General features: G+C 73.6%; 51 protein-coding genes and 1 riboswitch (1 of these 52 cut by a window edge). Of the genes, 24 read left to right on the top strand and 27 right to left on the bottom strand.

The features are described 5' to 3' along the window. The coding region (locus ABH937_RS29280) for a hypothetical protein (protein ID WP_370220013.1) at window positions 1-403 on the top strand (403 nt) is incomplete at its 5' end. Between the two features lie 28 nt (window positions 404-431). On the opposite strand, the gene ABH937_RS29275 is transcribed toward ABH937_RS29280, so the two are convergent. Continuing rightward, the gene (locus ABH937_RS29275) at window positions 432-875 is read right to left on the bottom strand and encodes a hypothetical protein (RefSeq protein ID WP_370220012.1); all 444 of its coding nucleotides are present in this window, start codon (window positions 873-875) and stop codon (window positions 432-434) included. A 137-nt stretch (window positions 876-1,012) separates the two neighbouring features. On the opposite strand from ABH937_RS29275, the gene ABH937_RS29270 reads away from it, so the two are divergent. From ABH937_RS29270 to ABH937_RS29255, 4 genes are all read left to right on the top strand, one after another. Beyond that, complete coding sequence (locus ABH937_RS29270) at window positions 1,013-1,360, top strand: hypothetical protein (protein WP_280689744.1); 348 nt, start codon at window positions 1,013-1,015, stop codon at window positions 1,358-1,360. 94 nt (window positions 1,361-1,454) lie between these two features. After that, window positions 1,455-1,919, top strand: a complete 465-nt coding sequence (locus tag ABH937_RS29265) for a helix-turn-helix domain-containing protein (RefSeq protein ID WP_370220011.1) — start codon at window positions 1,455-1,457, stop codon at window positions 1,917-1,919. 1 nt (window position 1,920) lies between these two features. After that, complete coding sequence (locus tag ABH937_RS29260) at window positions 1,921-2,070, top strand: hypothetical protein (RefSeq protein WP_370220010.1); 150 nt, start codon at window positions 1,921-1,923, stop codon at window positions 2,068-2,070. After that, window positions 2,067-2,486: a PIN domain-containing protein gene (locus ABH937_RS29255; protein WP_370220009.1), complete on the top strand. Its 420-nt coding sequence runs from the start codon at window positions 2,067-2,069 to the stop codon at window positions 2,484-2,486. The genes ABH937_RS29260 and ABH937_RS29255 overlap by 4 nt, the downstream gene beginning before the upstream one ends. Before the next feature lie 87 nt (window positions 2,487-2,573). On the opposite strand, the gene ABH937_RS29250 is transcribed toward ABH937_RS29255, so the two are convergent. The 4 genes from ABH937_RS29250 to ABH937_RS29235 form a co-directional block, all read right to left on the bottom strand. Further along, on the bottom strand, window positions 2,574-4,070 hold the full coding sequence (locus ABH937_RS29250; RefSeq protein ID WP_370220008.1) for an MFS transporter: 1,497 nt from the start codon (window positions 4,068-4,070) through the stop codon (window positions 2,574-2,576). Between the two features lie 121 nt (window positions 4,071-4,191). Then, window positions 4,192-4,626, bottom strand: a complete 435-nt coding sequence (locus ABH937_RS29245) for a MarR family winged helix-turn-helix transcriptional regulator (RefSeq protein ID WP_280689748.1) — start codon at window positions 4,624-4,626, stop codon at window positions 4,192-4,194. 276 nt (window positions 4,627-4,902) lie between these two features. After that, window positions 4,903-5,826 carry a DUF4231 domain-containing protein gene (locus ABH937_RS29240; protein WP_280689749.1) on the bottom strand — a complete coding sequence of 308 codons (924 nt, stop codon included), beginning with the start codon at window positions 5,824-5,826 and terminating at the stop codon, window positions 4,903-4,905. A 52-nt stretch (window positions 5,827-5,878) separates the two neighbouring features. Next, window positions 5,879-6,121, bottom strand: a complete 243-nt coding sequence (locus ABH937_RS29235; RefSeq protein WP_370220007.1) for a hypothetical protein — start codon at window positions 6,119-6,121, stop codon at window positions 5,879-5,881. A gap of 84 nt (window positions 6,122-6,205) precedes the next feature. Here ABH937_RS29235 and ABH937_RS29230 point away from each other — a divergent pair, with 84 nt between their 5' ends. Further along, window positions 6,206-6,823, top strand: a complete 618-nt coding sequence (locus ABH937_RS29230) for a histone deacetylase (RefSeq protein WP_370220006.1) — start codon at window positions 6,206-6,208, stop codon at window positions 6,821-6,823. A gap of 7 nt (window positions 6,824-6,830) precedes the next feature. Here ABH937_RS29230 and ABH937_RS29225 read toward each other — a convergent pair whose 3' ends face one another. The 3 genes from ABH937_RS29225 to ABH937_RS29215 all read right to left on the bottom strand — a co-directional run bounded on the left by ABH937_RS29225 (window position 6,831) and on the right by ABH937_RS29215 (window position 8,932). Next, the gene (locus ABH937_RS29225) at window positions 6,831-7,250 is read right to left on the bottom strand and encodes a PIN domain nuclease (protein WP_280689754.1); all 420 of its coding nucleotides are present in this window, start codon (window positions 7,248-7,250) and stop codon (window positions 6,831-6,833) included. Then, window positions 7,247-7,447: a type II toxin-antitoxin system VapB family antitoxin gene (locus ABH937_RS29220; protein WP_280689755.1), complete on the bottom strand. Its 201-nt coding sequence runs from the start codon at window positions 7,445-7,447 to the stop codon at window positions 7,247-7,249. The genes ABH937_RS29225 and ABH937_RS29220 overlap by 4 nt, the downstream gene beginning before the upstream one ends. A gap of 78 nt (window positions 7,448-7,525) precedes the next feature. Further along, entirely contained in the window at window positions 7,526-8,932 is a 1,407-nt protein-coding gene (locus ABH937_RS29215) for an NCS2 family permease (RefSeq protein ID WP_280689757.1), read from the bottom strand. 122 nt (window positions 8,933-9,054) lie between these two features. On the opposite strand from ABH937_RS29215, the gene ABH937_RS29210 reads away from it, so the two are divergent. Together ABH937_RS29210 and ABH937_RS29205 are read left to right on the top strand one after the other, a co-directional pair. After that, the gene (locus tag ABH937_RS29210; RefSeq protein WP_280689758.1) at window positions 9,055-9,324 is read left to right on the top strand and encodes a DUF2530 domain-containing protein; all 270 of its coding nucleotides are present in this window, start codon (window positions 9,055-9,057) and stop codon (window positions 9,322-9,324) included. A 120-nt stretch (window positions 9,325-9,444) separates the two neighbouring features. Beyond that, window positions 9,445-11,889 (top strand): HAD-IC family P-type ATPase, encoded by a 2,445-nt coding sequence (locus tag ABH937_RS29205; protein WP_280689759.1) that lies wholly within the window; start codon window positions 9,445-9,447, stop codon window positions 11,887-11,889. A gap of 27 nt (window positions 11,890-11,916) precedes the next feature. On the opposite strand, the gene ABH937_RS29200 is transcribed toward ABH937_RS29205, so the two are convergent. Together ABH937_RS29200 and ABH937_RS29195 are read right to left on the bottom strand one after the other, a co-directional pair. Continuing rightward, window positions 11,917-15,231 carry a sacsin N-terminal ATP-binding-like domain-containing protein gene (locus tag ABH937_RS29200; protein WP_370220005.1) on the bottom strand — a complete coding sequence of 1,105 codons (3,315 nt, stop codon included), beginning with the start codon at window positions 15,229-15,231 and terminating at the stop codon, window positions 11,917-11,919. A 326-nt stretch (window positions 15,232-15,557) separates the two neighbouring features. Beyond that, complete coding sequence (locus ABH937_RS29195) at window positions 15,558-16,436, bottom strand: DUF3027 domain-containing protein (RefSeq protein WP_370220004.1); 879 nt, start codon at window positions 16,434-16,436, stop codon at window positions 15,558-15,560. Window positions 16,437-17,035: 599 nt separating this feature from the next. On the opposite strand from ABH937_RS29195, the gene ABH937_RS29190 reads away from it, so the two are divergent. The 4 genes from ABH937_RS29190 to ABH937_RS29175 are packed head-to-tail and all read left to right on the top strand — an operon-like array spanning window position 17,036 to window position 20,560. After that, window positions 17,036-18,391 carry an MFS transporter gene (locus tag ABH937_RS29190; RefSeq protein ID WP_370145748.1) on the top strand — a complete coding sequence of 452 codons (1,356 nt, stop codon included), beginning with the start codon at window positions 17,036-17,038 and terminating at the stop codon, window positions 18,389-18,391. A 27-nt stretch (window positions 18,392-18,418) separates the two neighbouring features. After that, the gene (locus tag ABH937_RS29185) at window positions 18,419-19,024 is read left to right on the top strand and encodes a hypothetical protein (RefSeq protein ID WP_280689765.1); all 606 of its coding nucleotides are present in this window, start codon (window positions 18,419-18,421) and stop codon (window positions 19,022-19,024) included. Continuing rightward, window positions 19,021-19,719 (top strand): futalosine hydrolase, encoded by a 699-nt coding sequence (locus tag ABH937_RS29180; RefSeq protein WP_370220003.1) that lies wholly within the window; start codon window positions 19,021-19,023, stop codon window positions 19,717-19,719. The genes ABH937_RS29185 and ABH937_RS29180 overlap by 4 nt, the downstream gene beginning before the upstream one ends. After that, the gene (locus ABH937_RS29175) at window positions 19,712-20,560 is read left to right on the top strand and encodes a 1,4-dihydroxy-6-naphthoate synthase (protein WP_280689767.1); all 849 of its coding nucleotides are present in this window, start codon (window positions 19,712-19,714) and stop codon (window positions 20,558-20,560) included. The genes ABH937_RS29180 and ABH937_RS29175 overlap by 8 nt, the downstream gene beginning before the upstream one ends. Window positions 20,561-20,603: 43 nt before the next feature. Here the strand turns inward: ABH937_RS29175 and ABH937_RS29170 are convergent, their stop codons facing one another. Further along, window positions 20,604-20,987 (bottom strand): cold-shock protein, encoded by a 384-nt coding sequence (locus ABH937_RS29170; RefSeq protein ID WP_280689888.1) that lies wholly within the window; start codon window positions 20,985-20,987, stop codon window positions 20,604-20,606. A 515-nt stretch (window positions 20,988-21,502) separates the two neighbouring features. Here ABH937_RS29170 and ABH937_RS29165 point away from each other — a divergent pair. The 3 genes from ABH937_RS29165 (at window position 21,503) to ABH937_RS29155 (ending at window position 23,856) form a co-directional block, all read left to right on the top strand. Next, entirely contained in the window at window positions 21,503-21,739 is a 237-nt protein-coding gene (locus ABH937_RS29165) for a hypothetical protein (RefSeq protein ID WP_280689768.1), read from the top strand. A 97-nt stretch (window positions 21,740-21,836) separates the two neighbouring features. After that, the gene (locus tag ABH937_RS29160; RefSeq protein WP_280689770.1) at window positions 21,837-22,805 is read left to right on the top strand and encodes an iron-siderophore ABC transporter substrate-binding protein; all 969 of its coding nucleotides are present in this window, start codon (window positions 21,837-21,839) and stop codon (window positions 22,803-22,805) included. Between the two features lie 166 nt (window positions 22,806-22,971). Then, entirely contained in the window at window positions 22,972-23,856 is an 885-nt protein-coding gene (locus ABH937_RS29155; protein ID WP_280689771.1) for a class I SAM-dependent methyltransferase, read from the top strand. Between the two features lie 20 nt (window positions 23,857-23,876). On the opposite strand, the gene ABH937_RS29150 is transcribed toward ABH937_RS29155, so the two are convergent. Further along, a complete protein-coding gene (locus ABH937_RS29150; RefSeq protein ID WP_370220002.1) occupies window positions 23,877-24,860 on the bottom strand; it encodes a hypothetical protein in 984 nt (327 codons plus the stop codon). Between the two features lie 200 nt (window positions 24,861-25,060). On the opposite strand from ABH937_RS29150, the gene ABH937_RS29145 reads away from it, so the two are divergent. The 3 genes from ABH937_RS29145 to ABH937_RS29135 all read left to right on the top strand — a co-directional run bounded on the left by ABH937_RS29145 (window position 25,061) and on the right by ABH937_RS29135 (window position 30,100). Further along, complete coding sequence (locus ABH937_RS29145) at window positions 25,061-27,577, top strand: helicase C-terminal domain-containing protein (RefSeq protein ID WP_370220001.1); 2,517 nt, start codon at window positions 25,061-25,063, stop codon at window positions 27,575-27,577. 10 nt (window positions 27,578-27,587) lie between these two features. Further along, window positions 27,588-28,319, top strand: a complete 732-nt coding sequence (pgeF, locus tag ABH937_RS29140; protein WP_370220000.1) for a peptidoglycan editing factor PgeF — start codon at window positions 27,588-27,590, stop codon at window positions 28,317-28,319. A gap of 146 nt (window positions 28,320-28,465) precedes the next feature. Then, window positions 28,466-30,100, top strand: coding sequence for a DNA repair helicase XPB (locus ABH937_RS29135; RefSeq protein ID WP_280689777.1), 1,635 nt, complete (start codon window positions 28,466-28,468; stop codon window positions 30,098-30,100). A gap of 30 nt (window positions 30,101-30,130) precedes the next feature. On the opposite strand, the gene ABH937_RS29130 is transcribed toward ABH937_RS29135, so the two are convergent. Next, entirely contained in the window at window positions 30,131-30,358 is a 228-nt protein-coding gene (locus ABH937_RS29130; RefSeq protein ID WP_280689778.1) for a hypothetical protein, read from the bottom strand. Window positions 30,359-30,652: 294 nt separating this feature from the next. On the opposite strand from ABH937_RS29130, the gene ABH937_RS29125 reads away from it, so the two are divergent. Further along, a complete protein-coding gene (locus tag ABH937_RS29125) occupies window positions 30,653-32,719 on the top strand; it encodes an AAA family ATPase (protein WP_370219999.1) in 2,067 nt (688 codons plus the stop codon). 44 nt (window positions 32,720-32,763) lie between these two features. Here the strand turns inward: ABH937_RS29125 and ABH937_RS29120 are convergent, their stop codons facing one another. The 3 genes from ABH937_RS29120 to ABH937_RS29110 all read right to left on the bottom strand — a co-directional run bounded on the left by ABH937_RS29120 (window position 32,764) and on the right by ABH937_RS29110 (window position 34,789). After that, window positions 32,764-33,450 (bottom strand): copper homeostasis protein CutC, encoded by a 687-nt coding sequence (locus ABH937_RS29120; protein WP_370219998.1) that lies wholly within the window; start codon window positions 33,448-33,450, stop codon window positions 32,764-32,766. A 74-nt stretch (window positions 33,451-33,524) separates the two neighbouring features. Then, a complete protein-coding gene (locus tag ABH937_RS29115; protein ID WP_280689781.1) occupies window positions 33,525-34,457 on the bottom strand; it encodes a hypothetical protein in 933 nt (310 codons plus the stop codon). Further along, complete coding sequence (locus ABH937_RS29110; RefSeq protein ID WP_280689783.1) at window positions 34,454-34,789, bottom strand: PadR family transcriptional regulator; 336 nt, start codon at window positions 34,787-34,789, stop codon at window positions 34,454-34,456. Before ABH937_RS29110 ends, ABH937_RS29115 begins: the two co-directional genes overlap by 4 nt. Before the next feature lie 70 nt (window positions 34,790-34,859). Between ABH937_RS29110 and ABH937_RS29105 the strand changes: the two genes are divergently transcribed. Continuing rightward, a complete protein-coding gene (locus tag ABH937_RS29105; protein ID WP_370219997.1) occupies window positions 34,860-35,528 on the top strand; it encodes a hypothetical protein in 669 nt (222 codons plus the stop codon). Here ABH937_RS29105 and ABH937_RS29100 read toward each other — a convergent pair. The 6 genes from ABH937_RS29100 to thrC form a co-directional block, all read right to left on the bottom strand. Then, window positions 35,509-35,808, bottom strand: coding sequence for a DUF4031 domain-containing protein (locus tag ABH937_RS29100; RefSeq protein ID WP_370219996.1), 300 nt, complete (start codon window positions 35,806-35,808; stop codon window positions 35,509-35,511). The genes ABH937_RS29105 and ABH937_RS29100 overlap by 20 nt on opposite strands. Further along, window positions 35,805-36,158, bottom strand: a complete 354-nt coding sequence (locus ABH937_RS29095; protein WP_280689787.1) for a hypothetical protein — start codon at window positions 36,156-36,158, stop codon at window positions 35,805-35,807. Before ABH937_RS29095 ends, ABH937_RS29100 begins: the two co-directional genes overlap by 4 nt. A 100-nt stretch (window positions 36,159-36,258) precedes the next feature. Next, window positions 36,259-37,881 (bottom strand): chaperonin GroEL, encoded by a 1,623-nt coding sequence (groL, locus tag ABH937_RS29090; protein WP_370219995.1) that lies wholly within the window; start codon window positions 37,879-37,881, stop codon window positions 36,259-36,261. Window positions 37,882-38,199: 318 nt separating this feature from the next. Continuing rightward, window positions 38,200-38,403: a cold-shock protein gene (locus ABH937_RS29085; protein WP_030289665.1), complete on the bottom strand. Its 204-nt coding sequence runs from the start codon at window positions 38,401-38,403 to the stop codon at window positions 38,200-38,202. Between the two features lie 548 nt (window positions 38,404-38,951). Then, complete coding sequence (locus ABH937_RS29080; protein WP_280689790.1) at window positions 38,952-39,230, bottom strand: MoaD/ThiS family protein; 279 nt, start codon at window positions 39,228-39,230, stop codon at window positions 38,952-38,954. Window positions 39,231-39,266: 36 nt separating this feature from the next. Then, window positions 39,267-40,544 carry a threonine synthase gene (thrC, locus tag ABH937_RS29075; protein ID WP_280689791.1) on the bottom strand — a complete coding sequence of 426 codons (1,278 nt, stop codon included), beginning with the start codon at window positions 40,542-40,544 and terminating at the stop codon, window positions 39,267-39,269. A gap of 17 nt (window positions 40,545-40,561) precedes the next feature. After that, window positions 40,562-40,693, bottom strand: a riboswitch (SAM riboswitch). A gap of 152 nt (window positions 40,694-40,845) precedes the next feature. On the opposite strand from thrC, the gene ABH937_RS29070 reads away from it, so the two are divergent. After that, window positions 40,846-41,856, top strand: a complete 1,011-nt coding sequence (locus ABH937_RS29070; RefSeq protein WP_280689792.1) for a glucosyl-3-phosphoglycerate synthase — start codon at window positions 40,846-40,848, stop codon at window positions 41,854-41,856. A gap of 128 nt (window positions 41,857-41,984) precedes the next feature. Next, a complete protein-coding gene (locus tag ABH937_RS29065) occupies window positions 41,985-43,451 on the top strand; it encodes a trehalose-6-phosphate synthase (protein WP_370219994.1) in 1,467 nt (488 codons plus the stop codon). Here the strand turns inward: ABH937_RS29065 and otsB are convergent. The 3 genes from otsB to ABH937_RS29050 form a co-directional block, all read right to left on the bottom strand. Continuing rightward, complete coding sequence (otsB, locus tag ABH937_RS29060; protein WP_370219993.1) at window positions 43,427-44,275, bottom strand: trehalose-phosphatase; 849 nt, start codon at window positions 44,273-44,275, stop codon at window positions 43,427-43,429. The two genes, ABH937_RS29065 and otsB, sit on opposite strands and share 25 nt — an antisense overlap. Window positions 44,276-44,304: 29 nt before the next feature. Beyond that, a complete protein-coding gene (locus tag ABH937_RS29055; protein WP_280689796.1) occupies window positions 44,305-44,532 on the bottom strand; it encodes a DUF3263 domain-containing protein in 228 nt (75 codons plus the stop codon). 72 nt (window positions 44,533-44,604) lie between these two features. Then, window positions 44,605-45,393, bottom strand: coding sequence for a DeoR/GlpR family DNA-binding transcription regulator (locus tag ABH937_RS29050; RefSeq protein WP_280689797.1), 789 nt, complete (start codon window positions 45,391-45,393; stop codon window positions 44,605-44,607). A 193-nt stretch (window positions 45,394-45,586) separates the two neighbouring features. On the opposite strand from ABH937_RS29050, the gene ABH937_RS29045 reads away from it, so the two are divergent. Both ABH937_RS29045 and nagA read left to right on the top strand, forming a co-directional pair. Continuing rightward, entirely contained in the window at window positions 45,587-46,519 is a 933-nt protein-coding gene (locus ABH937_RS29045) for an ROK family protein (RefSeq protein ID WP_280689798.1), read from the top strand. Further along, complete coding sequence (gene nagA / locus ABH937_RS29040; protein WP_280689799.1) at window positions 46,516-47,685, top strand: N-acetylglucosamine-6-phosphate deacetylase; 1,170 nt, start codon at window positions 46,516-46,518, stop codon at window positions 47,683-47,685. Before ABH937_RS29045 ends, nagA begins: the two co-directional genes overlap by 4 nt. Window positions 47,686-47,710: 25 nt before the next feature. Here nagA and ABH937_RS29035 read toward each other — a convergent pair whose 3' ends face one another. Then, a complete protein-coding gene (locus ABH937_RS29035; protein ID WP_370219992.1) occupies window positions 47,711-48,736 on the bottom strand; it encodes a hypothetical protein in 1,026 nt (341 codons plus the stop codon). 110 nt (window positions 48,737-48,846) lie between these two features. Then, window positions 48,847-50,027 carry the 3' portion of a diguanylate cyclase domain-containing protein gene (locus ABH937_RS29030; RefSeq protein WP_370219991.1) on the bottom strand. 664 nt of this gene lie beyond the right edge of the window, so only the last 1,181 of its 1,845 coding nucleotides appear in the window; its start codon lies beyond the right edge, outside the window; it ends in the stop codon at window positions 48,847-48,849.

The raw sequence follows: 50,027 nt of genomic DNA, 5'->3' as shown, positions 1-50,027 counted from the left end.
GTCCCCCACCCCCCCCCCCCCCCCCCCCCCCCCCCCCCCCCCCCCCCCCCCCCCCCCCCCCCCGCACCTCGCCGCCCGCCGCCACGTCCTGGCCCAGCTCGGCCTGGACCTGCGCTTCACCGCCACCGACCTCGCAGCGGTCGACTACACCGCCTCCGATCTCCAGACCCCGGAGACCGTCACCTTCCTCTTCGCCAAGCCCCTCACCCCGGCCCAGACCGCCCTCGCCCGCATCCCCGACACCGCCCCACCCACCCTGCACGGCTACACCTGGGCCAACCCCCCCCCCGCCAACCCCACCCCCTGCGACCGCGCCCCCCTCCACCACGCCACCCTCACCCTGGCCCGCCACCACTCCCCCACGGCCCCGGCCTACTTCGTCGCGGGCCACCCGCCGGACTAGCGCTTCCCGAAGGGCTGCTGATGCGCGGTCAGCTCCTGCGGGTCCACGCGGCGAACACTGCGACCACGCTCAGGCAGTCGACGATCACGACGAAGGCGACGACGTACGCCTCACCGGAGAAGAGACCTACGGTGAACCTCAGGACCGGTATCGAACACAGCACGGTGAGGGCGGTGACCAGGGCTGCCACGACCGGGGCCAACCGGGAGCCGCGCCGGAACGCGATCGTGGTGATCAACCACAGCACGGTCGGTACCGCCGCCAGGACGGCGATGGCAGCCGTCGCGGTCTCGGCCATGCCAGCTGCGAGGTTGGGGTCGCCGTACTGGTCCACAGTGTTGCCAGCCCGGTCGAGCCGCACGGTGACATAGACGCAGGCGAGCAGCACCACGCTCCAAAGCGCCGCTACCGTGAGTATCAGGCGGAAGGCGAGCCTCGCCCTGCGGGGCACAGCTACGTCGGTGATCGGCACGAAGCCCGACCCTAGTAGTACATGATCCCCCTGAACCACCCTCGTCCAGTCCGTCCGTTCAGCTGTCCCGTCCCGCGCCCTCGCCACCCGCCGCGTGCACTAGGACGTCGGCCAGCTCGACCGGGGCGAACAGCGGCGTGAAGTTGTCGACTTCGCCTGGTCATGGCGCGCGGGACCCGACCCGTGGCGCGAGTTCAACGGCGGTATCAGGCACCTGGTCGCCCCGGAACTCGCCGCCCGGCTACACCGCCGCCGGCCTCACCCCGAAGGACACCAGCCCGGCCGACCTGCGGAAGGCGATCGCCGCCGGCATCCCGCTGACCACCGCGCGGCCGTGGCCGCACCTGACGACGATCCTCGCCGACGTCCTCACCGCACCCGCCCCCGAGCGCCCGACAGCCGGGGAACTCGCCGACGGCCTCGCCGCGGTGACCAGCCGAACGTGCGCGCTACGCGGTCGGGATGCAATGCACCCGTTCGGGTGAACACAACTCCGAGAACATGGATCAGCACAAGCTAGGGATTGCACCTGCTGCGAATATTTCGAATACTTCGATTAGGCTCGTAGCGGAGGTAGCCATGAGTACTGTCAGCGGCAAGAAGATCGAACCGGGCACCGTCGATGCCGGCCACGCCGAACGGGCACTGCGAAGAGTCAACGACTACCTGGCACACACCGCACAGAAGGACGAGGACATCCACGTCCATCTGGAGACCGGTGCCCAGGACGAGGCTCTCGTCCTGCCCCGGCCGGTGGTGGAGCTGTTCGCCTCCATGCTGGCTGCTCTCGCCAACGGGCAGGGCGTCCAGATCATGCCGGTGGACGCCGAGCTCACCACCCAGCAGGCGGCCGACCTGTTGAACGTGTCGCGTCCCTACCTGATCGGGTTGCTCGAGTCCGGCGAGATCCCCTTCAGGCTTGTCGGGCGCCACCGGCGGATCCGCTTCGCGGATGTCCATCAGTACCTGCGCGAGGACGACGCCAAGCGCAAGGATGCCGCCGACGAGTTGCTGCGGCTGGACCAGGAGCTGGGACTACTCTGACATGGCCTTTGTCGTGATCTACGACGCGTGCGTGCTCTACCCGAACACGCTTCGAGACCTGCTGATTCGCGTCGGCCAGAAGGGATTCGTCCGCGCCAGATGGTCCGATCTCATCCTTGATGAGGTCGACCGCACCTGGCCGAGAACATGAACATCCCGCAGGAGAAGCTGCACCGCCGTCGGCAACTGATGAACGGCGCCATCCGCGACTGCCTGGTCACGGGGTACGAGACCCTCATCGACGGGCTCGAACTACCTGATCCCGACGACCGCCACGTGCTCGCGGCCGCCATCAAGGCCGGCGCCCAGGTCATCGTCACCGAGAACCGGAAGGACTTCCCCGTCGATCGTCTCGCCGGATGGAACATCGAGCGCAAGAGTGCCGACGAGTTCGTCCTGGACCTCATCGATCTGGACGATCGCGTCGTCTACGCCTGCATCCAGGAGATCGCAACATCCCGGCGTCACCCTCCGCAGACCCTCGATGACGTCCTGGCCCAACTGGAGAAGTCCGGCCTCAGCCAGTCCGTTGCCGCGCTGCGCCTAGGGCGAGGAGCAGGAAGCTGACGCTTCCACAGAGGACACCGGACGGGCGAAGCCAGCTCGGCCAGATCTCGGAGAACCGGATCTGACCGAGCGTCACACGACGTCCCGTCAGCAGGCCGCCGCCAACTCCCGCTCGCGCGCCCGCGACTCCGCCGGCTGCGCCTGCCGTGGCACGAACGCCACCACCCGGCCGCCGCTCCCCCGGTGCAGGTCGACCCGCAGGCGCAGGTCGGCGCAGCGGGCCAGGACCAGGCCGATCACCGCCGCGGCCAGTGCCGAGACCAGGCCGCAGGCCAGCAGGCCGACCCGGGGGCCGTAGGCGGCGGTGGCCCAGCCGACCAGCGGGGCGCCGACGGGGGTGCCGCCGGTGAAGACCAGTACCAGCAGGCCCATCACCCGGCCGCGCATCTCGGGTTCGGTGGCCAGTTGCACGTAGGAGTTGACCGCCGTGTTGAAGGTCAGGCCGCAGATCCCGACCAGGGTGAGCAGCACCGCGAAGCTCCAGTACCCGGGCGCCCCGGCGGCCAGCACCTCCAGCACGCCGAAGCTCAGCGCCGCGCCGGTCAGCCAGCGCAGGCGCGGGTTGCCCCGGCGGGCGGCGTAGAGCGCGCCGGCCAGCGAGCCGAGTGCCATCGCGGTGTTCAGCAGGCCGTAGCGGCCGGGGCCGACGTGGAAGGTTTCGTGGGCGAAGCCGGCGAGCAGGGTGGGGAAGTTGAAGCCGAAGGTCCCGATGAACCCGGCCAGCACCAGCGGCCACATCAGGTCCGGCCGCTCCCGCACGTAGTGCAGTCCCTCGCGCAGCTGGCCCTTCTGGCGTGGGATCCGCTCCACCGGGCGCAGTTCGCTGGTCCGCATCGCCAGCAGTCCGCCGATCACCGCCGCGAAGGAGACCGCGTTGAGCGCGAACGCCCAGCCACTGCCGACCGCCGCGATCAGCAGGCCGGCCACCGCCGGGCCGACCAGCCGGGCGGTCTGGAAGTTGGCGGCGTTCAGGCTGACCGCGTTGCTCAGGTGCTCGGGGCCGACCATCTCGGAGACGAAGGCCTGCCGGGTCGGCGTGTCCACCACGGTGACCAGGCCGAGCAGCAGCGCGAAGGCGTAGACGTGGTACTCGGTCACCACGCCGGTGATCGTCATCACGGCCAGCGCGGCGGCCAGCAGGCCCATCGCGCCCTGGGTGACGATCAGCAGCCGCCGCTTGGGCATCCGGTCGGCGAGCACGCCGCCGAAGAGGCCGAGCAGCAGGGTGGGCAGGAACTGCATGGCGGTGGTGATGCCGACCGCGAGCGGGCTGCCGGTGAGGCTCAGCACCAGCCAGTCCTGGGCGATGCGCTGCATCCAGCTGCCGGTGTTGCTGACGATCTGCCCGGCGAAGAAGTACCGGTAGTTGCGAACCCGCAGCGAGGAGAAGGTCCCCGTCGGGCGGGTGAACCGGGTCGAGGCCGCGGTTCCCGGTGCGGCGGGCTCAGCCGCCGCGGTGCGTTCGCAGGGGTCGTCGTCGCCGGGCGAAGTCACCGGCGTGGCCACGGGAGTGGCGAGGTTGGTGGTCGGGATGGTGGTGTCGTCGGGACGGTTGGCGGCGCCGGCTGCGCCCTGCGGTATCACGTACTGCTCCCCTCGGGGCGCGGCCTCGGCATGGGCCGGGGCCGCGCTGCTGGTCTTCCTGGTCGATCCTGCGGTGATGCGGTCGTCCTCTCTCTCGTCCGGTGCATCCGGCTGCGGTGCGCTACAGGTGCGCGAGCTTGTACAGCGCGGGCGCCGCCGCGCGCACGCTCGCCCACTCCTCCTCGGTCAGCCCGGAGGCCAGCTCCGCGAGCCAGGCGTTGCGCCGCCTACGGCTCTCGTCGAGGATCGCCGCGGCCTGGTCGGTCATGCTGACCACCACCTGCCGCCGGTCCTCGGGATGCGGCTCCCGCCGCACCAGCCCCTTCTCCTCCAACATCGCGATGATTCGCGTCATCGACGGCGGCTGCACATGCTCCCGCCGCGCCAACTCCCCCGGTGTCGCACTCCCACACCGGGCCAGCGTCCCCAGCACCCCCATCTCGGTAGGGCTGAGCGACTGCTCCACATGCTGGTGCCGCAATCTGCGCGCCAGCCGCATCACGGACGACCGCAGCTGACTGACAGCGGCGAGGTCGCCCTCGGACATCTCGGACATGATACTTAGGATACGTCATTACCCAAACTAATTAAAAATCGGCATGCCACTCTCGCGGGACGGAGCCACGCAGAGGAGGACCAGGAGGATCTTCGACTGGCCCGCGAGGCGATGACCGAGAACGGGCCCACCGCGACCCTGGCAGAGATGACGGCAGAGACCATGGCCCGCCCTGAACGGCGCGACTCGATCTCCGGCGGCTGAGGCCTCCAGCTCCGCCCCGGCCGAGGCCGGCCAAACTGAAGCTCCGCTCAGCCGTCCTCTCCTGACGAAGCCTCAGTGCGGAAAAGCCCGCCGCGCCCGCCAGCTGGTGTGCTCGCGGGCCACCGCGTCCTCCACGTCGCCGGCCAGCAGCGACCAGGTGGCCTCGGCGTCCGGGTCGTTCACGTCCATGGCGGTCAACTTGCCCCAGACCACGTCGAGTTCCTTGGCGGCGAGCTGGTAGGCCGAGACCAGCGGGCGCAGTTGCTTCAGCTGGGTCCAGGCGATGATCGCGGCGGCGGCGGCCGAGCAGGCGCCGAAGATGCTCACCGAGATCGCGCCCAGCGCCTGTGCCACGGCCGCCGCACCGCCGACGATCATCAGGGCCACGATGCCCAGGCCCCAGGAGACGGACTGCGACTCGCAGGCGTCCGCCTTGGCCAGGTACCAGGTGCGCTGGCCCTCCACCCGCACCCGCAGGTACATGGTGCGCCGGGCGGGCAGCTCGGCGGCCCGCAGCGCGCGCATGCCGTCGGTGATCTCGGGCACCGCGCCGGGGGCGAGCGCGCCGGTCTCCTCGAAGTTCCGCAGCAGGTCGGCGACTTGCGCCCGGTACTCCTCGTCCACCTCGGGCGAGTCGGCCGGGCCGCCGAACGGGCGGGCCCGCACGGTGTACTTCCAGGCCAGCGTCTTCACCGACTCGGCGGCGGCCCGCGCCCCGTACCACTGGGCCTGCGGATTGACCCGGCGCAGCCGGGACCAGAAGTACCCGGCCAGCAGGAAGGCGGCCACCGAGACGAACGGCGCGGCGCTGGTCTTCCCGTGGCCGCTGGGCGCGATCACGGCGCTGACCGCGGCCGCGACCACCAGCATCAGGATCATTCCGCGGTACCAGCGCAGTGTCTGCCGCTGTCCTTCGATCGACGCCCGGTCGGCCGTCTGGAACGGTTCCGGCAGGAAGTCCGCCTCGTCGATACCGGTTGGATCCCAACGCTCCATCGGCCAGTGCCCCCTCACGACTCACCCGGCAGTATGCCCAGCCCCAACTCGGCTACACAGCGCGCTTTCCGGACACTCGTGCGGACAATCCGGCTACTCGCGCGCCGCCGGCCGGGACGACGGCCGCCACCAGGGCCACCACCGCGCACAGCACCCCGAGTTCGGCGACCACCAGCCAGGGGCCGCCCAGCACCTCGGCGCCCAGCGGGATCGCCCCGACCAGCCGGCACAGTGCGGCCCACGCCCCACCCACGCAGCGCAGCGTCGACCTGGCGATCCGCATCACTGTCAGCATGCTGACGATGATTCAGCCCTGGCCGCCCCGGCCGGTATCCGGAACGTCCCCCAGCGGACCCTGATCCCGCCCTAGCCTTCCCCTATGACCGGGCCCCTGATCTGGTACGCCGCCTACGGCTCCAACCTGCACCTGGTCCGCCTCACCGCCTACCTCGCCGGCGGCCGCCCGCCCGGTGGCGCCCGGGTCTACCCGGGCTGCCGCGACCCGAGCCCGCCGCGCGCGATGCGCCCGATCACGCTGCCGGGGCGGGTGCACTTCGCCCTGGAGTCCGCCGTCTGGACCGGCGGCATGGCCTTCTACGACCCGCTCGACCCCGGCGACACCCCCGCCCGCGCCTACCTGCTCACCGCCGAGCAGTTCGCCGACCTCGCCGCCCAGGAGATGCGCCGCCCACCCGGCACCGACCTCGACCTCACCCCCGCCCTCACCCACGGCCGCGCCACCCTGGGCCCGGGCCGCTACGAGACCCTGGTGCACCCCGGCACCCTCGACGGCCTACCCCTGCTCACCTTCACCGCCCCCTGGCGCACCGCCGACGCCCCCCTCGCCCCGCCGTCGCTCGGCTACCTGCGCCACCTCGCCGCCGGCCTGCGCGAGTCCCACGCCTGGCCCACCGACCGGATCGCCGCCTACCTCAGCACCCGCCCGGGCGCGGCGGGCCACTGGAGCGCCGCGGCACTCACCGAGTTGCTCGCCTGACCAGACCTCAGTTTGCAGTGCCCGCAGGGACCACCCATCGCGTGCGCTGTCCGGTGATGGCCGCGATCATGTCGTAGTCGCCGTCGTAGTGCAGCACCGTCACCCCATGCCGCTCAGCGGTCGCTGCGATGAGCATGTCGGCCATCGACAGCGCTCGATGGTCGCCGCGGAACAGCGCCTGACTCTGGATCTCCTTGGCACGGTCCCAGACCTCGTCCGTGCAGGGCAGGTGGTCGAACCCGGTGAGCAGGTGGCGGAGCCGCTCCGCCTCGACCGCCGAGCGGGCGCTGTGCAGGACCTCCATCTCGACAGCCGCGCTCACCGCGAGCAGCGCCCGCTGGGAGAGGTCGTCGAGTACGGGTCGCACGGCGGGCTTGCCCCAGCGGGCAAGCGCCGACTTGTCGATCAGGTAGCGCTCTCGGCTCACGCCGCCGCCTGATCGCCCGGCTCATCGAGAAGGTTGAACTCGCCACTGGCAATGGCGTCCGCGAACTCTATCCGGCGGGCCAGCTTCACGGCCTCGAGCAGGGCGGCATTGACGGTCGCGACCTTGGTCTTCGTACCGAAGAGCTGCTGCGCCTCGGCCAGCAGATCATCGTCGAGGTCGATAACGGTGCGTGCCATGGTCGCTCCTCCAGAGGCCGACAACAAGACAACGACATCAATCCCCGCGCACGACAGATATAAATTGCCGAATTCGCCCTACTTCGCCAGCCCCAGCGCCGGCATCATGTAGTAGAAGGCGAACACTCCCGCCACCACGTACAGCGCCACCGGCACGCTTCGCCAGCGTCCGGTCGCCACCCGCAGGACGCAGAAGGTGATGAATCCCATCCCGATGCCGTTGGTGATGCTGTAGGTGAACGGCATCAGCACCATGGTCAGGAAGGCCGGCATCGCGATCGTGTAGTCGCTCCAGTCGATCTCGCGGATCGAGTTGGCCAGGATCAGGAAGCCCACCGTGACCAGCGCCGGGGTGGCGGCCTGGGCCGGGACCATGGTGGCCAGCGGGGTCAGGAGGAGCGCGATCATGAAGAGCGCACCGGTGACCAGGCTGGCGAAGCCGGTGCGGGCGCCCTCGCCGACGCCCGCCGTCGACTCGACGAAGCAGGTGTTGGCCGAGGAGGAGGTGGCGCCGCCGAGCGCGGTGGCGATGCCGTCGACCATCAGGACCCGGTTGATGCCGGGCAGGTCGCCCTTCTCGTCGAGCAGGTGGGCCTCGTCGGCGACGCCGAGGATGGTGCCCATGGCGTCGAAGAAGGCGCTCATCAGCACGGTGAAGACGAAGAGGATCCCGGTCAGCGCGCCGACGTAGTGGAAGCCGCCGAACAGGCTGACCTTGCCGACCAGCGAGAAGTCGGGGCTGGCCACCGGGTCGCCCGGCCACTTGGGGACGGTCAGGCCCCAGGCGTCGGCGGGCAGGTTCGCCAGCTTCTGGATCACCAGGGCCAGCCCGGTCATCGCCGCGATCGAGATCAGGATCGCGCCCGGCACCTTGCGCACCACCAGCACCATGGTGAGCAGCACGCCGAGCATGAAGACCAGCACCGGCCAGCCGTGCAGGTGACCACCGGTCCCGAGCTCCAGCGGGACGGTGGTGTGGGCGATGTCGGGGACCCGGCTGACGAAGCCGGAGTCGACCAGGCCGACCAGGGTGATGAAGAGGCCGATGCCGATCGCGATCGCCTTGCGCAGCCCGAGCGGCACGGCGGTCATCACCCGCTCGCGCAGGCCGGTGGCGACCAGCAGCATGATGCAGAAGCCGGCCAGCACGACCATGCCCATCGCGTCCGGCCAGGTCATCTTGGGCGCCAGCTGGAGCGCCACGACGGTGTTCACGCCCAGGCCCGCGGCCAGGCCGATCGGGACGTTGCCGATCACCGCCATCAGCAGCGTGGTCAGGCCCGCGGTCAGCGCGGTGGCCGTGACCAGCTGCGGGAAACTCAGCGACTGCTTGTTGATGTCCACGGCGTTGGACAGGATGATCGGATTCAGCACCAGGATGTAGGCCATGGTGAAGAAGGTGGCGACACCGCCACGGATCTCCCGCGCCACGCTGGAGCCGCGCTCGGAGATCCGGAAGTAGCGGTCGATGGCCGCGGAAGGCATGCGATTTGTCCTCTGGTGGGGGCAAAGGAGGGCCTTCAGTATGTGTTCACCGGTCGTGCACGCGCCATCTTCGCGCGTAGAGCAACCGAGTGGTCAACACCGGAAGCCGTAGGCTGAGCCCCATGCCGAAGACCCCGCTGCACCCCTCGCCACCTCCCCTGGAAGCCAACGACGTCGCGATCGTCGGCGGCGGCACGGTGGTCTGGTTCGTGGGTTTCCTGGTGCTGCTCCCCTTCCAGCACACGCTCTCCGAGCACGGGCACGGCAGCTGGCCGTGGATCTGCCTCTCCGGCGGTCTGCTCGGCCTGATCGGGCTCTGGTACTGCCGGGCCCGACGGGCCGCGATCCAGCGGGACCGGGCCGCGGCGGAGGTCGGTCCCGGGGAGGAGTGACGCCGGTGGACAGCTCCGCCCCGGGGAGGAGCCGCGCCCCCGCCGAGCGGTCCACCCGGTCGGCCGGACCGGAACCACAGGGGGACGCACCGGACATTTCGCCCCCGTAGAGTCGGTGCCATGACGCATCCCGCCGGCGACCGGCCCGTCCCCGACAGCGGCACCGCCGCCGGCGCCACCGGCCTCGCGCCCGCCGGGCGTGGCGGTCTGACGGCGGCCCAGGTCGCCGAGCGGGTGGCGAACGGCCAGGTCAACGACGTTCCGGCGCGTTCCTCACGGTCCGTCAGCGAGATCGTGCGGGCGAACGTCTTCACCCGCTTCAACGCGATCATCGGCGTGCTCTTCGCGGTCATCCTGGTGGTCGGCCCGATCCAGGACGGCCTGTTCGGCCTGGTCATCGTCGCCAACACGGCGATCGGCATCATCCAGGAGGTGCGCGCCAAGCAGACCCTGGACAGCCTCGCGCTGATCGGCGAGGCCCGCCCCGAGGTGCGCCGGGACGGCCAGGTGACCCAGGTCGCGGTGGCCGAGATCGTGCTGGACGACACCGTGCTGCTCGGCATCGGCGACAAGGTGATCGTGGACGGCGCGGTCACCGAGGCCGAGGGCCTGGAGATCGACGAGTCGCTGCTCACCGGCGAACCCGACCCGGTCCTCAAGCACCCGGGCGACCTGGTGATGTCCGGCAGTTTCGTGGTCGCCGGCGCCGGCGCCTTCACCGCCACCAAGGTGGGCCGCCAGGCCTACGCCGCGCAACTGGCCGAGGAGGCCAGCCGGTTCACCCTGGTCAAGTCCGAGCTGCGCACCGGCATCGACACCATCCTGCGGTTCATCACCTACCTGCTGATCCCCACCGCGATCGGTCTGGTGATCAGCCAGTGGGCGGTCGAGCACAACGACTGGCGCGAGGCGGTGCGCCGCACGGTGGCGGGGATCGTGCCGATGGTGCCCGAGGGGCTGGTGCTGCTGACCTCGGTGGCCTTCGCGATCGGGGTGGTCCGGCTGGGCCGCAAGCAGTGCCTGGTCCAGGAGCTGCCCGCGATCGAGGGGCTGGCCCGGGTGGACACCGTCTGCCTGGACAAGACCGGCACCCTCACCGAGGGCGGCATGGACGTGCTGGAGCTGCGCACCCTCGACCACGCCGGGACCGCCGACGGTGAGCAGCGGCTGCGGCAGGCGCTCGGCGTGATGGCGGCGGCCGACGCCCGGCCGAACGCCAGCATGCGGGCGGTGCTGGACGCCTACCCGGCCCCCGCCGGGGAGGGCCAGGGGCACTGGCGGGTGCTGGAGGCGATGCCGTTCTCCTCGGCCCGCAAGTGGAGCGGGGTGCAGCTGCTGGAGCCGGCCGGTGCCGAGGCCAGCTGGCTGCTCGGCGCCCCCGACGTGCTGCTGCCCACCGGGCACCCGGCGCTGGCCGAGGTGGACCAGCTGGGCGCGCAGGGCCTGCGGGTGCTGCTGCTCGGCCGTACCCCGGTGCCGCTGGACACCCCCGACCCGGCGAAGGACCTGCGCCCGCTGGCCCTGGTGGTGCTCCAGCAGCGGCTGCGCCCGGACGCGGCGGCCACGCTGCGCTACTTCGAGCAGCAGCGGGTCCAGGCGAAGGTGATCTCCGGGGACAGCGCGATCTCGGTCGGCGCGGTCGCGGCGGGCCTGGAACTGCCGGGTGCCGAGCAGCCGCTGGACGCCCGGACCCTGCCGAGCGACCCCGAGGCACTGGCCGACACCGCCGAACGCACCACCGTCTTCGGCCGGGTGACGCCGCAGCAGAAGCGCGAACTGGTCGGCGCGCTGCAGTCCCGCGGCCACCACGTCGCGATGACCGGCGACGGCGTCAACGACGTGCTGGCGCTCAAGGACGCCGACATCGGCGTGGCGATGGGCTCGGGCAGCGAGGCGACCCGGGCGGTGGCGCAGATCGTGCTGCTCGACGACAGCTTCGCCACGCTGCCCTCGGTGGTGGCCGAGGGCCGCCGGGTGATCGGCAACATCGAGCGGGTGGCCAGCCTCTTCCTGGTCAAGACCGTCTACTCGGTGCTGCTGGCGCTGCTGGTGGTCTTCACCCAGCTGCCGTACCCGTTCCTGCCGCGGCACTCCACCCTGCTGAGCTCGCTGACCATCGGCATCCCGGCCTTCTTCCTGGCCCTGGCCCCGAACACCGAGCGGGCCAAGCCCGGGTTCGTCCGCCGGGTGCTGCGGCTGGCCGTCCCGGGCGGGGTGATCGCGGGGGCGGCCACCTTCACCTCCTACGCGCTGGCCCGCGCCGACCACGCCACCGATCTGAAGGCCGACACCAGCGTGGCCACCCTGACCCTCTTCCTGGTGGCGATCTGGGTGCTGGCGATCGTGGCCCGGCCCTACACCTGGTGGCGGGTGCTGCTGATCGCCGCCATGGGCGGCGCCTTCACCCTGGTGCTGACGGTGCCCTGGCTGTCGAACTTCTTCCAGCTCAAGCTGGTCGCCGGCCGCGACGTGTGGACGGGCGTGGGGATCGCGATCGTGGCCGGGCTGCTGCTGGAGGTGGTCTGGCGGTTCGTCCGGCGGGGGCTGGACGGCGACGAAGCCTAGAGGACGCCCAGCCCGCCGGACGGACGGTCAGCCCTCGAAGTCCCGGGCCGCCGAGAGCTCGTAGGCGCGGTCGGGCTCGGTGAGCGCGGCCAGCACCTCGAACCGGCGGTGCCACTGGCCCACCGACCAGGCCAGACCGGCCGCCAGCCCCTCCGGGGTGGCCGCGTGCAGCAGGCCCGGCACCGGCGGGACCTCGAACTCGTCGTCCTCGTCCACGGCCTCGGCCGACTCCGGGTCGTACGGCAGCTCGGGCGCGGCCGCCGTGGTGTCCCAGCGCCAGTCCACCGCGGCCTCCTCACCGTCCGGACCGACCACCAGCAGCTCCTCGTGCTCCTCGTAGACGGCCGGGCAGCCGGGCAGCAGCTCCCGGACGAACGGCGGCACCCGGTGCAGGGAGCCCTCGGAGAGCACCCGACCGCCCGCGATCTCGCTGGCCAGCGAGACGTGCAGCCGCTCCGCCAGCGCCGGGGCCAGCGCCGGGGCGACCGGGATCAGCGGGTACGGGTGGAGCAGCTGCACCAGGTCGGGCGCGTCGGCGACGACGGCCTCGGTGGCGTCCACCACCACGGTGTACCCGGGGCGGCGGCCGGTGGCCTCGTCCAGCGGCGGCAGCGCCCGCACCACGTCCAAGGGATCCACCTGGACGGCGGCCAGCGCGGTGTAGATGCCGTGCAGCTGGCGGTGCGACACCTCGCTCTGCTCGTCGGTCAGGTGGTCGAGCAGCTCGTCCGGGCCGTGCTGCTCGGCGAGCAGCGCGGCGAGCGTGGTGCGCACCCCGAGGGCGTGCAGGAACTCGGCGTCCAGCGTGGTGCGGGCCTCGTCGTAGAGGCCGCGGAGCAGCCAGTCGCCGCCCGCCGCGCGCAGCCCGGCCGGCTCGCGACCGTCCAGCACCGGGTGGTCGCGCAGCCACCAGGCGGTGTACGGCGGCAGGTCGGCGTAGCCGCCGTCGGGCAGCAGCGCGCGGACCGGGGTGATCACCGCGTCCCGGTACGGCGGCCGGGCGAGCCGGGCCAGCGCCTCGGGCCAGGCCTCCTCGTCGATCAGGTCCAGGTCGCGCACCGCCAGCAGCTCGGCGGCCACCGGCGGCACGCCCACCTCATCGGCGTCGTCGGCGTGCAGCCGCTCCAGCACCTCCTCGCACCAGTCGGCCAGCCCGTCCGGCGCCTCGTCCAGCAGGCCGGTCGGGGCGCCGCCGACCGCGCGGTCGGCGGGGGCGGTCGGGTCCAGGCGCTCCAGGTCGTCCGGATCGAGCAGCGCGTCCTCGGCGCGGACCAGGACGAAGTCGCTCAGCACCCCCACGGCGGCCAGCACCTCGGGGCCCCAGCGGTCCAGCAGGTCCTCGTCCACGAAGGGCGCGTCCTCGGGGCGGGCCAGCTGGGCGAACGGGCTGTCGGGGAGGATGAGTTCACCGGCCCTGGCCAGCTCGCCCTCGTCGTCGGGCAGCGCCAGGCGGGCCAGCCACGGGTGGTCGCCGGCCTTCGCGTCGGCCGCCTTGACCAGGCCGAGCACCGCGTCGGCCAGATCGGCGGCGGCCTCGAAGTCCTCCTCGCCGACGTCCAGCGAGCGGGCCACGGCGGCCCGCAGCTCGGGGGTCTGCAGGATGCCGGCCGGGGTGGCGGTGGCGGCACCGAGCTTGGCCAGCAGCGGGTGCGCCGCGTCGGGGTGGGCCAGCCGCAGGTCCAGCAGGTCCAGCGCCTCGGCCAGGGTCTCGGGGTAGCCGGGGAACCCCGCCCAGTCGGCGTCCTCGGAGGGCAGCAGCACCCGGCGAGGGCCGGTGACGGTGCGTCCGGTGGCCAGCGGCACCGGCAGCGCGCCGAGCGCCTCCGGGTCGGCGCCGGCCAGCGCCCCGTACAGGCTGCGCCACCAGGCCGGCTCCCGGTCCAGGCCGCCGAGCTGGTCGACCACCTCGGCCAGCGGGATCCGCCGCACCTGCAGCGCGCGCAGCTCCGCCCGCCGCTCCAGGCCGGCCGGCAGCAGGCCGGGGAAGATCGGCGCCAGCGCCTCGACCACCGAGGAGTCCGCCCCCTCCAGCAGCGTGGCGTCGCGCGGCCGAAGCGCGGGCGTGCCCTCCTCGACGGCGGTCGGGTGCGGCAGGAAGGCGGTACCGGGCAGCCGGGAGAGGATCGCGGTGCGCAGCGCGTTGTCCAGCGTGCCCTGGCCCAGCGGCCCGGGAACCAGCGCGAGCGAGCCCAGGTCGGCGCCACGGGCCCGCAGCAGGTCGGTGTAGGCCTCGGCGGCGCGCTCGGTCAGGAACTCGGTGAGCGGGCCCGGCGCGACATGGCGCCGGGTGGAGTCCAGCGGGTAGGAGGCGATCAGCAGCGCCGGCACGCCCAGCGGCTCCTCGCTCGGCGTGGGCGCGTGCAGCACCGGGGCCACCGGGAGCGGCTGCGGGGTGCCGACGGCGGAGACCGGCACGGCCCAGGTCACCGTCCAGTACGGGCGGGCCCGCTCCTCGACGGGACGGTCCGCCAGCAGCTCCGGGGCCAGCGCGCCGGTGGTGGTGACGGTCTGCCAGAGCGACGGGACGGCGTCGCCGTGCTCGGTGCGCTCGGTCAAGGTGACCTGACCCAGCCCCTCCTCGGTGCGCTCGGCGACCGAGCGGGTCAGCGTGCGGATGCCCCGGTCCGGGGTCTCCACGACGATCTCGGCCAGCCCGGGGAGGGTGAGCAGCAGCGCGTCGTCCACGCCGTTCAGCAGACGGCGGGTCAGGTCCTCTGCGGCGCCATCGCGCAGCGGCAGCAGGACCACCGTGTCGTAGCCGGCCGGCGGCTCGCCCACGGCGGCCAGCGGCAACCGCAGCAACGGGACGTGCCCGTCGCGGCGACGCAACTCCTCGGCCAGCTCGTGCTGTTCGGCAGCCGCCCGATCGGCCAGCTCGCGGGCCTCGGCGAGCGACCAGCGGGCGCCGCCCGCGTGGCCGACGATGGCCGGCTCGTCACTGACCGCGAGCACGGCGGCGAAGCCGACGCCGAACCGGCCCACTGTGGGGGTGGTATCGGCCCGCTTGGAGGAGGCGCGCAGGGTGGAGAGCGACTCGATGGCGGCGGCATCCAGCGGTGCGCCGGTGTTGGCGGCGGCCAGCACACCGTCCCGCAGGGTCAGCCGCAGCCGCCCCGGGCCCAGGCCCGCGCGGGCCGCCGCGTCCGCGGCGTTCTGTGCCAACTCGACGACCAGGCGGTCGCGGTAACCACCGAGCGCCAGCTCCTCCTCCGCGTTGGCATCCTCCCGGAACCGGGCCGGCGAGGCCGCCCAAGCGTCCAGCACCCTGCGCCGCAACTCGGCCGTGCCGAAGTGATCGGCCACCTGCTCGTCGCCGCCACTGCCGATGATGCGAGGCTCCACTGGACCCGCCGCCTTCCCCAAACGTCACACGAGATCCTTGGGGGGCATTGTCTCCCTTTTTTGGGGCACGTTCGCCGCCGGGGCGCTCGGACCCGGTGTCGACACTCGTCGCTCCGGCACTCCCTCGTACCTCGGTCGCTTGTCGCTCCTCGCTTTCGACACCGGCGCGCCCCTTTGGCTCACTCGCGGGCCGTGCGGGGTTTCTGTCACGGCCTGGTGGGTGGTTCTCTCGCGGGGCGGGTGCGGGGTACTGCCGGCGGGGGCCTGCGGATATGGCGGAGCCCCGGGTGCCAGGAGGCTGCCCGGGGCTCGCGGGTGGTGCGGGATCAGGAGTGGCCGAGCTCCTCCGCCGGGGCGTCCGGCTCGACCGAACCGCCGCTGCGGTCGGGGTGCAGCTGCAGCGGCTCGACCACGGTCTCGTCCAGGATCAGCTCGGCCGGCACCGGCGGTGCGGGCAGCACGGCCGCCTCGGAGTGGCCGCCGCAACCGTAGGCGAGCGAGACGATCTGACCGTCCGCCGGACCGTACTCGTTGCCGCAGACGCCGAAGGCCTGGCCCAGCGAGCCGCCGATCGGGATCAGGAAGCCGCAGCTGGTGCAGGAGGCCGGGGCGGACTGCGCCATCGGCGTCTGCGGCCCGTGCGCCTTCTCCCAGCGGTCGGCGGCCAGGTGCATCCCGAGCCGGGAGAGCACCCGGGGGCGGGCCATGCCCAGTTCGTCCGCGACCGCGCCGATCTGCGCCCGCACCGGGGCGGGCTGCACGTGCGGGTCGGACAGTTCGAGCTCTTCCTCGCCGTCGAAGACGGCCGAGTTGGGCGCGGGCTCGTCCTCACCGGTCCACCCGGGCTCCAGCCGCTCGTCGTCCGCGTCGGTGGGCAGCAGGTCGCCGGGGCCCAGGTCGCCGGGCCGCAGCCGCTCGCTCCACGGCACCCACTGCGGCGCCAGCACCGCGTCGGTGCCGGGCAGCAGCACGACCTCGTCCAGGGTGACCACCTTGGCCCGTGGCGCGCGGGCCACGGTGACGGCCCAGTGCCAGCCGCGGTAGGCGGCGTCCAGGCACTCGAAGGTGTGGGTGACGACTCGCTCGCCCTCGGCCCGGGCGGCCAGGTGGGTGCCGACGGCGGCAGCGCCGACCGCCTCGACCGCTGCCTGCCTGGCGAGTTCGACGGCTTCGGCACAGAGCCGGTCGGGGGTACGGCTTCGCATCGCAGCACTCACGGCGTCGGTTCTCTCCAGTCTTCTTACCTGCAGCCTAATCGCCCGGGGGCTCGCCCGGGCCGTTCGGGACCGTCGCGGCCGCCTGGTGCGCGCCCGTGGGCGTCGCATCGCTCGAACCTGCCGCCGGTACCGCTCGCTCGTGGTACCGCCCCTATTCTGCGTGACCAGAAGCCTTGCGAGGACCGGCCGCGCCGCCGTCGGACCAGCCCGACCGGTGCGCAGCACGTTCCACCGCAGCGGTCCGCACAGTGCAGGCTACCCGCCGGGCAGCTGCGCGCGACAGCCCGTGGGCGGGCGCCGAGAGTACCAGCGCCGTCGGGCCGCGCCGAGCTGACCTCAATCCCTCGTCCTGGCGGGGATTGTCAGGCAGGATTGCGTGTGTGGCGGACGAAACGCCGTCGCAGCACGCCTCACCGGTCGCCGTGCCGCGACAGCAGCTCTCGGTCCCCTCTGTGGACGACTCGGGCCCACAGTCGGAGGACGGGTCCCCGCTGCCCGAGCGCCCCGGCGAGGAGCCCGATCCCGCCGACGCCGATCGCACGGATGACGACACCGATGCCGAAGAGTCACCGCGGCGCGGTCTGCTGGTGCGCAGCGCCTCGGCGGCCGGCCTGCGCACCGGGCGGGTGGTGCACGGCACCGGGCGCCGGATCCGCAAGGCCACCTCGGCCGACGGCGCCGGCGAGTCGGGCCTGGCCAAGCTGATCGAGCTGCACGCGCTGAACTCCTTCGGCGACATGCTGATCACCATCGCGCTGGCCTCCACCATCTTCTTCTCGGTGCCCACCAGCGAGGCCCGCGGCCGGGTGGCGCTCTACCTGCTGGTCACCATGGCCCCGTTCGCGCTGCTCGCGCCGGTGATCGGCCCGCTGCTGGACCGCCTGCCGCACGGTCGCCGGGCCGCGATGGCGATGGCGATGCTGAGCCGCGCGGTGCTCGCCTGGACCATGGCGAGCTCGATCAGCGGCGGCAACCTGGCGCTCTACCCCGAGGCGCTCGGCTGCCTGGTCGCCTCCAAGGCGTACGGCGTGGTGCGCAGCGTGGTGGTGCCCCGGCTCAAGCCGGCCCGGGTGACCCTGGTGAAGGCCAACTCGCGGGTGACCCTGGCCGGACTGCTGACCACCTTCCTGGCCGCCGGGGTGGGTGGGCTGCTGCACCTGGCCGGGCCCGCCTGGCCGTTGCGCGGCGCCTTCCTGGTCTTCGTGATCGGCACCCTGATGGCCTTTCACCTGCCGCGCCAGGTGGACTCGGCCAAGGGCGAGCAGCGCGCGGTGCTGCACGCCAGCCCGCACCAGGACCCGGGCGCGCCGGCGTCGGGCGTTCCCGAGAGCCCGCGGACCAAGGCCAGCCTGCGCACGGTCGGGCCCTCGGTGGTGCTGGGCCTGCGGGCGGTGGCCGCGCTGCGCGGACTGAGCGGCTTCCTCACCCTCTTCCTGGCCTTCCTGCTGCGCGTCGACCCGGTCGGCGGCGTCTCCCCCACCGTGGGCCTGGGTCTGCTGGCGGTGGCGGCCGGCGGCGGCAACGCGCTGGGCTCGGTCTTCGGCTCCTGGCTGCGCAGCCGCGGCGCGGAGGCGACGATCACCTTGATGCTGCTGCTGGCAACCGCCGCCGCCGTGGCCGCCGCGCTCTGGTACGGGATCGTGACCGTGCTGGTGGTGGCGGCCGTCGCCGGCATCGCCGCGTCGCTGGCCAAGCTGGCGCTGGACTCGTTGATCCAGCGCGACGTCCCGGAGGCGGTGCGCACCTCGACCTTCGCCCGCTCCGAGACGCTGATGCAGCTCTCCTGGGTGGCCGGCGGGGCGCTGGGCATCCTGCTGCCGCTGGACGGCACGCTGGGCCTGTCCGTCGCGGCCGCGCTGCTGGGCGTGGCGCTGGTCTGGACGGTGCTCGCGCTGGTCCGGCTGGGGGTTCGCGGCGGCGCACCGCACCCCCGCGTCGCGTGATCGGCAGAGTTGGATAGCCTTCGTCCCATGAGCCTCAGCACCCGTGTCATCGCCGCCCTCGGCGCCGTGGTCGTGATCGGCGCCGGCACGATCGGCGGCTCCATCGCCTACGCGTCGGGCCAGCCCACGCCGACGAAGACCCAGGCCACCGTCACCGTGGGCCGCTCCTCGCACGCGCTGGACCCCAACCCGACGTGCTTCAACGGCGGCAAGCCGCTGAGCGACGCGGCCCGCCAGGCCTGCGCCACGCTCTCCAACCAGGCGGCCAGCACCTTCCCCGACAAGGTCTCGGTGAAGTGGAGCGACCAGCTCGGCGTGGGCATCGACCCGGACGCCGCGAAGAACGGCTGGCGGGCCTTCACCAACGGCGGTGGCGGCCAGGGCGGCGCCCTGGTGGCGAACTTCCAGAAGGACACCACCTTCTCCGGCCTGCAGCCGGCCGCCAACCTGCTCACCAGCAGCCGCGACACCGCGCTGACCGTGATCGAGTTCGACCCGAAGACCGCCGGCAGCGCCAACCCGGGCATCGTCGCGGTCTGGTTCGTCGACCTGGTCAACTCCGCCGCTCCGGCGACCTCGCCGCAGGACGCCGCAGGCCAGGGTGCCGGTCAGGGCGCCAGCCAGGGTCAGTGACCCACCCGTACGGCAGCACCGATCAGCCGATCCGCCCCCGGCCCGGGACGGATCGGCTGCTCGTCGTCGTCGCGGTGGCCGCCGAGGCCGAGGCGGTGCTGCGCGGCGCGCCGGCCGGCAGGGTCACCGTGGTGGCCGCCGGGGTCGGCCCGGCCGCCGCCGCCGGCGCCACCGCCATCGCGCTGGCCACCGAACGCCACCCGCTGGTGCTCTCCGCCGGGATCGCCGGCGGTTTCGCCCCGCGCGCACCGATCGGCGCGGTGGTCGCGGCCGACGCGATCATCGCCGCGGACCTGGGCGCGCAGACCCCGGAGGGTTTCCGGGACGTCGCCGAGCTGGGTTTCGGCACCACCACGCACACGCCGCCGGCGGGCGCCGTCGCGCTGCTGGCCGAGGCCACCGGGGCGGTGGTCGGCCCGGTGCTGACCGTCTCCACGGTCACCGGCAGCGCCGCCCGCGCGGCCGAGCTGACCGAGCGCCACCCGGGCGCGGCCGCCGAGGCGATGGAGGGGTTCGGGGTGGCCGAGGCGGCCGCCCGGCTGCGGGTGCCGGCCCTGGAGCTGCGCACCGTCTCCAACGCCGTGGGCCCGCGGGACCGGGCCGCCTGGCGGATCGGCGAGGCACTGGCCGCGCTGACGGACGCCTTCGCCGTGCTGCCCTACGACCGACTGCTGAAGGAGGCCACCGGTGGCTGAGCCGCTGCGGGTCGCGTACTCACCCTGTCCGAACGACACCTTCGTCTTCCACGCCTGGGCACACGGCCTGGTGCCGGGCGCCGAGGCCCCCGAGGTCACCTTCGCCGACATCGACGTGACCAACGGCCTGGCCGAGCGCGGCGAGCTGGACCTGCTCAAGGTCAGCTACGCGGCGCTGCCCTGGCTGCTCGACCAGTACGCGCTGCTGCCCTGCGGCGGAGCGCTGGGCCGCGGCTGCGGACCGCTGGTGCTCACCAGGCCCGGCGCCGACGCGGACCTGAGCGGCAAGGTGGTGGCCGTACCGAGCGAGCGCTCCACCGCCTACCTGCTGTTCCGGCTCTGGGCGGCCGAGGCGGTGCCCGGCGGGCTGGGCGAGGTCGTGGTGCTGCCGTTCCACGAGATCATGCCGGCGGTCCGGGACGGCCGGGTGGACGCCGGACTGGTGATCCACGAGGCGCGGTTCACCTACCAGCGGTACGGCCTGGCGAAGCTGGCCGACATGGGCGAGGCCTGGGAGGCCCGCACCGGCCTGCCGATCCCGCTGGGCGCGATCATCGCCAAGCGCTCGCTGGGCGCGGCCCGGCTGCGCGAGCTGGCGACGGCGATCCGCGGCTCGGTCGAGGCGGCCTGGGCCGACCCGGCCGCCTCCCGGGAGTACGTGCTGGCGCACGCCCAGGAGCTGGACCCGGCGGTGGCCGACCAGCACATCGGGCTGTACGTCAACGAGTTCACCGCGGAGCTGGGCGCCGAGGGCTACGCGGCCGTGCGCGCCCTGCTCGACCGGGCGGCCGAGCAGGGGCTGGTGCCGGCCGTGTCGCCGGACGCGCTGGCCTTCCCGTAGCCGCGGCCACGGGAAGTTCCGCAGGACGGATCAGGCGGCCGGATCAGGCGTCGAACTGGTCGGCCACCGCACGCAGCGCGGCCGCCAGCTTCTGGCCGACCGGTTTGGCCGGGTAGCGGCCGTGCTGCAGGCCGGGCAGCGCGGTGTCCAGCATGGTGATCAGGTCCTGCACGATCGGCGCCATGTCGTCGGCGCTGCGGCGCTGCGCGGCGGCCACCGAGGGCAGCGCCTCCAGCAGCGTGACCCCCATCGCCTGGTCGCCGCGATGCCCCGCGACCACGCCGAACTCCACCCGCTGACCCGGCTTGAGCGTGCTCAGCCCGGCGGGCAGCGCCTTGCTGTGGACGAAGACGTCCTCACCGTCGTCGCGCGACAGGAAGCCGAAACCCTTCGTCTCGTTGAACCATTTGACCTGGCCGGTGGGCATCTCGAATGTCCTCATCAGTGGGTGGGTCGGGTGTGGCGGCGTCCGGCGTGCGTCGCCGGGGTGCCTTGAACGGGGGTGGGGTGGTCCGGTCGCGCGGTGCGTCCGGCGCGGTCACGGCTGGACGCTGGCACGGGCGGGCCGGTGAAGGACGGCCCGCCTGCAGCAGGCTAACGACCGGTCAAGGGTTTCACTCGCACACGTCCGGTGGTTGGAGCCCGGCTCTGGCGAGGAAGGCCGGCCAGGGCACGGCGACAGGCCCGGACGACGGCGCTCGGTCGATCGTCATGGCTCACACCCCCTGGCAGGAAGCGGGGTCGGCGACCCCGTGCGAGACCTGCATACCCGCCCCGCCCGGCGGTCGAAACTCCCTGTCCCCGGCGAACCGCAGGCAGTGACGGGTACCGGATCCGCGCAGGTGGCGCGGGTCGGACCGGCGCCGACCGGACGGCCTGCGGACTCTGCGAGACTGGGGCGGTCGGTTAGAGGCGTGACGGGTGCGGGCAAAGGAGGCTGCGATGAGCGGCAAGGAGTCGGGCGAGGGCCTGGTGCGGGTGGGAGCGGTGGTGTTCGTGGTGGGTGCGCTGGCCACGATCGCGACCTTCGTACCGCTCTTCTTCCACCTCACCCCGCTGCCCACCCCCGCCTACTTCGCGAGCATGCTGATGCCGCTGGGCTTCCTGCTCGCGCTGCTCGGCCTGTTCCGCTCGGCCCGCGCGCAGCGTCGCCGGGCGAACGTCCAGGGCCCGGCCTGAGCCACCGGGTTCGGCCGGAGCCACTGGGCCCCGCATGACGTCGATTTTGGGACTTGTCGGACATCCTGATCTCTGACCATCCGTCAGAGGAGTTCCGATGCACCGTCCCCCGTCGCGCCGGACCGTCCTGGGCGTGACCCTGGCGGCCGCCCTCGGCGCCTGCGACCGCACCCCGGGGATCCGGGCCCCGCAGCCGGCCGTGGACACCGCGGACCCGAGCGCCGAGGCCACCGTCACCGCGGCGACCGGGCCGGTGACGGTGCCCGGCGACCCGCGGCGGGTGGTGGTGCTGGACACCGCCGAACTGGACTCGGCGATGACCCTGGGGATCACCCCGGTCGGCGCCTGCCGGGCCCCCGTCGACCGGGGCCTGCCGCGCTACTGGCCGGCCTCCCGGCTCGCCGAGGTGGCCGACACCGGCACCATCGGCGCGCCGGACCTGGCGGCGATCGGCGCGCTGCGCCCCCAGCTGATCCTCGGCAGCCAGGCCCGCGACGGCGCGCACTACGACGCGCTGCGCCGGATCGCGCCCACCGTGCTCAGCCGCGGCACCGGCTCCGCCTGGAAGGAGAACCTCCAGCTGCACGCCCGGGCGCTGGGCCGGCAGACCGCGGCCGAGGCGGTCATCGCCGGCTACCACGCCCAGCTCGCCCAGACCTCCCACGCGATCGGCGGCCCGGGCGTCGCGGCCGGGCACCGGATCAGCCTGGTGCGGTTCGTCCAGGGCGGGCGGATCCGGCTGTACGGGCGGCAGAACTTCCTCGGCACGGTCCTCGCCGACCTGCAGCTCGGCCGGCCCGACGCGCAGAACGTCGACCGGTTCGACGTCGAGGTCAACCCCGACCAGCTCGCCGGCGCCGACGGCGACCTGCTGCTCTACGCGACCTACGGCGACCCGGACGCGGCCGGCACCACCGCGGTCCTGGCCGGCCCCGCCTGGCGGGCGCTGACCGCCGTCCGGACGAACCGGGCCTATCCGGTGGACGACCAGCTCTGGTTCCAGGGGATCGGCTGCACCGGGGCCAACCTGGTGCTCTCCCAACTCCAGTGCCTGCTCAGCGGTTGAGACCGACCGGCACATGGTGGGTGGAGGAAGGAGCAGCGTCCGGGCCGAGTCCGGGCGCCGCGACGCCGCCCACCATGTGCCGGTCGGTCTATGTGCCCGCCCGTGCTCCCGTCCACCCCGGTCCGCCCCCTTGTGACGCTCACCACAGCGGGACCACCATGACGGTATGACGAACACTCAGCTCCGAGGTGAGTCACCCGCCGGCCAGGACGACGCGGCCCGCCGCCGCAAGGCCGCCCTGGCCCACGCCTTCACGCTCGCCGCCGACGAGTACGACGAGGCCAACGGCGGTTTCTTCAATCCGATCGGCGCCCGGCTGGCCCGGCTGGCCGGACTGCGGCCCGGGGACCGGGTGCTGGACGTCGGCTGCGGCCGGGGCGCCGTGCTCTTCGCCGCGCTCGCCGAGGTCGGCCCGGAGGGCTACGTGGTCGGGATCGACCTGGCTCCCGGGATGGTCCGGGCGACGGCCGCCCAGGCAGCGGGGCACGGGCTGCGAAACGTCAACGTCCGGGTGGACGACGCCGAGGCGCTCGGCTTCCCCGACCACTCCTTCGAGGCCGCGCTCTCCTCCTTCGCGGTGATCTTCACCCCCGACCCGGTGGCCGCGCTGGCCTCGGTGCACCGGGTGCTGGTGCCCGGCGGCCGGTTCGGCTTCACCGCGTTCGGCGCGGACGAGCCCGGCTGGGAGCGCCCCGGCGCGGCGCTCAACGCCTTCCTGCCGGCGCCGGCGGCCCGGCTGCGGCAGAGCCGGGCGGCCAGGTTCAATCCACTGGGCCGCAGCCCCGAGGAAGCGGCCGAGCTGCTCCACCGGGCCGGCTTCACCGACGTACGAACGGTCGAACACCCGGCGGCCACCCACTACCCCAGCGCCGAGGCCTGGTGGCGCTCGCAACGGGCCGGCGGGTGGCGCGGGGTGCTGGAGGCGATCCCGGCCGAGCGCCTGGACGAGGCGCGCGCGGCGGCCCTGGCCGCACTCGCCCCGCTGGCCGCCGCGGACGGCACCCTGGTGCGGCGCACCGCGATCCGCTACACCACCGCCCTGCGGGAGTAGGGGGTCAGCGCCCGGCCGGGTCAGCCGGGCTTCGGACCACGCCGCTTCATCGCCACCGCCAGCACGAAGAGCGCCGACAGCACCCCCGCCACCCGCAGCACCCCCGGGGCGGCCGCGAAGGCGGCGTGCGTCATCGGAGCGCCCTTGCCCAGCGCGCCGCCCCAGCGGCCCTGGGCCCGGCCCCAGAACCACAGGGTCGACGCGCTCATGCTGATCAGCGGGATGCCGAAGACCACGAACTTCTTGGTCAGGTCCCCCAGCCGGGCGGACAGGTAGGCCAGCCCCCAGCCGGCCAGCAGCACCAGGATCACCCCGCTGACCGCCCCGCCGACCAGCACCGCCGCCGCCAGCAACAGCAGCGGCGAGGGACGGCGCCCGGCCAGGAAGGAACCCTTGGGCAGCGCCTCCTGACCGGCCGTCGGCTCCAGCTCGCCCTCGGCCGGCTGCTCCCCGCCCTTGCCGCGCTGCTCGGGGATCGGGCGCTGCTCGCCGGGCGGCTCGGCGGCCTCGGTGTCGTCCGGCGGGAACTCGATCACCACCGAGTCCCAGCCGGGGAAGTCGGCGCTGGTCGGCGGCCGCAGCGCGCCGGGCGCGGCGGGGGCGATCAGCCAGGCGGCGGGCGTGCCGCCGTCCTCGACGGCGGCGGCGGGCTGGGCCGGCTCGGCCTCGGCGGAGCCATGCTCGGGGGAGCCGCGCTCGGCGGATCTGCGGAAGAACGAGCGTGACGCGCCCGGCACCGGGACCTCGGGCCCGCTCGGCGCCGGTCTGCGGCCCCGCGGCCAACCCGACTGCTGGGGGCTCGCCTGCCGAGTGCGATGGACGACCGGTGGCTCGGGCGGCGGGTCGGCGAGGTACACGTCGTCCCCGTCCCGCGCGTCCGCTTCCCCCGGCTGCGGCGCGCTGTCCAGCACCCGCCAGGGCCCGTCCACCCGCCACCACTCGCCGCCCGACAGGCCCCCCTTCATCGCCTCGCCCGGCCGCTCGTCCGCCTGCTCGCCCGCCATCGCCCGCCACCCTGTTCCGTGCTCCAGGCCCCGCCGTCCGCTGACGCTACCCACTGGCGCCCACCCGCGCGAGAGCTACCCGCCCTATGCCCCGCCCGCCGCCGTGCCACCCCAGCCCACCTGCGGCGCACACCCGAGCCCGGGGTCGCTCTTGAAACGGTGGGCGCCGCCCTTCATCCGGTCCGACTACGCTGGGTCGGATGACCACCGAGCCGAACGGAGCGTCCAACAGGGCCCGCACCCTGGCCGACGAGCTCCGCGCCAGCAGCGACCAGGCACTGGCCACCCTGCTGCGCCTGCGCCCCGATCTGCTCAACCCCGTGCCCACCGACATCACGCAGCTGACCGCCCGGCTCTCCAGCCGGGCCTCCGCGCTGCGCGCGCTGGAGCGGCTCGACCGGTTCACCCTGCAGACCGCAGAGGCGCTGGCCGCGCTGCCCGACGGCAGCCCGGGCACCATGCTGCGCGATCTGCTGGCCGGCCCCGCCCGGGTCAAGGCGCACCCCGGCGCCGAGCCGGTGGAGCGGGCCGCCGTGATCGCCGCGCTGCCCCGGGCGCTGGCCGCGCTGCGCGAACGGGCGCTGCTCTGGGGGCCGGACAGCGCGCCTCGCCTGGTGATCGCGGTGCGGGAGGCGCTGGCCCCGAGCGCCGGCACGCCCGGCGGCACCGGCCTGGGCCCGACCCTCGCCGAGGCCACGCTGGGGATGTCCCCCGCCCGCCTGCAGCAACTGCTGGCCGGCGCCGGGCTGCCCGGCACGGCCGACCCGGTGACGGCGGTGGCCGCGCTGACCGCCCTGCTGGCGGACCGCAAGCGCTGCGCCGCGCTGCTCGCCGAGGCGCCCGAGGCCGCGCTCGGGGTGCTGGACCGGCTGGTCTGGGGCCCGCCCACCGGCACCGTCCCCGACGCCGCCCGCCCGGTCACCGCCGAGCAGGCGCGCGGCCCGCTGGAGTGGCTGCTGGCCCGCGGCCTGCTGCTGCCCTCCGGTCCCGGCAGCGTGGTGCTCCCGCGCGAGCTGGCCCTGCACCTGCGCGGCGGGCGCAGCCACCGGGTGGCGGAACCCACACCGCCCGTGCCGGTGCCGAGCATCGAGCGCGATCCACAGGCTGTGGACAGCGCGGCGGCCGGCCAGGCGTACACGGCGGTGCGGACCGTCGAGGAGCTGCTCGACCTCTGGGGCCTGCAACCGCCGTCCACCCTGCGGGCCGGCGGCCTCGGGGTGCGCGACCTCAAGCGGGCCGCGCTGGCCCTGGAGACGGACGAGACCCAGGCCGCGTTCTGGCTGGAACTCGCCTACGGGGCCGGGCTGCTGGCCCCGGACGGGGAGAGCGGCGAGGTGGCCGGGCGGACCGGCGAGGTCTGGGCGCCGACCCCCGCGTACGACCTGTGGCTGCAGCAGCCGGTGGCCGAACGGTGGACCGTACTAGCGCGCGGCTGGCTGGCCGCGACCCGGGTCGCCGGGCTGGTCGGCACCCCCGACGGCAAGGGCAAGGCGCGCGCGGCGCTCGGCCCCGAACTGGACCGGGTACTGGCCCCCGCCACCCGGCGCGCCCTGCTCAGCCTGCTCGCCACCCTGCCGCCCGGCGCGGTGGCCGACGCGGCCGCGCTGCTGCCCGTGCAGCGCTGGTACCGCCCGCTGCGCGGCGGCGCCACCGGCCCCGACGGGCGCGACCTGCGCGACCAGCTGACCGGGTGGACCCTGGCCGAGGCCGAGTTGCTCGGTATCACCGGGCGCGGCGCGCTCGGCTCCCCGGCCCGGGCCCTGCTCGCCGGCCAGGCCCCGGCTCCGGTGCTCGCGCCGCTGCTGCCCCAGCCGCTGGACCACGTGATCCTGCAGCCCGACCTGACCGCCATCGCGCCGGGACCGCTGCTCACCCCGCTCGCCCAGGCGCTGGCCCTCTGCGCGGAGATCGAGTCCAAGGGCGGCGCCACCGTCTACCGGTTCACCCCCGAGTCGGTGCGCCGGGCGCTGGACGCCGGGCGCAGCGCCGCCGACCTGCACTCCTTCCTGGAGCAACACTCGCGCACCGCCGTGCCGCAGCCGCTCAGCTACCTGATCGACGACGTCGCCAGGCGCCACGGCGTGCTGCGGGTCGGCGCCGCCTCCGCCTACCTGCGCTGCGACGACCCGGCGCTGCTGGCCGAGGTGCTGGCCGACCGGCGCGCGCTGGAACTGCGGCTGCGGCTGCTCGCCCCGACCGTGCTGGCCGCGCAGGCCGGGCCCGAGACGGTGCTCGGCGTGCTGCGCGCGATGGGCTACGCGCCGGCCGCCGAGTCGGCCGACGGCGACCTGCTGATCACCCGCCCCGACAGCTACCGCACCCCGCCGCGCACCGCACCCGCCCCGGTCGCGGACGGCCCGGCCACCCCGGACGAAGTGCTGCTCGGCGCCGCCGTCAAGGCGATCCGGGCGGGCGACCGGGCGGCCACCGCGCACCGCCGGGAGACCGTCGCCGGCCCCGCTGCCACGCCCGCCGACACCCGTCAACTGCCGCGCACCGTCGCCGCGGAGACGCTGGCCGCGCTGCAGACCGCGGTGCTGCTCGGCGAGCGGATGTGGATCGGCTACGTCAACGCCGAAGGGCTGGCCTCGCAGCGGGTGATCGACCCGGTGAAGGTGGAGGGCGGCTACGTCACCGCGTTCGACCACCACGCCGAGAAGCTCAACACCTTCGCGCTGCACCGGATCACCGGTGTGGCCGGGCTGGACGAGGGCTAGGGTCCTGACCATGGAAGCAACCGAGCTCGTCCCCGGGGTCCGCTACGCCGTCACCGACCGCCACGGCGGCGTGAGCCCGGCCCCGTACGGCCGCAACCTGGGCGGCAGCACCGCCGACGACTTCCAGAACGTGCTCCAGAACCGGGCGTTGACGGCCCGTCAGCTCGGTCTCGACCCGGACCGGGTGGTCTGGATGAGCCAGGTGCACAGCGCCTCGGTGACCCGGGTCAGCGCACCTTTCGGCGCCGACCGCCCCCGGCTGGACGGCGTGTTCACCAGCGAACCGGGCCTCCCGCTGGCCTCGTTGGCCGCGGACTGCGCGCCGGTGCTGCTGGCCGACCCGATAGCCCGCCTGATCGGCGCGGCCCACTCGGGGCGGGTCGGCACGCTGGCCGGCGTGGTGCCGAACCTGGTCGCCGCGATGGCCGAGGCGGGCGCCCAGCCGGCCCGGATGACCGCGCTGGTCGGGCCGATGGCCTGCGGCCGCTGCTACGAGGTCCCGGAGCCGATGCGCGCCGAGGCCACCGCCGCCCTGCCCGAGGCCCACTCCACCACCCGCCGGGGCACCCCCGCCCTCGACCTGCGGGCCGGCATCACCGCCCAGCTGACCCGGGCCGGCGTCGCCACGGTGCGCCAGGACGCCCGCTGCACGATCGAGGACCCCGACCTCTTCTCACACCGGCGCGAGCAGCGCACCGGACGCTTCGCGGCGTACCTGTGGCTGACGGAGCCCGCGGACTGATCCTGCGGTGCGGCGGATTCTCCGTGCGCCCCACCTTCGGGCGCCCCACCTTCGGGCGCCCCGCCTTCGGGCACTCCCGCTCCGAACGGTCCGCCGATGCGCGACACTGGAGGGTCTGCGCCTGACCCGATGGAGGACTCCACACCGTGAACAACGGGCCACTGATCGTCCAGAGTGACAAGACTCTCCTGCTGGAGATCGACCACCCCCAGGCCGCCGACTGCCGGCGGGCGATCGCGCCGTTCGCCGAGCTGGAGCGGGCGCCCGAGCATGTGCACACCTACCGGGTGACGCCGCTGGGGCTGTGGAACGCGCGGGCCGCCGGGCATGACGCGGAGCAGGTGGTGGACGCGCTGGTGACGTACTCGCGCTATCCGGTGCCGCACGCGCTGCTGGTGGACGTGGCGGACACCATGGCCCGGTACGGGCGGCTGCAGCTGAGCAAGCACCCGGTGCACGGGCTGGTGCTCTCCACCACGGACCGGCCGGTGCTCGAAGAGGTGCTGAAGTCCAAGAAGATCGCGCCGCTGGTCGGCGCCCGGGTCGAGCCGGACATGGTGGTGGTGCACCCCTCGGAGCGCGGGCAGATCAAGCAGGTGCTGCTCAAGCTCGGCTGGCCGGCCGAGGACCACGCCGGGTACGTGGACGGCGAGGCGCACCCGATCGAGCTCGACCAGGACGGCTGGCAGCTGCGCCCCTACCAGCAGCAGGCGGTGGAGGGCTTCTGGCACGGCGGCAGCGGCGTGGTGGTGCTGCCGTGCGGGGCGGGCAAGACGCTGGTCGGCGCGGCGGCGATGGCCGAGGCCAAGTCGACCACGCTGATCCTGGTCACCAACACCGTCTCGGCCCGCCAGTGGAAGCACGAGCTGGTCAAGCGCACCTCGCTGACCGAGGACGAGATCGGCGAGTACAGCGGGACGAAGAAGGAGATCCGCCCGGTCACCATCGCCACCTACCAGGTGATGACGACCAAGCGGAAGGGCAGCTACGCCCACCTGGAACTGTTCGACGCCCGCAACTGGGGCCTGGTGGTCTACGACGAGGTGCACCTGCTGCCCGCGCCGGTCTTCAAGTTCACCGCCGACCTGCAGGCCCGCCGCCGGCTCGGGCTGACCGCGACCCTAGTGCGCGAGGACGGCCGCGAGGGCGACGTGTTCAGCCTGATCGGCCCCAAGCGCTTCGACGCCCCGTGGAAGGAGATCGAGGCGCAGGGCTACATCGCGCCGGCCGACTGCTGCGAGGTCCGGGTCACGCTGAGCGACTCCGAGCGGCTCACCTACGCGACCGCCGAGCCGGAGGAGCGCTACCGGTACTGCTCCACCACCGCGACCAAGCGGCGGGTGGTGGAGGCGCTGGTCAAGAAGCACGAGAAGGACCAGACGCTGATCATCGGGCAGTACATCGACCAGCTGGACGAGCTGGGCGAGGTGCTGAACGCCCCGGTGATCAAGGGCGAGACCAGCAACGCCCAGCGCGAGAAGCTCTTCGAGGCGTTCCGGACCAAGGAGATCAGCGTGCTGGTGGTCTCCAAGGTGGCGAACTTCTCGATCGACCTGCCGGAGGCCACGGTGGCCATCCAGGTCTCCGGCACCTTCGGCTCGCGCCAGGAGGAGGCCCAGCGGCTGGGCCGGGTGCTGCGCCCCAAGGCGGACGGGCACTCGGCGCACTTCTACTCGGTGGTGGCCCGTGACACGGTGGACCAGGACTTCGCCGCGCACCGCCAGCGGTTCCTGGCGGAGCAGGGGTACGCCTATCGGATCATCGACGCGGACGACGTGTAGGACGTGCAGGACGGGTCCGCTGTAGTTCCGCTACAGCTTGACGCCGTCGCGCCCGAGCAGGATCACGCGCGCGGCGGTGTCGAGCACGATGCCGACATTGCGCACGGCCTGGGTCAGCGGCTTTCGGCGGCGCGGGCTGTCGGCCACGGCGGAAGCCGCGGTGGCGCCGACCGGCGGGGTGGACAGGGACTCGGTGGTGGTGCGCGCCCGGGGGGCCTTGGCCGCAGCCGGGAGCGCCGGCGGATGCACGGTGCTCATGTGTTCCACGGTAGTTTTCCGCCGCCGCCGGCACATCAGCCCAAAGGCCGTACCTGACAGGACCTAGGTCGTCCTGCGGTTGTATACGACCCCGAGACCCTTATCCGGCGAATATCCGTTGGCGCGCGGGCGAACGACGGGTCTAAGCTGTCCGGCCTGCCCCCTCCCGATCCGTGCTGCCGGTCCTGGCCGCGCCGGGAGGCCCTGACCGCTCGGCAACCGGTCAGGCCGCTTCCACCGTGAGCTACGACGAGACCGCCGCGACCCATCGGAACGCGGCCGGGAAGGTTCGCTGTGCACTCCCCCGCCACCACCGCCACCACCGACGCCGACCCGCTGCAGCGGGAGCGCGACCACCTCGCCTCCTCCCGCGCCGCCCTGCGCGCGATGCGCGAGGACGCCCAGACGCTGAACATCTCCGATGTCGCCGGCACCTGGGTCACCCAGCAGGTGCTGCACGACCAGATCCAACGGCGGATCGCCGCGCTGGCCGATCTGGCGCACACCCCGCTCTTCTTCGGCCGCCTCGACTTCCGGCACGCGATCTCGACCGAGGTCTCCGAAGGAGCAGGCGGCGAGCGCTTCTACATCGGCCGCCGCCACGTGCACGACGCCGGGGGCGACCCGATGGTGCTCGACTGGCGCGCGCCGGTCTCCCAGTCGTTCTACCGGGCCAGCCGCCAGGACCCGATGGACATCGAGAAGCGACGCCGGTTCGGCTACACCGGCGGCGAGTTGACCGCCTACGAGGACGAGAACCTGAGCGACCCGGCGGAGACCGACACCGCCTCGGCGCTGCTCGCCGCCGAGATCGAGAAGCCCCGCGTCGGCCCGATGCGCGACATCGTGGCCACCATCCAGCCCGAGCAGGACGAGATCGTCCGCGCCGACGTGACCGGCACGGTCTGCGTGCAGGGCGCCCCGGGCACCGGGAAGACGGCGGTGGGCCTGCACCGGGTGGCCTACCTGCTGTACGCGCACCGCGAGCGGCTCGCCAAGTCCGGCACCCTGGTGATCGGCCCGAACAGCTCCTTCCTCTCCTACATCGAGCAGGTGCTGCCCGCGCTGGGCGAGTTGGACGTGGCGCAGGCCACCGTGCAGCAGCTGGTCCGGCACGTCGAGGTGCGCGGCACCGACTCCGCCGAGGCGGCCGGGATCAAGGGCGACGCGCGGCTGGCCCAGGTGCTGCGCCGCGCGGTGCGCTCGGGCATCACGCTGCCCACTGAGCCCTGCGTGGTGGTCCGCGGCTCCCGCCGCTGGCGCGTTCCCGCCTACGAACTGATCGAGATCATCGAGGAGTTGGCGAGCCGGGAGATCCGCTACGGAGCCGCCATGGAGGCACTGCCGCAGCGGGTCGCGCATGCCGTGCTGCTGAAGATGGAGCAGCGCGGCGAGGCTCCGGACGACCGGGTGCAGGACGCGGTGGCCAGGTCGCGCGAGGTCAAGGCGCTGGTCAAGGCCTGCTGGCCGCCGGTGGACCCGGCCAGGCTGGTGCACCGGCTGCTCACCGACGCGGCGTTCCTGGCGAGTTGCGCGGACGGCGTCCTGGACGCGGCCGAGCAGGCGGCGATCCGCTGGCCCAAGCCCGGGCGTTCGCTCAAGACCGCACCGTGGACGGCGGCGGACGCCGTGCTGGTCGACGAGGCGACCGACCTGGTGCACCGCACCCCCTCGCTCGGCCATGTGGTGCTGGACGAGGCGCAGGACCTCTCGCCGATGCAGTACCGCGCGGTGGGCCGGCGCTGCACTACCGGCTCGGCCACCGTGCTGGGCGACCTCGCCCAGGGCACCACGCCCTGGGCCACCGGCAGTTGGTCCGAGGCGCTGCACCACCTGGGCAAGCCGGGCGCGCACGTCGAGGAGCTGACCGTCGGCTTCCGGGTGCCGGAGGAGGTGATCGGCTACGCCTCGCGACTGCTGCCCGCCATCGCCCCCGGCCTGACCCCGGCGACCTCGATCCGCGACACCGCAGGCGCGCTGAGCATCCGTCAGGCCGAACCGGACTCCCAGGTCGAGGCGGTGCTGCGGGCCTGCCGCGAGGCGCTGGCCCATGAGGGCTCGACCGGCCTGATCGCCGCCGACGCCCGACTGCCGCTCTTCGAGCAGGCGCTGGCCGAGGCCGGCCTGGGCTATCTGACGCCCGGCACCGAGACCACCGCCGAGGCCCGGCTCACGCTGGTGCCGGCCTCGCTCGCCAAGGGCCTGGAGTACGACTACGTGGTGCTGGACGAACCCGCCGCCGTGGTGGCCGGCGAGCCGGACCGGCGGACCGGCCTGCGCCGGCTGTACGTGGCGCTCACCCGTGCGGTCTCGGGTCTGACGGTGCTGCACGCCGAGCCGCTGCCGGACGAGTTGGGCTGAGCACGCGGGGGTGGTCCCGGCGACCGGACCACCCCCGCCCGCCGCTACGCCCCGATCAGCGCCCGCCACTCGGCGACCTTGGCCGCGTCCACCGGCGAGTCCCAGCCCGCGACTCGCACCGCGCCGCCCACGTGGAAGGCGTCGAAGCCCTCCGCGACCAGCTCCGGCAGGTGCTCGGCGCGCAGGCCGCCGCCGATCAGGATCCGCGGCCGGTACCCCGGCTCCCCCGCTTTGGCCAGCTCCCCGGTCAGCACCTCGCGCCCGGCGGCCACACCGGCGGCGGCTCCCGAGGTGAGGAAGGTGTCGAGCCCGGGCAGCTCGGCCACCGCCGCGCGCAGCGCGCAGCGGTCGGCGCTGTGGTCGATCGCCCGGTGGAAGGTCCAGCGGCAGCCGGCCACCGCCTCGGCGACGGCCCGCACGGCGGGCAGGTCCACGTTCCCGTCCGCGTCCAGGAACCCGAGCACGAACTCCTCGGCCCCCTCGGCCCGCAGTTCCGTCGCCCGGCCCCGCAGCTCGTCCAGGTCGCCGGAGCCGAAGCCGCTGCGGATCCGCAGCATCACCCGCAGCGGCAGGTCCACGGCGGCCCGGATCGCGGCGAAGTCGGCGACGGCGGGGGTGAGGCCGTCGGCGGCCATGTCGGTGACCAGTTCGAGGCGGTCGGCACCGCCGGCCTGCGCGGCCTTCGCGTCCTGGGCGGTCAGCGCGATGACTTCGAAGATTGGTCTAGACATATCCGTAGACTGCCACACCGCCCGCCTCCGCCGCGAGCCCCCGTACCGCACCCGCGGCCGGGCCGCCCGAGGACTCAGCCGAGCGGGACCCCGGTACCCGCTCGACGGGACCGCTCCCGACGCAGCTGCGCCAGCGCCGCGATCCCCAGCGGCAGCACGATCAGCTCCCCGCCCGGCGTGGCGCCGTTGAACAGGAGGTCGTCGAGCGGCTCGAGCAGCGAGAAGAGCGCCACCGCCAGCAGCGGGAGGGTCAGCGCGCCGCGCCGCACCACCGCCGCCGTCACCAGGATCAGCGCGAGCGCCGTGCCCAGCTCGGCCCACGGGGCCAACGGCTCCCTGAGCACGCGAACCGCGGCCCCCGTGATGGAGACGAAACCGGACCCCAGCACCATGGCCAGGGCCGACCAGGGCCGGTGCCGGCCGACCCGGCCGAGGTCGAGGTCGAGCAGGTCGCGCGGCACCGCGAGCAGCAGCAGCGGCCAGACCAGCGGGGCCAGTTGCTCGAGCACCCAGCCCAGGTAGAAGGGCCAGTGGGTGGCACCGGGCATGAAGGCGTACATCTGCCTGGCCTCCACCAGGACCGTCACCCCCACCGCGAGCAGCGCGACACAGCGCACCAGCGTCCACCGGTCGAGCAGCACGGCGATCAACGCCGGCCCCGCGAACACGAACTGCGCGAACCAGAGCACCGTGAAGAGGCCGAAGTGCCGGAGGATCGACCCGCCCAGCAGCTCCAGCAACCAGAGCAGGCTCACCCCCGCCCACACCCCCGCGACCAGCGGTGCCGCCGTGCCGAGCAGCCGGCCGGCGGGCTGACTGGAGGCCAGCCCGAGCCGCAGCCGGACGCCGTACGCGGCGACGCCGTACAGCTCGCGCGCCCGCCCGAAGCGCCCGGCCTCCTCCGTCGTCTCCGCGTAGACCTCCGCGATCTCCGCCCCGCGCTCGACCCGGTAGCGCTTCGGGTAGCACCGCAGGGCGAGCCGCAGCACCTCCTGACGACTGCTCATGCCCACGCCCCCCGGTTGATCGGTCGTCGTACCACTGCGAGTCGGCGCTGGGCCTCGGCCGCCACGGCCCGCAGCCGCTCGGCCTCCTCGGCGAGCAAGGAGCGCCCGGCGTCGGTCAGCGCGTAGGTGCGCCGGGCCCGACCGTCCACCACCTGGTCGCTCTCGACCCGGATCAGCCCCTGGTCGAGCAGCCGGTCCAGCCCCGCGTAGAGCGTGCCGGTGCGCATCGCGACCCGGCCGCCGGAGATCTCGGCGATCTCCTGGATGAGCGCGTAGCCGTGCCGTGGGGCATCGGCCAGCGCGGTGAGCAGGAGCAACGTCGGCTCCTGCATAGCCCGTCCTGTCATAGGTCTATATATATAGATCATCGTCATATCTGTCCAGAACCGTGGCGGGAGCAGAATGACCGTCATGCCGACCGAACCGCACCCTGCCGCCGACGCCCTGCTGGAGCGCTGGAACGCCCTGCTGGAGCGCTGCGGCGCCACCGCCGACCCCGAGCCCTACGGCCGCGCGCTGCTGGCCCGCTGGGCCGAGCCGCAGCGCCGCTACCACACCACCGACCACCTGCTGGCCGTGCTGGACGAGGTGGACGCGCTCGCCGAGCACGCCGCGGACCCGGACGCGGTGCGCCTGGCGGCCTGGTTCCACGACGCCGTCTACAAGCCGGACCGCTCCGAGAACGAGGAGCGCAGCGCCCAGTTGGCGATCCGCGCGCTGGACGAGGCCGGGCTGCCGGCGGCGCTGGTCGCCGAGGTGGTGCGGCTGGTCAGACTGACCGTCGGTCACCACCCGCGGCCCGGCGACCGGGACGGCGAGGTGCTCTGCGACGCCGATCTCGCGGTACTCGGCCGGTCCCCGCAGGCCTACGCCCGGTACGCCGCGGCGGTGCGCGAGGAGTACGCCTTCGTCCCCGAGGCGGCGTTCCGGCAGGGGCGTGCCGCGATCCTGCGCCAACTGCTGGCGCTGCCCGGGCTCTACCGCACCCCGGCCGCGCACGCCCGCTACGACGGCCCGGCCCGCGCCAACCTGGCCGCCGAGCTCGCCGAACTCAGCGAGCCGGCGCCGTAACCGTAGCCGCAGCCGGTGCTGCAGCCGCGGCCCTGCGCCGACGCAGCCCGGCGGCGGTGAGCCGGGCCACCAGCTCCTTGCTGCCGACCGGCTGCGCGCCCAGGCTCAGCGCGTCCGCGTACCGCGACTCCGGAATGTCGTAGTGGTCGCGCTCGAAACCGCGCGCGGGAGCGCCGAGCCGGGCCGCGAAGGCGTGCAGTTCCGCGTAGTCGGTGTCGCTCACCAGGTGCGACCAGAGCCGGCCGTGGCCGGGCCAGGTCGGCGGGTCGATCAGGATCACGCCAACGACCCGACCGCCGCCACCGCGACCCCGCGCTTGCCGCAGACCCAGTGCGGGTCGGGCCCCAACTCCGGCTCCACGCCGAGCGCGTGCGGGTCGTCGTCGGCCCGCGCGCACTCCTCGCAGAGCGGCCAGCGCCCGTACGCCTCCAGCAGCGCGTCCTGCACGTCCTGCGCGACCAGCCCGAGCACGAACTCGGCGCCGTCCGGCCACTGCTCCAGCCACCAGCGCCGGTGCGTCACGGCGTCCTCCACCAGCGAGACCACGGCGGCGTCGGCCACCTCGCGGGCGGACAGGTCGGCGAGGATCAGCGCGCGGGCGTTGTGCAAGGCGGTTTCGAGATCGGGCATGCGTCCATTGTCCCGCATCCGCGAAAGGCTCCCCGCAGGCGAAAGGGCGGCCTCCCGAAGGAGACCGCCCTGTTCAGACCAGCTGACCCTCGACGGAGGATCAGAAGTCCATGTCACCGCCCGGCATGCCGCCGCCGGCGGCCGCGGCGGCCTTCTCCGGCTTGTCGGCGATGACGGCCTCGGTGGTGAGGAAGAGCGCCGCGATGGAGGCGGCGTTCTGCAGCGCGGACCGGGTGACCTTGGCCGGGTCGATGATGCCCGCGGCGATCAGGTCCTTGTACTCGTTGGTGCTGGCGTCCAGACCGTGACCGGCGGGCAGGTTGCGGACCTTCTCCACCACGACACCGCCCTCGAGGCCGGCGTTGGTGGCGATCTGCTTGATCGGGGCCTCCAGCGCGACCTTGACGATGTTGGCGCCAGTGGCCTCGTCGCCCTCGAGCTCGAGCTTGTCGAACGCGATACCGGCCTGCAGCAGGGCCACGCCACCGCCGGCGACGATGCCCTCCTCGACGGCCGCCTTCGCGTTGCGAACGGCGTCCTCGATGCGGTGCTTGCGCTCCTTCAGCTCGACCTCGGTCGCCGCGCCCGCCTTGATGACGGCCACGCCGCCGGCCAGCTTGGCGAGGCGCTCCTGGAGCTTCTCGCGGTCGTAGTCCGAGTCGCTGTTCTCGATCTCGGCGCGGATCTGGTTGACCCGCCCGGCGACCTGCTCGCTGTCGCCGCCACCGTCGACGATGGTGGTCTCGTCCTTGGTGATGACCACCTTGCGGGCGGTGCCCAGCAGGTCGAGACCGGCGTTCTCGAGCTTGAGGCCGACCTCCTCGGAGATCACGGTGCCGCCGGTGAGGATGGCGATGTCACCGAGCATGGCCTTGCGACGGTCGCCGAAGCCCGGGGCCTTGACGGCGACGGACTTGAAGGTGCCGCGGATCTTGTTCACGACCAGGGTCGACAGGGCCTCGCCCTCGACGTCCTCGGCGATGATGACGAGCGGCTTGCCGCTCTGCATGACCTTCTCCAGCAGCGGGAGCAGGTCCTTGACCGAGCCGATCTTGGAGTTGACGATCAGGATGTAGGGGTCCTCGAAGGAGGCCTCCATCCGCTCCAGGTCGGTGGCGAAGTAGGCGGAGATGTAGCCCTTGTCGAAGCGCATGCCCTCGGTGAGCTCGAGCTCCAGGCCGAAGGTGTTGCTCTCCTCGACGGTGATGACACCTTCCTTGCCGACCTTGTCCATGGCCTCGGCGATCAGCTCGCCGATCTGGGTGTCGGCGGCGGAGATGGAGGCGGTCGAAGCGATCTGCTCCTTGGTCTCCACGTCCTTGGCCTGGGCCAGCAGCTGGTCCGAGACGGCCGCGACGGCCTTCTCGATGCCGCGCTTCAGGGCCATCGGGTTGGCGCCGGCGGCGACGTTGCGCAGACCCTCGCGAACCAGGGCCTGGGCGAGCACGGTGGCGGTGGTGGTGCCGTCACCCGCGACGTCGTCCGTCTTCTTGGCGACCTCCTTGACGAGCTCCGCACCGATCTTCTCGTACGGGTCCTCGAGCTCGATCTCCTTGGCGATGGAGACGCCGTCGTTGGTGATCGTGGGGGCGCCCCACTTCTTCTCAAGGACGACGTTGCGGCCCTTGGGGCCGAGCGTCACCTTGACGGCATCGGCAAGCTGGTTCATGCCGCGCTCAAGGCCGCGGCGAGCTTCCTCGTCAAACGCGATGATCTTGGCCATCGGAAGTGGTCCTCCAGGACACGGTCGACTGCTCGGACCAGTGGTGCCCGCGACGGACGGCCCTGGTATGCGGGGGTCCTGTCCCCTACCGCTCCCGGGGGCCTCACCGACCCGGTCCGTTTGTCACTCTCACACTGTGAGTGCTAACGCCAATGATTAGCACTCCGGCATGACGAGTGCAAGCTCCTTCGGCGACCGGACGTCAACTCGGGGCGAACGAACGGCAGGCCCGCACCCTCCCCCGCGGTCGGGGGTGGGTGCGGGCCTGCCGTTGAACCACCAGCTCGGTGAGAGCCGAGGCTCCGAGGTTCGGAAAGGTCAGACCGCCGCGCGGACCATGTCCGCCTGCGGGCCCTTCTGCCCCTGGGAGATCTCGAACTCGACCCGCTGGCCCTCTTCAAGGGTGCGGTAGCCGTCCATCTGGATCGCGCTGTAGTGGACGAACACGTCCGCACCACCGTCGACCGCGATGAAGCCGTAGCCCTTCTCCGCGTTGAACCACTTGACGGTGCCCTGAGCCATTCCGAACTCCCCTAGTGCTGTGCTGGCCCTTCACGCGCCCGCAGGTCACGAGCGCGGGTCTGGCGGAGATGCCCGAGGAAACCCCCCTGGGCGCGCTCCCGCATGCCGCACCGCCCCACCCCCGGAAGCCAGTTGGCGCCGACGGAGCAGGCGAATGCATCGACCGCGGCTGAATGTATCCGCATCGGAGCCCTGTGCAACAGGCCCACTGAGCGCAAATTCGGCGGGGCCGTGAAGGGATAGCAAGGGAGGAATGCGACAGAACTCGCCAATTCGGCCGGGACATAGCGGACGAAACTCACGAATAGCACAAAGAATTCTGACGATCCGCCGACATGATTCGGGTGATACAGCGGCAGCTGCCGTCTCAGGACCCGGGACACCCCGAGCCGTGCTCCAGCCGCGCACCAGAACGGGGCCGGAAGTCGGGGACAGCCTATGCCCTGCCGACGACCGCCGCGGACACGCCTCAGGGCGCCGCGCCCGCCGCCGGTGACCGGCGCACGGGCCCGGCGCCCTGAGCGCCTGACGGGAGCGGTGACGGGCCGTCAGCAGCCGCCGGCCACCGCCGGGATGATCGACACGCCGGCGCCGTCGCCGACCGCGGTGGCCAGCCCCTCGGCGAACCGCACGTCGTCGTCGTTCACGTACACGTTGACGAAGCGGCGCAGCTTGCCGGTCTCGTCCAGGATCCGCTGGCCGATCCCGGGGAAGTTCGCGTCCAGGTCGGCGATGACCTCCTGCAAGGTGGCGCCCTCGACGCCCACCTCGGCCTTGCCGTCGGTGTAGCTGCGCAGGATGGTCGGGATGCGGACGGTCGCGCTCATGGGGTTACTCCTCGCTAGCGAAGTGCTGGGGGTGGGTCAGGCCAGGCCGGCGGCGCGGAAGGACTCCAGGGTCGGCCGGATGGTCGCGGTCAGACCGGCGTCGGCGACCGCGTCCAGCGTCTTCAGGCCGTCCCCGGTGTTGATCGCGACGGTCTCCTTGGCCGGGTCCAGCAGGCCGTTCTCGACCAACTTCTTGAGCACGCCGATGGTCACGCCGCCGGCGGTCTCGGCGAAGATCCCCTCGGTGCGGGCCAGCAGCCTGATCGCGGCCACCACCTCGGCGTCGGTGACGTCCTCGACCGCGCCGCCGGTGCGCCGGGCGATGTCCAGCACGTACGGGCCGTCGGCCGGGTTGCCGATCGCCAGCGACTTGGCGATGGTGTCCGGCTTGACCGGCCGGATCACGTCGCGGCCGTCCTTGAAGGCGGTGGCGACCGGCGAGCAGCCGGCCGCCTGGGCGCCGAAGATCTTGTACGGCCGGTCCTCGACCAGGCCGAGCTTGATCAGCTCCTGCAGCCCCTTGTCGATCTTGGTGAGCTGCGACCCCGAGGCGATCGGGATGACGATCTGCTCCGGCAGCCGCCAGCCGAGCTGCTCGCAGATCTCGTACGCCAGCGTCTTGGAGCCCTCGCCGTAGTACGGGCGCAGGTTGACGTTGACGAAGCCCCAGCCCTCGCCGGCCGGGTCGCCGATCAGCTCGGAGCAGAACCGGTTCACATCGTCGTAGTTGCCCTCGATGCCGACCAGCTCGCCGCCGTAGACGCCGGCCATCACGATCTTGCCCTGCTCCAGGTCGTGCGGGATGAACACGCAGGACTTGAAGCCGGCCCGGGCCGCCGCGGCGCCCACCGCGCCGGCCAGGTTGCCGGTGGAGGAGCAGGACAGGGTGGTGAAGTCGAAGGCGCGGGCGGCCTCGATGGCGCAGGCCACCACCCGGTCCTTGAAGGAGTGGGTGGGGTTGCCGGAGTCGTCCTTGACGTGCAGCTGGGCGGTGAAGCCGAGCTCGCGGCCCAGGTTGTCGGCCTTCACCAGCGGGGTCCAGCCCGGGTTCAGGTTGGGCTTGGACGCGACGTCGGCGGGCACCGGCAGCAGCGGGGCGTAGCGCCAGATCGAGGCGGGGCCCGACTCGATCCGCTTGCGCAGCTCCTCGGCGTCGTAGCCGGCGTAGTCGTAGGCGATCTCCAGCGGCCCGAAGCACTCCAGGCAGGCGAAGCTCGGGCCGAGCGGGAACTTGGTGCCGCACTCGCGACAGGACAGCGAAGCGGCGGGGCCGAGGTCGACGGTGGACGGCTCGACAGGGGTAGCGGTAGCCATGATGGCGGAGGCCTCTCTCCTCATCTTCCCCGTGGCGCGGTCGCGCCACAGGCCGGAATTGGCACCTGTCCCGCCGGCGCCTGCGATGGCCGGGCGAGAAGGTTGCCGGGACGTCGACGGGCCGTTCCCTCAGTCCCTCTGGATGAGCTCTGTGAAGTTGTGGTCCTGCGTTGTGCTGGTCTTGCTCTGCGGCCGACCCCGGCGTGCGAAGGTCTGACGGCAGTACGAAGACTGTAACCGAAGGCCGGGCCACCGACCCGGAGCGTCCGCCACGCGAGACGAGAACTACGAGGAGCGAGATTTGCCTGCCGAGCAGAGCCCAGCGCCACTCCCGGAGGTGGCCGACTGGCTGCGCCGCCGGTCCTGGCGGTCGGCCGACCGCTCGGCCGCCGGCCTGCTCGCCGCCAAGCGCGCCGCCGGGCCGGCCGGGACGGTGAGCGTGGTGCTGCCCGCGCTGGACGAGGAGTCCACGGTCGGCGGGATCGTCGAGGTGATCCGGCGGGAGCTGATCGAGCGGCTGCCGCTGGTGGACGAATTGGTGGTGGTGGACTCCGGCTCGGCCGACCGGACCGCCGAGGTGGCCGCCGCGGCCGGGGCCCGGGTGGTGCACCGGGACGAGATCCTGCCCCGGGTGCCCCCGGCAGCCGGCAAGGGCGAGGTGCTCTGGCGCTCGCTGCTGGTGACCAGCGGCGCGATCGTCTGCTTCATCGACGCCGACCTGCGCGAGTTCGACCCGGCCTTCGTCTCCGGCATCATCGGCCCGCTGCTCACCGACCCGGACCTGCAGCTGGTCAAGGCGATGTACGACCGACCCTTGGAGACCGAAGGCGCCGTGGTGCCGGCCGGCGGCGGGCGGGTCACCGAGCTGGTCGCCCGGCCGCTGCTCAACCTGCACTGGCCCCAGCTGGCCGGCTTCGTCCAGCCGCTCGGCGGCGAGTACGCGGCCCGCCGCTCACTGCTGGAGCAGCTGCACTTCCCGACCGGTTACGGGGTGGAACTGGGCCTGCTGGTGGACGCGCTGGAGCTGGTCGGCCTGGACGCGCTGGCCCAGGTGGACGTCGGCGTGCGCCACCACCGCCACCAGGACAGCCAGGCCCTTGGCCGGATGGCCGCCACCATCTACCGCACCGCGCTGGAGCGACTGGACCGCACCCACCGGCTGAAGGCCACCGAGGACCTGGCCCGCCCGGTGCTGACCCAGTTCGGCAGGGATCCGCGAACGCGTGACTTCCGGGCCCACAGCCACGTCGTGACGGCCACCGAACGGCCACCGATGATCGGCCTGCCCGAGTACCGGGCCGGCCGGGTGTGACCTTCGCCGGGGTTTGCGGTCCACCGCCTCCGGCAAGGTTGAACATGTGACCCCTCCACTCCCTCGGGAGGGACGGCCGCCCACCCGGCTCCGCAGAGCCGGCTGACCGCCGAGCGTTTCGAGGAGAAATGGCCGATCATCCGACCACCGCCCGCGTCCTGGTGGCTTCCAACCGGGGCCCGGTCTCCTTCGGCAGCGCCGAGGACGGCTCGCTGACGCTGCGCCGCGGCGGCGGCGGGCTGGTCTCCGGCCTGTCCGCGATCGACGATCCGAACGCCGTGTGGGTCTGCGCCGCGCTCGGCGCGGCGGACCGCGAGGCGGTCCGCCGCTCGCCGCAGGGGCGGCTGGACCGGGGCGGCTTCGACGTCGGTGGACAGGCCGTCCGGATGCTGGACATCGACCCCGAGGTCTTCGACCACGCGTACAACGGGGTGGCCAACTCCACCCTCTGGTTCCTGCACCACCTGCTCTACGACACCCCGACCGCACCGGTCTTCGACGCCGCCGCCGCCGAGCACTGGCGGGCCTTCGAGGCCTACAACCGGGCCTTCGCCGAGGCGCTGGCCGCCGAGGCGGCGCCCGGCGCGGCGGTGCTGGTGCAGGACTACCACCTGACCCTGGTGCCGGCGCTGCTCCGCGAGCTGCGCCCGGACCTGCGGATCGGCTACTTCCTGCACATCCCGTGGGCCCCGGTCGACTACTTCAGGCTGCTGCCGGACGCACTGGCCACCGCCGTGCTGACCGGCGTGCTCGGCGCGGACCGGGCCGGCTTCCACACCCGGCGCTGGGCCGAGGCGTTCGCCGACTGCTGCGAGCGGGTGCTGGACGCGAAGATCATCTCTGGGGCGGGCCCCGGGTCCGAACTCTCGGTCAGCTACCAGGGCCGCACCACCCGGCTCGGCGTGCACGCGCTGGGCGCCGACGCCGACTTCCTGCTCGAGCGAGCCCACCGGCCGGACGTCGAGGAGCGGCTGGCCACGCTGCGCGCGGCGGTGGGCGACCGCCGGACCATCGTCCGGGTGGACCGCACCGAGCTGAGCAAGAACATCGTGCGCGGTCTGCAGGCCTACCAGCACCTGCTGCGCAGCCGCCCCGAGTGGCGCGGGCGGGTGGTGCACATCGCCTTCGCCTACCCCTCCCGGCAGGACCTGGCCGAGTACCGCGAGTACACCGCGGCCGTGCTGCGGATCAGCCAGGAGATCACCGAGGAGTTCGCCACCGACTCCTGGCAGCCGCTGATACTCCAGGTCGAGGACGACTTCGCCCGCTCGCTGGCCGCCTACCGGCTGGCGGACGTGGCGCTGGTCAACCCGATCAGGGACGGCATGAACCTGGTCGCCAAGGAGGTCCCGGTGGTCTCCGACGCCGGCTGCGCGCTGGTGCTCTCCCGCGAGGCGGGCGCGTACCCGGAGCTGGCCGAGGACGCGCTGGGCATCAACCCGTACGACGTGGTGGGCACCGCCGAGGCGCTGCACCGGGCGCTGAACATGCCGGCGGCGGAGCGGCACGAGCGCACCGCGCGGCTGGCCACCGCCGCCACCGCGCTCTCCCCGCAGCAGTGGTTCCTGGCTCAGCTGGCGGAGCTGAGCGACTGACCGATCCGGTCCAGCAGCTCGACCACCCCGGCCGGGCCCGGCACCACCAGGTCCGCCCGTTCGGCGATCTCGCGCACCGGCGGCTCGCCGGTCACCGGACCGCTGGCCACCAGCACCCCGGGCAGCGCCTTTGCCCGCAGGCGCTCCACCGCCGCGTAGGCGGCCAGGTCACCGAGGTCGTCCCCGGCGTAGAGCACCGAGCGGGCGCCGCGCTCGCGCAGCAGCCCGGTCAGCGCCGCGCCCTTGTCCACGCCCGGCGCGCGCAACTCCAGTACGAACCGGCCCGGTTCGACGGCCAGGCCGTGGGCGGCGGCCAGCTCGGCCAGCGGGGCGCGCAGCAGCTCCAGGGCGGCCTGCGGGTCGGCGGTGCGGCGGGTGTGGACGGCGAGCGAGCGTTCCTTGTCCTCGATCGAGGTGCCCTCGGGGGCGGGCAGCGCGCCCAGTAGGGAGGGCAGTTCGGCGCGGACGGCGGCCACCCCCGGGTGGATCTCGGGGGCGGTCAGCTTGCCGGCCTCCCAGCGCTCGGCGCCGTAGTGGCCGAGCACCACCAGCCGGTCCAGGCCGGGCAGCCGGTCGAAGCCGCCGAGCCGCACCGCGCTGAGCACCGGGCGGCCGGTCACCACCGCCACCGTGTTGACCAGCGGTGCCAGCCGGGCCAGCGCCGCGGCGGCGTCGGGGTGCGCGTACGCCCGCTCGGGGTCGGCGACGATCGGCGCGAGGGTGCCGTCGAAGTCCAGCGCGACGACGGCGCCGGCCGGGTCGGCCAGCACGGCCGCGAGGCCCGCGCGGCCGGCGGGGGTGGTCGGTTCCAGCACGATGCCCATGGCGAAGGCCTACCCAGGGCCCGCCGCGGTTAACGCTCGGCGCGGCGGGCGTCCCGGATCCGGCGCAGCCGGTTGACCAGCACCGGGCTGTGCTCGAGCGCCTCGGGGCGCTCGAGCAGTCCGTTCAGCAGCTGGTAGTAGCGGGTGGCGGAGATGCCCAACCGCTCCCGGACGGCCTGCTCCTTGGCGCCCTGCGTGCGCCAGCCCGCGCCCTCCAGGGCGAGCACGGCCCGCTCGCGTTCGGTCAGCTCACCCATGAGGCCATTGTGCCCGGCGCGGCCTGCCCAGCGCGGCATGCCCAGTGGGCGCAGCCGCTCGTCGCCGCCCCGTCACGCCGTCAGCACCCGCACGCCCGCCTCGGCGAAGCCCGCCGCCAGTTCCTCGCTCAGCGGCTGGTCCGTCACCAGGGTGTCGATCGCGTCCAGCCCGCAGATCCGGGCGAACGCCCGCCGACCGAGCTTGGAGGAGTCGGCCGCCACCACCACCCGGCGGGCCCGCTCGGCCAGCAGCCGGTTGACGCTGGCCTCGCCCTCGTGGTGCGCGCTGGCCCCGATCCCGGTGTCCAGCGCGTCCACGCCCAGCACCGTGACGTCCAGCGTCAGTTCGGCGAGGACCGTGCTGGCCAGTGGGCCGATCAGCTCGTACGATTGCGGCCGGGCCACCCCGCCGGTCACCACGATCTTCACGGCCGGACGGACCGTCAGTTCGTTGGCGATGTTCAGCGCGTTGGTGACCACGGTCAGCAGGTGCCCCGCCTCGGCGCGCTCGGTCAGTTCCGGGCGGACCGCGAGGGCACGGGCCACCTCGGTGGTGGTGGTCCCGCCGTTCAGCCCGACCACCTCGCCGGGCGCGATCAGTCCCGCCACCGCGGCGCCGATCCGCTGCTTGGCCCCGGCATTGCGGGCCGTCTTGTACCGCAGCGGCAGGTCATAGGAGACGTTGTGCGCCACCGCCCCGCCCCGGGTGCGGGTGACCATCTGCTGGCGGGCCAGTTGGTCGAGGTCGCGGCGGATCGTGGCGGCCGACACGTCCAACGCGACCGCCGCCTCCTCGACTTCCAACTTGCCGTGCTCGGCGAGGAGTTCGAGGAGACTGTTCCACCGCTCGTATCTGGACACGCCGCACCTTCCGTTCTGTTTCCACCCTGAACGTCCACTCCTGCGTGGACAGCGTCGCACAGCGTCCCGCACGCACCGCGCCGGCCGGGGGGCCACCGCGCGCTCGCCGCGTGCGACCGAACTCACTGCGGCGGATCGACAAAACCCGGCAGTGGACTAGACCTCTCCTCCTCAGTCAAGGGAAACTGTCCCCGTGAAGCACGTCATCGCACTCGATGTAGGCGGCACCGGCATGAAGGCCGCGCTGCTCGCCCAGGACGGCTCCGTGCTGTTCGAAGCACGCCGACCGACCGGGCGGGAGCACGGCACGGACGCCGTGGTCACCGCCATCCTCGACTTCGCCGCCGACCTCGCCGAGCAGGGCGGCCGCCGTTTCGGCGAGCACCCGCTGGCGGCCGGCGTCGCGGTGCCGGGCACGATCGACGAGAGGAACGGGATCGCGGTCTTCTCCGCCAACCTCGGCTGGCGGGACCTGCCGCTGCGCAAGCTGCTCGGCGAGCGGCTCGGCGGCCTGCCGGTCGCGCTCGGCCACGACGTCCGCAGCGGCGGGCTGGCGGAGGGGCGGATCGGCGCGGGGCTCGGGGTGGCGCGGTTCCTCTTCATCGCGCTGGGTACCGGCATCGCCGGCGCGATCGGGATCGACGGACGCATCGAGGCCGGCGCGCACGGCTACGGCGGCGAGATCGGCCACGTGGTGGTCCGGCCCGGCGGCCCGGCCTGCGGGTGTGGCGCCCGCGGCTGCCTGGAGACGCTGGCCTCGGCCGCCGCGGTCTCCCGCGCCTGGGCCGAGGCGATCGGCGACCCGGCGGCGGACGCGGCGGGCTGCGCGCTGGCCGTCGAGGCCGGCGACCCGCGGGCCGCGGCGGTCTGGCGCGGCGCGGTGGACGCCCTGGCGGACGGCATCGTGCTGGCGCAGAGCCTGCTCGACCCCGGCACGGTGATCGTCGGCGGCGGCCTCGCCGAGGCCGGCGACACCCTCTTCACTCCCCTGCGCGCGGCGGTGGCCGAGCGGTTGACGTTCCACATGCCCCCGAAGGTGGTACCCGCCATGCTCAAAGACACCGCCGCCGCCCTGGGCGCGGGCCTGCTCGCCTGGGATCTGCTCTCCACGGAGGTGACCGCGTGACGACCGCGCAGCGAACTGTTCTGTCCGGAGCCCGGCTGGTGCTGCCCAGCGGTGTGGTCGACGACGGCCGGCTGGCCATCGAGGGCGGCACCATCGCGGAGATCGGCGGCGAGCGCACCCCGGCGGACCTGGACCTGACCGGGTACACGGTGGTGCCCGGCTTCGTCGACCTGCACGTGCACGGCGGCGGCGGCGCCTCGTACGCCGCCGGCATCGCCGAGGAGGCGCTGACGGCGGCCCGCACCCACCTGGCACACGGCACCACCACCACGATCGCCTCCACCGTCACCGGGGAGATCGACGAGGTCTGCCGGCAGGCCGCCGTCCTCTCCGAGCTGGTCGAGGACGGGGTGCTGGCGGGCGTCCACTTCGAGGGGCCGTTCATCTCCCCCGGGCGGTGCGGCGCGCACCGGCCCGACCTGCTGCGGGAACCCGACCCGGCGCTGGTCCGCAAGCTGGTGGACGCCGCCCGCGGCACCGCGAAGATGGTCACCCTGGCGCCCGAACTGCCCGGCGGCCTGGACTCGGTGCGCCTGCTCGCCGACCTCGGGGTGATCGCGGCGGTCGGCCACACCGACTCCGACTACGCCAAGACGCTGGAGGCGATCGAGGCCGGCGCCACCGTCGCCACCCACCTGTTCAACGCCATGCCGGGCATCCAGCACCGCGCCCCGGGCCCGATCGTCGCGCTGCTGGAGGACGAGCGGGTCACCGTCGAGCTGATCAACGACGGCACCCACCTGCACCCCTCGGTGCTGGACCTGGCCTACGGCACGGCCGGTGCCGCGCGGGTCGCGCTGATCACCGACGCGATGGGCGCGGCCGGCATGGGCGACGGGCTCTACCCGCTCGGCCCGCTCCAGGTCCGGGTGGAACAGGGGGTGGCCCGGCTGGTCGAGGGCGGCTCGATCGCCGGATCCACCCTCACCCTGGACGTCGCCTTCCAGCGCTCCGTCACCGTGAACAGGCTGAGCCTGACCCAGACCGTGCAGTCGATCTCGACCACACCGGCCGCCCTGCTCGGGCTGTCGGACACGGTCGGCTCGCTGGCCGTCGGGCTGCGGGCCGACCTGGCCGTCCTGGACTCCGAGTCCTACGCGCTGGTCGCCGTGCTGCGCCGCGGCGAGTGGATCAACGGCGCCGAGCGGTTCACCAAGGGGAACTGAGTCTCCCTCAGGTTTCTCCCGTCCGTCAGCTGCTGGCGGACCCCGGCGCGGCGGCCGAGGCACCGCCCGCCGCACTCGGGTAGTCGCCGTTGTAGGAGAACGGGGTGAGCGCCACCTGGTCCACCAGGACCGGTCCACCGGCGGGGACCGACACCGTGATGGTGTTGTTCCCCGCCTGGAGGTCCGGCCAGACGTTCGTGTAGGACCAGTACGGGTCGCCGCCCGCCGGGTTGGAGTTCTTGAAGGTGGTGCCGCCGGCCTTGTCCTGACCGTTGACGCTGACCGAGGCCTTCACCGGGCCGCCGCCGTTGTTGTAGTGCACCCAGAACTTGTACTGCCCGGCGGCTGGCGCGGTGAACGTCCAGGTCGCCGAGGAGCCCTGCTGGAGCGTCAGGTAGCTGCCGTCGGAGGAGATCGCGCCCTTCACCCCGGTGCCCGGCGCGGCGCCCTGGGCCTGGGCCTTGGAGCCGTCGACGAAGCTGATGGAGCCGCCGGAGGCGCTCGCCGAGGGCGAGGCGGCAGCCGACGGGCTGCTCCCGGCGGCCGAGCCGGCGGGCGCCGTGGCGTGGCCGGTGCTCGTCGCGGTCGCCGGGCCGGGGGCGCCGTTGTCCTTGGTGCTCTTGCCGTCGTTGCCGGAGAGCGCGACCCCGGAGCCGATGGCGATCGCCGCGACCACCGCGACCACGCCGATCACCGGGCCCTTGCCGCGCCCGCGCGGGGCGTCCTCGCCGGGCTGCGGCCGGGACCGCTCGGCGTAGCGGGACTGCTGGTGCGGCAGTTGCGTGGTGGCGTCCGGGCCGGGCCCGTACGGGCCGCGCGGCGGCTGGGCGTGCGGCGGCGGGTAGCCGCCCTGCGGCTGCTGCGGGGGCGCGCCGTACTGGGTGCGGCCGACCTCCATCGGGCGGGTGTACGAGGTGCGCGGTACGCCGGGCGCGCGCTCCGGCGCGCCGTCCCCCTCGCCGCCCTCGGAGCGGTAGAGGTAGGCGAAAGGATCGTCCTCGGCGGGTGGCTGCTCGGCGCCCTCGGGTCCGCGGCTGCTGTCGGCTGTCATCGCGCTGGTCAACTCCCCAAAGGCGGTCTACGGCCGAGGCCGGCTGGACCCGTTGTCCACGGCACCCTACCCGTCACGGCTGAGGAGGCGAAAAGGCGCCCGGACGGCGCCTAGACCGCCCGGCGGTGCGAGCGCTCGCCCCGGGCCCCGCGGACCGCCCCGCCGCGGGCCCGCTTCTCGTCGTACATCCGCTTGTCGGCGGCGTGCAGCACCTCTTCGATGCTCATCCCGCAGCCCGCCCAGCCGATCCCCATGCTCACCCCGACCCGGACCACCCGGCCCGCTATCCGCATCGGCGGCACCACCGCGTTGCGCAGCCGCAGCGCCAGGTCGGCGGCCTCCTCGCTGCCGATCCCGTCGGCCAGCACGACGAACTCGTCGCCGCCGAGCCGGGCCACCGTGTCCCCCTCGCGGACCGCCTGCTGCAGCCGCCTGGCCACCTCCACCAGCACCGCGTCGCCCGCGTTGTGGCCGAACCGGTCGTTGACCGACTTGAAACCGTCCAGATCGCAGAAGAGCACCGCCAGCCCCTTCTCCGGGGGCCCGGCCGGTGGGCGGGAGCGGCGCTGCCAGGCCTCCGGCGGGCTCGGCGCCTCGGTGGGGACCACCGCGTGCACATGCTCGGCCGGCACGGCACCGTAACCGCCGCGCCCCACCCGGTCGGAGTAGCCGTGCACCAGGGTGCCGCCGCGCGTCGCGGCGCCCCAGCCGCCCTCCAGTGGCCCGCCGGCCGGCTCCAGCGCCTCGTGCCCCGAGCGGGGGCTGTGCGGCCCGTAGGAGCCCAGCGGGCCGTGCCCGGTCGCCGCCCCCTCCAGCGCGCACGGCACCGGGTCCACCGCCCCGTGCTCGGCCGCGCCGCCGGGCCCCTGCGGCAGCGAGCAGAGCCGGCGGGCCAGCCGGGAGCGCAGCTCGGCGCCGTTCGGCAGGCCGGTGAGCGCGTCGTGGCTGGCCCGGTGGGCCAATTGGAGCTCGTGCCGCTTGCGCTCCTCGATGTCCTCCACATGAGTGAGCAGGAAGGTCGGCCCTTCGGCCGAATCCGCCACGATCGAGTTGCGCAGGCAGACCCAGCGGTAGTCGCCGTCGCGCCGGGCCAGCCGCAGTTCGGCCCGGCCGCACTCGGCGCTGGTGCGTTCCAGCAGGCCGCGGTCGTCGGGGTGCACCAGGTCCAGGAAGCTCTGCCGGCGCAGCGTGGCGCGCGGGCGCCCGAGCAGGCGGCAGAGCGCGTCGTTGACCCGGGTCAGCTGGCCGCGCGAGCTGCCGTGCAGCTCGGTGATGGCCATCCCGCTCGGGG

Origin of the sequence: Kitasatospora sp. GAS1066B (assembly GCF_041262605.1) — a bacterium.
GTDB lineage: Bacteria > Actinomycetota > Actinomycetes > Streptomycetales > Streptomycetaceae > Kitasatospora.
The sequence above is the reverse complement of the archived record's forward strand: the minus strand, read 5'-3'. Positions and strand labels throughout refer to the sequence as shown.

What these genes read in the sequence shown, in the direction of transcription:
- ABH937_RS29085 (WP_030289665.1), bottom strand. Translation starts at nt 38,403, where the DNA reads ATGGCTCAGGGCACCGTCAAGTGGTTCAACGCGGAGAAGGGCTACGGC.
- ABH937_RS29185 (WP_280689765.1), top strand. Translation starts at nt 18,419, where the DNA reads ATGAGCCTCAGCACCCGTGTCATCGCCGCCCTCGGCGCCGTGGTCGTG.
- ABH937_RS29245 (WP_280689748.1), bottom strand. Translation starts at nt 4,626, where the DNA reads ATGTCCGAGATGTCCGAGGGCGACCTCGCCGCTGTCAGTCAGCTGCGG.
- ABH937_RS29115 (WP_280689781.1), bottom strand. Translation starts at nt 34,457, where the DNA reads ATGAGCAGTCGTCAGGAGGTGCTGCGGCTCGCCCTGCGGTGCTACCCG.
- ABH937_RS29165 (WP_280689768.1), top strand. Translation starts at nt 21,503, where the DNA reads ATGAGCGGCAAGGAGTCGGGCGAGGGCCTGGTGCGGGTGGGAGCGGTG.
- ABH937_RS29215 (WP_280689757.1), bottom strand. Translation starts at nt 8,932, where the DNA reads ATGCCTTCCGCGGCCATCGACCGCTACTTCCGGATCTCCGAGCGCGGC.
- ABH937_RS29235 (WP_370220007.1), bottom strand. Translation starts at nt 6,121, where the DNA reads ATGCTGACAGTGATGCGGATCGCCAGGTCGACGCTGCGCTGCGTGGGT.
- ABH937_RS29065 (WP_370219994.1), top strand. Translation starts at nt 41,985, where the DNA reads ATGGCCGATCATCCGACCACCGCCCGCGTCCTGGTGGCTTCCAACCGG.
- ABH937_RS29110 (WP_280689783.1), bottom strand. Translation starts at nt 34,789, where the DNA reads ATGCAGGAGCCGACGTTGCTCCTGCTCACCGCGCTGGCCGATGCCCCA.
- ABH937_RS29080 (WP_280689790.1), bottom strand. Translation starts at nt 39,230, where the DNA reads ATGAGCGCGACCGTCCGCATCCCGACCATCCTGCGCAGCTACACCGAC.
- ABH937_RS29170 (WP_280689888.1), bottom strand. Translation starts at nt 20,987, where the DNA reads ATGCCCACCGGCCAGGTCAAATGGTTCAACGAGACGAAGGGTTTCGGC.
- ABH937_RS29120 (WP_370219998.1), bottom strand. Translation starts at nt 33,450, where the DNA reads ATGTCTAGACCAATCTTCGAAGTCATCGCGCTGACCGCCCAGGACGCG.
- ABH937_RS29055 (WP_280689796.1), bottom strand. Translation starts at nt 44,532, where the DNA reads ATGGGTGAGCTGACCGAACGCGAGCGGGCCGTGCTCGCCCTGGAGGGC.
- groL (WP_370219995.1), bottom strand. Translation starts at nt 37,881, where the DNA reads ATGGCCAAGATCATCGCGTTTGACGAGGAAGCTCGCCGCGGCCTTGAG.
- ABH937_RS29160 (WP_280689770.1), top strand. Translation starts at nt 21,837, where the DNA reads ATGCACCGTCCCCCGTCGCGCCGGACCGTCCTGGGCGTGACCCTGGCG.
- ABH937_RS29230 (WP_370220006.1), top strand. Translation starts at nt 6,206, where the DNA reads ATGACCGGGCCCCTGATCTGGTACGCCGCCTACGGCTCCAACCTGCAC.
- ABH937_RS29210 (WP_280689758.1), top strand. Translation starts at nt 9,055, where the DNA reads ATGCCGAAGACCCCGCTGCACCCCTCGCCACCTCCCCTGGAAGCCAAC.
- ABH937_RS29105 (WP_370219997.1), top strand. Translation starts at nt 34,860, where the DNA reads ATGACCGTCATGCCGACCGAACCGCACCCTGCCGCCGACGCCCTGCTG.
- otsB (WP_370219993.1), bottom strand. Translation starts at nt 44,275, where the DNA reads ATGGGCATCGTGCTGGAACCGACCACCCCCGCCGGCCGCGCGGGCCTC.
- ABH937_RS29145 (WP_370220001.1), top strand. Translation starts at nt 25,061, where the DNA reads ATGACCACCGAGCCGAACGGAGCGTCCAACAGGGCCCGCACCCTGGCC.
- ABH937_RS29220 (WP_280689755.1), bottom strand. Translation starts at nt 7,447, where the DNA reads ATGGCACGCACCGTTATCGACCTCGACGATGATCTGCTGGCCGAGGCG.
- ABH937_RS29260 (WP_370220010.1), top strand. Translation starts at nt 1,921, where the DNA reads ATGGCCTTTGTCGTGATCTACGACGCGTGCGTGCTCTACCCGAACACG.
- ABH937_RS29265 (WP_370220011.1), top strand. Translation starts at nt 1,455, where the DNA reads ATGAGTACTGTCAGCGGCAAGAAGATCGAACCGGGCACCGTCGATGCC.
- ABH937_RS29195 (WP_370220004.1), bottom strand. Translation starts at nt 16,436, where the DNA reads ATGCGAAGCCGTACCCCCGACCGGCTCTGTGCCGAAGCCGTCGAACTC.
- ABH937_RS29150 (WP_370220002.1), bottom strand. Translation starts at nt 24,860, where the DNA reads ATGGCGGGCGAGCAGGCGGACGAGCGGCCGGGCGAGGCGATGAAGGGG.
- ABH937_RS29255 (WP_370220009.1), top strand. Translation starts at nt 2,067, where the DNA reads ATGAACATCCCGCAGGAGAAGCTGCACCGCCGTCGGCAACTGATGAAC.
- ABH937_RS29095 (WP_280689787.1), bottom strand. Translation starts at nt 36,158, where the DNA reads ATGCCCGATCTCGAAACCGCCTTGCACAACGCCCGCGCGCTGATCCTC.
- thrC (WP_280689791.1), bottom strand. Translation starts at nt 40,544, where the DNA reads ATGGCTACCGCTACCCCTGTCGAGCCGTCCACCGTCGACCTCGGCCCC.
- ABH937_RS29155 (WP_280689771.1), top strand. Translation starts at nt 22,972, where the DNA reads ATGACGAACACTCAGCTCCGAGGTGAGTCACCCGCCGGCCAGGACGAC.
- ABH937_RS29240 (WP_280689749.1), bottom strand. Translation starts at nt 5,826, where the DNA reads ATGGAGCGTTGGGATCCAACCGGTATCGACGAGGCGGACTTCCTGCCG.
- ABH937_RS29205 (WP_280689759.1), top strand. Translation starts at nt 9,445, where the DNA reads ATGACGCATCCCGCCGGCGACCGGCCCGTCCCCGACAGCGGCACCGCC.
- ABH937_RS29035 (WP_370219992.1), bottom strand. Translation starts at nt 48,736, where the DNA reads ATGACAGCCGACAGCAGCCGCGGACCCGAGGGCGCCGAGCAGCCACCC.
- ABH937_RS29130 (WP_280689778.1), bottom strand. Translation starts at nt 30,358, where the DNA reads ATGAGCACCGTGCATCCGCCGGCGCTCCCGGCTGCGGCCAAGGCCCCC.
- pgeF (WP_370220000.1), top strand. Translation starts at nt 27,588, where the DNA reads ATGGAAGCAACCGAGCTCGTCCCCGGGGTCCGCTACGCCGTCACCGAC.